Here is a 55226-nt window from a genome sequence, read left to right on the forward strand (position 1 = left end):
CCTCAAGGCTTCGGTGGGCATCGATCCGATCGATCGGCAGCCCAGCTCGGGCGGCCACCCGAGCTGGGCCATTCCTCACGGAACGAGGCCATTCTAGTCCGGTGCGCTAAAACAAGGGTGGGCAAAGCGAAGCGTGCCCACCATGTCTATCGACGACGCTGAGAGAGATGGTGGGCACGGCGCTGCGCGCCTTTGCCCACCTACGAGACCTTCATCATCGCCCGAGTTGCGCCTTGTGCCGCAACCAAGGGCTGTGCAGACGCGCAGTCGGTTGCTATGAAGTCCCCGGGAATTGAGATGGGGACTGCATGTTTGGAATGGTGGGCCGCACACTCATTTGTGCGGCAGCAGGCTTCGGTGTTTTGGCGCTGACTGCCTTGTTCGAAATATCCTGCGCCCGCGCGGAAATGCCCTTGACCTCCAAGTGCAACGCGGTCGGAAATTTCAGCGTCGATGACAGGATCGCAGGCTGCACGGCCATCATCCAGGCGGCGGGGACGGGCATGCAGCAAGGTGTCGTCATGGCGCGCTTCCGCCGCGCCATGTTCTACCGCCAGAAGGGCGAGATCGACCTTGCGCTAGCGGACTACAACGAGATCATTGAGCGCGATCCGGGCAATCTGAACTCCCGCATCGCGAGGGCTTCTGCGCTGATCCAAAAGCGAGAGCCCGAGGCTGCGCTGCTTGATTACGCCAAGGTAATCGAGCTCGATCCGAAGATTACCTACGCCTATATCGGACGTGCTCACGTCTATTCGGCGAGACGCGACTTCGTCCGTGCCATTGCCGATTATGATCAGGCCCTTCTGATTCATCCGGACAATGTCATAGCGCATGTCGAACGGGGTCTCTCTTACGTCCGGAACGGCGATCCGGATCGGGCCATGGCTGACTGCGATCGTGCGGTCGAGATCAGCCCGCAAACCGGCGGCGGCCAATTGTGCCGCGGTCGAGTTTACTCCGCAAAGGGTAACAGAGAGCTCGCGTTGGCCGCACTGGATCAAACCATCCAGATCAAACCCAAAAGCGAGAATTTTTACTACTTCCGAGCCGAAACCTTTTCCCAGCTGGGTGAACTCGACCGCGCGATCGTCGACTATGATCGGATCATCGAGCTAAACCCACAAAGCCGGTCTGCCTATGGTTGCCGAGGCGTCGCCTATTTTCAAAAGGGCGATTACGATCGCGCCATTGCCGATTACAATCAGGTGATCCAGCTGGCACGTCAGGGTCAAGGAAACACCGGCGATCGGCAGACTCAGCTTCAAGGTCAGGACGCAGATCCTATTTCTGCGTCCGTCGCGGGTGAATCGATTGCGCTCGCGTCCGCGGATGGCCCCGTGCTCCGCGCTCGGGGCGGGGCCTACCACGCGAAAGGGGAGCTTGACCGCGCTATCGCAGACTTTGATGAGGCGATACGCCTCAACCCCAGGGACAAGGAGGCATTCGGGCTCCGCGCTAACGCGTACAAGGCCAAGGGAGATTTCGACCGTTCGCTCGCGGATTACGATCAACTCGTGCGGCTCGATCCCAGGGATGCCCGCGCCTATTTTCATCGTGCAAGGGTCTATTGGCAGATTGCTTCATTCGCCAAATCCTTGGCCGACCTCGATCAGGCGATCCAGCTCGATCCCAGGAATGCCTACCCGGTTTTGTGGCGCGAAATTGTTGCCAGGCGCAGTGACCAGCCGAGCCGGCTGAGCGAGGCTGCAAAGGATCTCGACGCGGCGAAATGGCCAGCGCCGGTCGTCAATCTCTTCCTTGGCACGACGACGTCCGAGCAAGTGCGCGCCGCGGCGGAGGACGCCAACCCGGTGAAGAAGAAGGGGCAGGTCTGCGAGGCGAATTTCTATATTGCCGAGCGCGCCTTGCAGAGCGGCTCCAGGGAAGAGGCTTTGAAACTGTTCGAGCAGGCGGCTGCCGATTGCCCGAGGACCTTTATCGAGAAGCCGGCCGCCGACGTCGAGCTTGCCGCGCTGCGAGCGAGCCGCTGATCGAATGGGCGGGGTCTCGCAGAGTGGGCAAAGCGGAAGCGTACCCACCTGTCGATCAACGGAGCTGCGATGGATTGGTGGGCACGGGGCTTTTGCGTCTTTGCCCACCCTGGGAGCGTAGCCCGGATGCGCGAAGCGCAATCCGGGACAGTGTCCCGCATTCCGCTGCGCTACATGCGGGCTACGAGACCTGAGCGTTTACACCGCCTCCAGCTGCTCCGCTACGCGCTTCTTCTTCGCCTTCGCCTGGCCGAGCAGGGGACCCGCCGTGAGTGCGGCCGTATCGGCCACGCCCGGGTCGCGCGAGATCATGGCCGCGACGATGGCGCCGTCGATGATGAGTCCGAGCTGGTGCGCCAGCACCGCGGGCTCGGCGGAGCCGAGCTCGGCGGCGAGCTTCTCGATGTGGCCGAGCACGATCTTCTTGTGCTTCAGCGCGATGTTGCGGAACTGCTTGGCGTCCTTGTCATGCTCGCCGACGGCGTTGATGAAGGGACAGCCGTAGAAGCGCTCTTCGGCGAACCAGCTCTTCAGCGCGGGGAAGATGCGCGTGAGTTTCGCCTGCGCATCGCCGCCGCCTTGCTCCATGGCGCCGATGAACCATTCGCGCCACTGCTTGCCTTCGCTCTCCAGCACGGCGTTGACGAGATTGGTCTTGGAGCCGAACAACTTATAGAGCGTCGTCTTCGCGGTGCCGGCCTCTTCGATGATCGCATCGATGCCGGTGGCGTTGATGCCGTTCTTGCAGAACAGATGCGTCGCGGCGCTCAAGAGGCGACCGCGCGCGGATTCGTCGTCGCCGGCACCGGCATGCGGTGAGCTTGAATTCTTCTTCGGTGACGTCTTTGCCATGAGCTGCTTTGCCATGAGCTGCAACTTAATCGCAGCTGCATCACATCAGCAAGCCGCATCTGTTCCGCGCCGAAAAGATTCGCATCCGCTCACGCATCTGCTCCGCCCTTGAGCAGGGGAGATCTGATCAATCCGCAGGCAGCAAGCCTTAAGCGGCTCCAATGCTTCGCATTTCGTTTTTGGCTCCGTCTGGCACGCTCCATGCAAGCAAACAGACCGTTCGGTATCCTACCGGTTTCCACTTCTGCCAGGGAGAAGATTGATGACTGCCGTCGTTCAAAAGACCGTGCTGACGGGTTGCCTCGCGCCCATCGACAAGAACGGGCTCGAGCAACTGATTGCCAATGGCAAGGCGAACCCGAAGGTCATCAAGACGTTGAAGTGCAAGACCATCGCGGAAGGCAAATTCCGCCACGCCAACTACATCCGCAACCTGCCGCCCTACATCGTCGACGAGCCGCCGGGCCTCTTGGGCGACGACACCGCGCCCAATCCGTCGGAAGCCTCGCTGGCCGCGCTCGGCTCGTGCCTTGCGGTCGGCCTGCATGCCAACGCCGTGCATCGCGGCTGGATCGTCAACAAGCTCGAGCTCGAACTCGAAGGCGATCTCAACATCACCGCGGTCTGGGGTACCGGCGATATGTCGGACAAGCCGGTCGGATTCACCGACGTCCGCGTCAAGGTCGACATGGAATGCGAGGGCATCTCGCCCGACGAGATCAACGCGCTGGTCGCCCATGTGAAGAAATGGTCGCCGGTCGCGAACACCTTCACCCGGCCGGTCAATCTCGAGGTCGGCATCTAGCAGACGGCAATCAGGACAGGGTGCGGGAGACGATCATGGGTTCACTGGCTTTATCGCGGGCCGAATTTCTGGATCAGCCCGCACCGTCCATTGCGGGCGAGGTGGCGCGGATCGCGCGCGAAGAGCTCGCGCAGCTTGCCCTCGGCATCGACGACGGCTCGGTCTATCCGGCCGAGGTGCTGCGCAAGTTCGGTGCGGCAGGGGCGTGGGGCAGTCACGTGCCCCACGAAGGGCCTGCCGATCTGCGCTGTGCGATCCAGGCGATGTCGGCGATCGGCGAGGTCTGCGGGGCGACGGCGTTCATGGCCTGGTGCCAGAACACGCTGGTCTGGTACGCGGCGAATTCCACCAATATCAAGCTCGCAAAACGCTTCGGCGATGCCTTCTCGACCGGCCGCGTGCTCGGCGGCACCGGGCTCTCCAATCCCATGAAGAGCTTCTTCGGCATCGAGAAACTGAAGCTGAAGGGGCGCAGGGTCGAGGGCGGCTACAACGTGCGCGGCGCGCTGCCCTGGGTCTCCAATCTCGGCCCCGACCATTACTTCGGCACCATTTTCGAGCGTGAGGATGAGCCGGGCACTGTCATGTTCCTGGCCGACTGCGCGGACCCAGCGATCACGCTGACGCCATGCAAGCCGTTCCTCGCCATGGACGGCACCGGCACCTACGGCGTGCAGTTTCGCGACGTCTTCGTGCCGGACGAGTTGATCCTCGCCGATCCCGCCGCGCCCTTCGTCAAGAAGATCCGCGCCGGTTTCATCCTGCTCCAGGCCGGCATGGCGCTCGGTCTGATCAAGGATTGCATCAACATCATGGACGAGGTCGACAATCCCCTCGGCCATATCAACCGCTACCTGCCGCAGCAGCCGGTGCATTTCCGCGAGCTCGCCGCCGAGCTCGAGTCCGAGACCATGGCGCTGGCGCGCGATCCCTACAACGAGGAGGAGACCTATTGGCGCAAGGTGATTGCGCTGCGGCTTCGTGCAGGCGAGGCCAGCGTCGCGGCGGCGCATGCGGCGATGCTGCATTGTGGCGCGCGCGGCTATCTTAGGAGCCACCGCGCGCAGCGGCGCCTGCGCGAGGCCTATTTCGTCGCGATCGTCACGCCTGCCACCAAGCAGCTGCGCAAGATGCTCGCCGAGTCCTGAGTTTCACGAGTCCACCCCGGAAGACCACCCAACCTCAACGGAGAGGCTGCCAATGACGGACGTTCTGATCTCTGCCAGCGAACTTGCCGATCTCTTGAAGCTAGAGCCGTGTGTCGTGATCGACACCCGCAATCCCGATGCCTACGGCGCCGGGCACCTGCCGGGTGCCGTGAACGTGCACGAGATCTTCACCTTTCTCGCGACCTCGACGCCCGAGGGCATCACCGAACTCAAAACGAAATTCGCCGATGCGTTCGGTGCGGCTGGGCTGTCCGGTAACGAGACGGCGGTGATCTATGAGCAGTCGATGAACTCGGGCTTCGGCCAGTCATGCCGCGGCTATTACCTGCTCACTATGCTCGGCTATCCCAAGGTGAAGGTGCTGCACGGCGGCTTCGATGCGTGGTCGGCCGCACGCTTTCCGGTGACGAAGGACGTGCCGACGCCGGCAAAAGCCACGTTTGCGATCGTCCCCGAAGCCGGCGATATCCTGATCGATGCCAAGACCATGCTCGCCGCCGTCGGCAAGCCCGGCATCGCCATCCTCGACGTGCGCGACGTCGACGAGTGGATCGGTGACAGCTCCTCGCCGTACGGCAAGGACTTCTGCCCGCGCAAGGGCCGCATCCCCGGCGCGGTGTGGCTGGAATGGTACCGCATGATGAAGCCGACCGCCGAAGGCCCGCGCTTCAAGTCCAGGGACGAGATTCTGGCCGAATGTGCCACCGTCGGCATCTCGCAAGCGACGCCGGTCTACCTCTACTGCTTCAAGGGCGCGCGCGCCTCGAACACGTTCCTAGCGCTGAAGAACGCCGGCGTGAAGGACGTGCGGATGTATTTCGGCTCCTGGAACGAATGGTCGCGCGATCCCTCGCTGCCGATCGAGCAGGGTCTGCCGATCGCAACTGATGTGACGACGAAGGCGGCGTGAGCGCGCGCGATCACATGGCCCGCGGACGAGGCGCGATTCCCAGCGCCTTGATCCGCGAGGCGAGCGTTGTCGGCTTGATGTCGAGCATCTCGGCAGCGCCGCCGGGGCCGAACACTTTTCCAGCGCAGGCCTCGAGCGCAGCCAGGATGTTGGCGCGCTCGTGCTCGCGCATTTCGGATGACGTCATGATCGCAGGCCGCGCGTCGGCTTTCTGGCGGGCGGCACCGCTCGGCGCTTGTGCGCCTGAACTATCCGGCAGATCGATGCGCAGGCGGCCGTTCTGCGACAGGATCGCGGCGCGCTCGATCACGTTCTGCAATTCGCGCACGTTGCCGGGCCAATCGTAACGGGTCAGCCGCCGCGCATCGCCCTCGGAGAGGCGCAAGTTCGATTTCAGAGCCTTGCTCTCGCGCGTCAAGAAATGCTGGGCGAGCAGCGGAATGTCCTCGCGCCGTTCGCGCAGGGGCACCGTCTCGATCGGAAACACGTTGAGGCGGAAATAGAGGTCCTCGCGGAAACGGCCGCGCTGGACCTCCTGCTTGAGGTCGCGGTTGGTCGCGGCGATGACACGAACGTCGACGGCGCGGGTGCGCGCCTCGCCGACACGCTCGAAATGGCCTTCCTGCAACACGCGCAGCAGCTTGCCTTGCAGTTCGAGCGGAATCTCGCCGACCTCGTCGAGGAACAGCGTGCCGCCATCGGCGAGCTCGAAGCGGCCGATACGGTCGCGGGTTGCGCCGGTGAAGGCGCCGCGGACATGACCGAAGAACTCGCTCTCGAACAACTCGCGCGGGATGGCGGCGCAGTTGACGCGGATCAGCGGCCGGTCGCTGCGGGTGGAGTCCTCGTGGATGGCGCGCGCGATCAGCTCCTTGCCGGTGCCGGATTCGCCGGTGATCATCACCGCCGCTGTCGTCGGCGCCACCAGCTTCACCTGGCGCAGCGTCTTCTGGATCGCCTCACTTTGACCGATGATCCCGCGCGGATTGGTCTCGATGCGGATTTCTTCCTGGAGGTAGGCGTTCTCCAGCTCCAGCCGCTCGCGTAGACGGTCGACTTCGGCGAGCGCGGCGTGCAGCTTCTCGTCGGCTTCGCGGCGCTGGCTGACGTCGCGAAACACCACGACGGCGCCGACCACGACGCCGCGGTCGCGGATCGGGGTGGAGGTGTATTCGACCCAGGCGGGCGAGCCGTCCTTACGCCAGAAAACCTCGCCGTCGACCTGGTGCACGGCGCCGTCGCGGAACGCCGCATAGATCGGGCAATCATGGTTGTGATAGTGCCGGCCGTCGTGATGGGTGTGGTGAACGATCGGGTGGATCTCCTTGCCGACCAGCTCTTCGGCGGTCCAACCCAGCATGCGTTCGGCTGCGGGATTGACGAAGGTGGTCTTGCCTTCCGCGTTCACGCCATAGATGCCTTCGCCGGCGGCGCGCAGGATCAGCTGGTTCTCGCGCTCGATGTCCTGGAATACGCGCTCGACCCGCTGCCAGGTCGCAATGCCGCCGCGCATGTGGTCTTCGGCGGCCGCATCGACATTGCGGCGGCGGCGCGCTTGGAGATCGGTCAGCGTCAGCAGCAGCAGCGTACGGCCGTCATGCGGCAGCAGGCAGCCGGCATATTCGAGCTGGAGATTTTGCCCCGTCGCATGCCGGGGGGTGAGAGCCGTGGTCCAATAGGCGCCCTTGTGCAGCACGGCCTGGGTGAAGACGGTGAGGGCGCGGAGCTCGCCGGCGTGGAGCGTGCTGGCCCTGGTCTGCCGCAACAGCGCGCGGTCGTAGCCGAGCAGGGCGCAGGCGGCGGGATTGGCGTCGACGATCTGGTCGCCATAGGGATCGACCAGCAGTGTCGCCTCGACGGAGGATTCGAATGCCGCGATGCGCGGGTCGTTGGCGGCGGCCACATCATCGTGGATGGGCATTGGCGTCGTTGCCATTGCGAAATCTCGTAATTGAACTACGAAATATCGTTTATCACGACTTTTCGTAGTGGCCAAGCGTGACTGAAAGTGGTGCCTTATCAAGGCAATGGCTGGGCTGGAGGCCGTGGCATGCTCCTTGCGTAATTGTTCTTCGCAATGACGCGCAGGAGGGCCGATGTCCACGTTCGACAATCCGTTTGATCCCGATCGCAAGCTTGGAGCCGGCTGCGCCTGTGGCCAGCATCGTTCTGCGGAAGAGCACGAGCAGGCGACGGCGCTGCGTTGCGATCCGTTCGAGAGCGAAGAGAAGCGCTACGAGGGCGTGGTCGCTTCCGCGGTAATGCGCGCGATGTTTCCGCAGGATGTGGCGCGACGCGCGTTCCTGAAGTCGGTCGGTGCATCCACCGCGCTCGCTGCATTGTCGCAATTCTTTCCGATCAAGACGGCGACCGAGGTTTTCGCGCAAGCCGGCACGCCCGAGAAAAAGGATCTCAAGGTCGGCTTCATCCCGATCACCTGCGCGACACCCATCATCATGGCGGCGCCGCTGGGTTTCTATTCCAAGCACGGCCTCAATGTCGAAGTGGTCAAGACCGCCGGCTGGGCGGTGATCCGCGACAAGACCATCAACAAGGAATACGACGCCGCGCACATGCTGGCGCCGATGCCGATCGCGATCTCGCTTGGCCTCGGTGCCAATGCCATTCCGTTCGCCGTGCCCGCGATCGAGAACATCAACGGGCAGGGCATCGTGCTGGCGACCAAGCACAAGGATAAGCGCGATCCGAAGGACTGGAAGGGCCTGAAGTTCGCGATCCCCTTCGACTATTCCATGCACAACTACCTGCTGCGCTATTATCTCGCGGAAGCCGGCCTCGACCCTGACACCGACGTGCAACTGCGCTCGGTGCCGCCGCCGGAGATGGTCGCCAACCTCCGCGCCGACAACATCGACGGCTTCCTCGCGCCCGACAATGTCTGCCAGCGCGCAATCTATGACGGCGTCGGCTTCATGCACCTGCTCTCCAAGGAGATCTGGGACGGCCATCCCTGCTGCAGCTTCGCCGCCAGCCGCGAGTTCATCACCACGGCGCCGAACAGCTTTGCCGCGCTGACGCGCGCCATCGTCGATGCCACCGTCTATGCCTCGAAGGCGGAGAACCGCAAGCAGATCGCCGAAGCCATCGCGCCGGCCAACTACATCAACGCGCCGGTCACGGTGCTGGAGCAGGTCCTGACCGGCACCTATGCCGATGGCCTCGGCGGCGTGAAGACCGACGCCAAGCGCGTCGACTTCGATCCGTTCCCCTGGCAGTCCTTCGCGGTGTGGATGCTGACGCAGATGAAGCGCTGGGGCCAGATCAAGGGCGATGTCGACTACAAGGCGGTCGCCGAGCAGGTGTATCTGGCGACCGATACCAAGAAGCTGATGACGGAGATGGGGCTCACGCCGCCGGCCAGCAGCTACAAGTCGTTCGCGGTGATGGGCAAGACGTTCGATCCGACGAAGCCGGAGGACTATTTGGCGAGCTTCAAGATCAGGAAGGCGTCGTGAGGTGAGGCGATGACCACCTCACTTCGCCTTCGCGCGGGCCTCGTCTCCATTGTGCTGCTCGCCGCTTTTCTCGGCATCTGGCATCTCGCCACGCGCTCTACGGCGCCGGTGGCGACGATGAGCCCGGAATACGCCAAGCTGATGGGGCTCACGGCGACGCAGGGCAAATCGGCGATGCCCGGGCCGCTCGACGTGGGCGCAAAACTCTGGGAGCATCTGAAGCGGCCGTTCTACGACAACGGGCCGAACGACAAGGGGCTCGGCATCCAGCTTGCCTATTCCATTGGGCGCGTCGGCACCGGCTATCTGCTGGCGGTGATCGTCGCAATCCCGCTCGGCTTCCTCATCGGCATGTCGCCGCTGCTCAGCAAGGCGCTCGATCCCTTCATCCAGGTCTTGAAGCCGATCTCGCCGCTGGCCTGGATGCCGCTGGCGCTCTACACCATCAAGGATTCCTCGATCTCGGCGGTCTTCGTCATCTTCATCTGCTCGATCTGGCCGATGCTGCTCAACACGGTGTTCGGCGTTGCCAGCGTGCGCAAGGAGTGGGTCAACGTGGCACGGACGCTCGAGGTCGGCACGATCAGGCGCGCTTTCACCGTGATCCTTCCCGCGGCGGCGCCGACGATCCTGACCGGCATGCGCATTTCTATCGGCATCGCCTGGCTCGTCATCGTCGCGGCCGAGATGCTCGTCGGCGGCACCGGCATCGGCTATTTCGTCTGGAACGAGTGGAATAACCTCTCGATCACCAACGTCATCATCGCGATCCTGCTGATCGGGATCGTCGGCATGCTGCTGGACCAGATCCTCGCGCGCTTCACGCGCATGGTCACGTTTCCGGAGTAAAGGTTGTGACCGACAAATTCATCTCCATCGAAGGCATCGCAAAGCGCTATCCCGGCGCGGGTGCCGCGATGACGACAGTGTTCGAGAACTTGTGGCTGTCGATGGCGCGCGGCGAGTTTTGTTGCGTGATCGGCCATTCCGGCTGCGGCAAGACCACGGTGCTCAACATCCTCGCCGGCCTCGATGCGCCGAGCGAAGGCGCCGTCATCGTCGACGGGCAGGCAATCTCGGGCACCAGCCTCGACCGCGCGGTGATCTTCCAGAGCCATGCCCTTCTGCCCTGGCGCACCGTGCTCGGCAACGTCGCCTATGCCGTGAGCTCGAAATGGCGCAGCTGGGATCGCGCCAAGGTGAAAGCACATGCGCAGACCTTCATCGATCTCGTCGGGCTCACCGGCTCCGAGCACAAGCATCCGTCGGAGCTCTCGGGCGGAATGAAGCAGCGCGTCGGCATCGCGCGGGCGCTGTCGATCACGCCGAAGATGATGCTGATGGACGAGCCGTTCTCGGCGCTGGATGCGCTGACGCGCGGTACGCTGCAGGACGAGGTGCGGCGCATTTGCCTCGAGACCGGGCAGACCGCGTTCATGATCACCCATGACGTCGACGAGGCGATCTACCTCGCCGACAAGATTTTCCTGATGACCAACGGTCCCGGCGCGGTGCTGGCAGAGGTCGTCGAGAACCCGCTGCCCAGGGATCGCGGCCGCACCGACCTGCACCGCCATCCGCTCTACTATGCCTTGCGCAACCACATCATCGATTTCCTGGTGACGCGCAGCAAGACCTTCGCCGCCGAGACGCCGGATCACGATCCACGCAACGTGCCGATGGTGCACATCGGCAAGCCCGGGCTTTCGATCGCATCCGATGCCAGACCGGAGCCGTCACGGGAGACGTCATGGCCGGGCTTGTCGCGGCCATCCACGTCGTCCTGAGTTGCGGCCAAGAACGTGGATGCCCGGGACAAGCCCGGGCATGACGCATAAACCAAGGAGACCCTGACATGAAACGCGAAGACCTCACCGAGAAGCTGCTCGACATCAAGCGCGAGAAGGGCTGGAGTTGGAAGTACATCTGCGAGAAGATCGGCGGCTATTCCGAGGTGCTGATCGTCGGCGCGATCATGGGCCAGATGAAGCTGACAAAGCCGCAGGCGGCGAACGCCGGCGAACTGTTCGGCCTCTCCAAGGCCGAGACCGCCATGCTCAATGAGGTGCCGATGCGCGGCACCGGCACGCCGATGCCGCCGACCGATCCCCTGATCTACCGCTTCTATGAGATGGTGATGGTGAACGGTCCGGCCTGGAAAGCGCTGATCGAGGAAGAATTCGGCGACGGCATCATGTCGGCGATCGATTTCGACATGGCGCTCGAACGTGTCGCCAATCCCAAGGGCGACCGCGTCAAGATCACGATGAGCGGCAAGTTCCTGCCGTACAAATATTACGGCGCCAGCGGCAACGTGCCGGAGTACGGCTTCAAGGAGGACTGATCGACGCGAAAGCGTCGCGCAGCTCCTTGATAGGTGCCATCTCGCGAACATAGGTGAAGGAGCCGTTCTCCTTCATCTCGCGTCCGCTCTTCAGGAACGCGGCCAGCGCATAGCGTGACATGGCTCCGCCGACGCTGATGCGCTTGACGCCGGCTGCCGACAATTGCGCGAGCGTCAGCGTCGGGTCGGCAAAACCCATCACGTGGTTGAACGGCTTGCCGAGCGAGGAGACGAACGTCCGGATCGTGGCGAGATCGTAAAGGCCGGGCGCATACAGGACATCGGCGCCTGCGGCCTCGAAGGCCTGCAGGCGGCGGATCGTGTCGTCGATGTCCCTGCGGCCATGCAGGAAGTTGTCGGCCCGCGCCGTCAGCGTGAACGGAATTGGCAGCGCGCGCGCCACTTCCACGGCGGCCTGGACGCGCTCGACGGCATGGGAAAAGTCGTAGATCGGGCGATCGCGGTCGCCGCTGAAATCCTCGATCGAGCCCCCGACCGCGCCGGCCTCGGCGGCACGCCGTATCGCTTCGGCCGCGCGCTTCGGCTCGTCCGCGCCGCAATTCTCGAGGTCCACGCTGACCGGCAAGTCGGTGGCTTCGACGATCGCGCGCGCGTTGGCGAGGATGACGTCGAGACTGACGCCGCCGCTGCCGAGCGTGTTGGCCACCCCGAGGCTCGTGGTCGCCAAGGCCTCGAAGCCCATCGCCGCGAGCAGCTTGGCCGTACCGGCATCCCATGGATTGGGAATGATGAAGGCCCCCGGTCGCGCATGCAGCGCGCGAAATGCGGTCGCCTTGTCCAATTGGCTCGTCATGGTTCACCTCCGTGCTGTCGGTCTGGACAGCCTTAGGCGCATTCTCGTCATCCGCCAAATTTGTTATTCTTTCCAGCATCATCAGCTTTTTGCATGAGGTTGGGATGGACAGCGACGCCCTCAACACCTTTCTGACCATTCATCGCAGGGGCGGGATCTCGAATGCCGCAAAATTCCTGCATCGCTCGCAGCCGGCGATTTCGCGCCGAATCGCTCTCTTGGAGCAGGAGCTCGGCGTGCCGCTGTTCGAGCGGGTGGCAGGCCGCACCCGGCTCAGCGATGCCGGGCGCGTGCTGATCCCCTATGCCGAACGCGCGGTTGCCGCCGCGCAGGACGCCGAGCAGGCGGTACGCGCATTGACCAAGCAGAATTCGGGGCCGGTTTCGCTGGCCGTGACCGGCACGCTTGCCGACGGCCGCCTCTCGACCATCATGAAGCGGTTTGTCAGGGAGAACCCGGCCGTCACACTGAGCTTGCGGACGGCGACCAGCGCCGAGGTCAGCGGTCTCATCCGGCGCGGCGAAGCCACGATCGGCCTGCGCTACAACACCGACCGCTCCGGCGACCTCGACTGCGAGTTGGTGCTGCGTGAGGCGCTGCAGGTGGTCTGTGCGCCCGATCATCCTCTGGCCGGGCGCCGCGTGAAACACCTCGCCGAGCTTCGCGGCGAACGCTGGATCGCATTCCCGGAGGCTCGCGGGCGTCGCGAGGTCGCCGCGGCGCACGTGTTCGCGCTGTTTCTCACGCAAGGGCTCGGCGACGTGGAATGGACGGCCGTGGACAGCCTGACCGCGCAGAAGCGGCTGGTGGAGTCGGGCTTTGGTCTTGCACTATTGGCGCGAAGCCATTTGGCGGAGGAACTGCGTGCCGCCTCGATCGCGACGATTGCCGTGGGCGACCTTGCCGCCGACCAGGACATCGTCCTTGTCACACGCCGCGGCGGCTTTCTGAGCGCTGCCGCAGAGCGCCTGCTCGAAACCATCCGCCGCACCTATGGCGGGCTGGATGTCTCGGCCAGGCCCAGAAAGAAATCGCCGGCGCGCAAGGACATTGCGCGCCGGCGTGTCGGCTGAATCGATTATTTCCCCGCCTTCACCTCGGCGGCCGCCACCGCGAGCAGCTCGTTCATCTTGGCGCGAATCGTCTGCTCGGTGACGGCGACGTTCTTGGCGGCGAAATCGGCCGTGATCTTGCGCAGGACGTCGGCATCGCCGGCCTCCTCGAAATCGGCCGCGACCACCTCCTTGGCATAGGCGGTGGCGGCGTCACCGGTGATGCCGAGCTCTTCGGCTGCCCACAGGCCGAGCAGCCGGTTGCGGCGGGCCTCCGCCTTGAATTTCTGCTCCTCGTCCAGGGCGAACTTCTTCTCGAAACCTTCCTGGCGTTTGTCGAACTCGCTCATGCCTTTTCCAATTCCCTACTGACTGGACCCGGCGGCCCTCGTTGCGGCGACCCGGCTGCATGCCTAGATAGAGAGCAAGAATCGGCAAAACAACGAGCCGTTAAGCCGCAGGCAAGACGGTATAAGTTGGTGCCGGACGGCCGGATCGATTGTGCTGGGACAGCCAATCGGATAGGTTGCCTAAAGGTTTGGTTCCCGTTCTGTTTCCAAAGGTTATGAATGGGTTCCCGGCCGTTCACGGCAGCTCCGCTGTGGGTCGTAATCCTCGTCAACCGGAGCACACCAAATTCATGGATTTCAACAAAACACGGTACATCCCCATGAGCCGTCGGCGTCGCATTTATGAAGGCAAGGCAAAGGTTCTCTACGAAGGCCCGGAGCCCGGTACCCTGATCCAGCACTTCAAGGACGACGCCACCGCGTTCAATGCCAAAAAGCATCAGGTGATCGAGGGCAAGGGTGTCCTCAACAACCGGATCTCGGAGTACCTGTTTCAGCACCTCAATGACATCGGGGTGCCGACCCATTTCATCCGCCGTCTCAATATGCGCGAGCAGTTGATTCGCGAGGTCGAGATCGTGCCGCTGGAGGTGGTGGTGCGGAACGTTGCCGCCGGCTCGCTGTCGCAGCGCCTCGGCATCGAGGAGGGCACGCAGCTGCCGCGCTCGATCATCGAATTCTACTACAAGAACGACCAGCTCAACGACCCCATGGTGTCGGAAGAGCACATCACTGCCTTCGGCTGGGCGACACCGCAGGAAATCGACGACATCATGGCGCTCGCCATCCGCGTCAACGATTTCCTCACCGGCCTCTTCCTCGGCATCGGCATCCGCCTCGTCGACTTCAAGATGGAGTGCGGGCGCCTGTTCGAGAACGAGATGATGCGGATCATCGTTGCCGACGAGATCTCGCCGGATAGCTGCCGTCTGTGGGACATCAAGTCGAACGAGAAGCTCGACAAGGACCGTTTCCGCAGGGATCTCGGCGGCCTGCTCGAGGCCTATACCGAAGTTGCAAAACGTCTCGGCATCCTCATGGAGAACGAGCGTCCGGCGGGCTCCGGCCCGGTGCTGGTGAAGAGCTGAGAGAGGATTTGACGTGAAGGCACGTGTTACCGTTACCCTGAAGACGGGCATCCTCGATCCACAGGGCAAGGCCATCGAAGGCGCGCTGAAGTCGCTCGGCGTCGACGGCGTCGCCAGCGTTCGCCAGGGCAAGGTGTTCGACATCGAGCTCGCCGGCGCCGACAAGGCCAAGGCGGAGGCGGCGCTGAAGGAAGCGGCCGACAAGCTGCTGGCGAATACCGTGATCGAGAATTATCGGGTCGAACTGATCGGCTAAAGCGCGATGAGATTTGGATGAATCGTCATCGCGCTTTAGCTTGTTGTTTACGCATGATCTTTCCGGAAAACCGCTTCGCACTTTTCCGGATCATGCTTTAGGCCCGACTTGGTCGTAGCCCGGATTGCGCTGCGCTCCATCCGGGGTACGAAGTTATTGCCGAGCGTTTTCGCAGCTCACAGCCATCCGGCGCGCCGAAAACGCCAGTAGAGCGCGCCGCACGCCGTCAGCATCACGCCGAGCAGAATGTAATAGCCGTACTCCCATTGCAGCTCCGGCATGTGCTTGAAGTTCATGCCGTAAATGCCGGCGAGTGCGGTCGGGATGGCGGTGATCGCGAGCCAGGAGGCGAGCTTCTTGGACACCGCGGTCTCGTGGGCCTGGCCGACCAGCAGGCTCGCCTCGAAGGCGAAGGCCAGCACCTCGCGCATGGAATCGATGCGCTCCTGGATGTTGCGGACATGGTCGGTGACGTCGCGGAACAGGGGCTGCATCGTCGCGCGCACCATTGACAGCTCATCGTGCTCGAGACGGCGGCAGACCTCCACCAGCGGCCCGATTGCGTTGCGAAGCCGCAACAGGTCACGCCGCAGCATGTAGAGCCGCTCGATCTGCGTCTTGGTGATCGCATGCGTGAGCACGTCGTCCTCGATCTCCTCGATCTCCTCGTGAATGCTTTCCAGCACGGGCGAGTAATTGTCGACGATGAAATCGAGGATGGCGTAGAGGATGTAGTCCTCGCCGCGCGCGAGCGCGCGCGGGCAGCTCTCGCAGCGTTCGCGCACCGGCGCGTAAGAGGTCGAGGCGCCGTGGCGCACCGAGACCAGATAGCCGTCGCCGACGAAGATGTGGGTCTCGCCGAAGGCGATCCGGCCCTCGATCAATTGCGCCGTGCGCGCGACGATGAACAGCGCCTCACCATATTGCTCGATCTTGGGCCGCTGATGGGCGTGGTTGGCGTCCTCGATGGCGAGCTCGTGCAGGTCGAACTGCTTCTGCACCGCGCCGAGCAGCGCCATGTCAGGCTCGTGCAGCCCGATCCAGACCACGTGGCCGGGCTTGGCCCGCCAGCTCGAGGCCTCGCTGATGGCGATGTTGGCGATGCGGCGGCCATCGACATAGGCGCCGGCGGCGACGACGCCCTCGGTGGACACCGGTTCGGAACGGGATGTGGACAGCGACGCGACGTTCATGACTTCAATCCCGGGCAATTCGAGCGGCCAAATCCGACCGGCTATGGCCTGTGTACAAAGGCGTTCCGCAACGCTAGCACTGGTAAAATTCCCGTCAAATGGTTATGTCTCTTCACGAATTGGCCCTTTGGCCAGCCCGATTCCCACCACCATCGGAACCCTGCCATGAAAGCCGCCATCCTCGTCTTTCCCGGAATCAACCGCGAGCGCGACATGGCGCGCGCATTGAGGCTGATCTCCGGCAGTGAGCCGGCGATGGTCTGGCACGCCGAGACGTCATTGCCGCCGGGCACGGATCTCGTGGTCGTGCCCGGCGGCTTCTCCTATGGCGACTATCTGCGCTGCGGCGCTATCGCCGCGCGGGCGCCGGTGATGGATGCGGTGCGCGACTATGCGGCCAAGGGCGGGCTCGTGCTCGGTGTCTGCAACGGTTTCCAGATCCTCTGCGAATCCGGCCTTCTGCCGGGCGTGCTGATGCGCAATGCGCGGCTGAAGTTTATCTGCAGGGATGTGCATCTGCGCGTCGAGCGTTCCGATACCCCGTTCACCCGCGGTTACAACGCCGGCCAGGTGATCCGCGTGCCGGTCGCCCATGGCGAGGGCAATTACGAGGCGGACGAGGAGACCATCAAGCGGCTCGAAGGCGAGGGGCGGGTGCTCTATCGCTATTGCTCCGCCGATGGCGTGGTCGATGAGGCCGCCAACATCAACGGCGCGGCGCATTCCATCGCCGGCATCATCAACGACAAGGGCAACGTGCTCGGCATGATGCCGCATCCCGAGAACCACGTCGAAGACATCATGGGGTGCACTGATGGCCGCGGCCTGTTCGCCGGCCTCGCCCAGCATCTGGAAAAAGCGGCGTGATCTCGCTTGTGGTGAAGCGTGCTCTCGCCGCGATCGCGACGCTGGCGTTCGCGACATTTTCGATCGCGACTTGCGCATCCGCCCAGGACTATCCCAAGCGCCCGGTCACCATGATCGTGCCGTTCGCGGCCGGCGGCACCTCGGACGTGATCGCGCGCGCGGTCGCCGAGCAGATGGGCATTGCGCTCGGCCAGACCATCGTGATCGAGAACGTTGCAGGTGCCGGCGGCTCGACCGCACTGGCGCGTGCCTCCCGCGCCGAGCCCGACGGCTATACCATCGCGATCGGGAACGCCGGCACCAATGCGGCAACCTATACGATCTATCCAAAATTGCCGTTCACGCCGGAATCCTTCGTTCCGATCGCCATGGTGGCGAAGACCTTCGGCATCATCGCGCTGCGCAAGGACTTTCCGGCAAGGGACCTCAAGGAGTTCATCGCCTACGCCAAGGCCAATCCCGGCAAGATCAATCTCGGCCATGCCGGCGTCGGCTCCTCCAACTATCTGATCTGCAAGAGCTTCGTCAGCGCCGCCGGGATCGACGCGACGCTGGTCGGGTATCGCGGCGCCGCGCCCGCACTCACCGATGCCGTCGGCAGCCAGATCGACGGCGTCTGCGATGCGGCCGCCTCGGTCTCGCAGGCGATCAACGAGAAGTTGGTGAAGGGGCTGGTGGTCGGCTCGACCGTTCGCCTCGCCACGTTGCCGGAGCTGCCGACCTCGGCGGAAGCGGGCCTGCCCGAGTTCGAGGCACAGGGCTGGAACGGCCTGTTCGCGCCCAAGGGCACGCCGCCGGCCGTGATCGCCAAGCTGAATGCCGCGGCGCGCACGGCTGTGGAAACCGACGCGGTGAAGAAGCGATTTGCCGATCTGTCGACTGTCGCACCTGACGACAACGAGCATACGCCGGAGTTGCTGCAGCAGCTCGTCACGCGCGACGTCGAGAAGTACCGGAAGATGCTGGCGGACGACGCCAAGCAATAGCTGTGTTTGGACATCCTCTTCAACGAGCTGCTGATCCAGATGCGCCGCGCGCCATATCTGCGCAGGCCCAGCCGAATGGCTATCGATCGGGGGAAGCCGATTTCGGGGTGAGCGGAGCGGGTTCCTCGCCTCTCCCCGGCGGGGAGAGGTGAACCGAGCTATCTGCTCGCATCGATGCAACCAAATCTCATTCCACTACCGCAGCTTAAGCTTCTCCGCCGGCACCGTCATGGCCGCAACGCCAGCCATGACCAACAATAATCCCAGCGCCAGGTTCGACGGCACGCTCTCGCCGAGCAGCAGCACGGAGAGGCCGACGCCGATCGGGATGCGCAAATAGCCTTGCGCGTTGGTGGTCAGCGTGCCGAGCCGGCCGAGGCAGACGTAGAACAGCATCAGGCCTAGCGCGCTCGACACGATGCCCATGACGATGGTGGCGATGATGGCCGTCGGCGTCGGATGCAAAGTCCAGGGCTGGTCGATGATCAGCGAGGGAGGCAGCAGCACGAGGCCGCCGAACAGCAGGGAGCCGGCCGCAACCACCATCGGGTCGTACTCGGACAGCCTGAGGCCGAAGATGGTCGCGCAGGCAAAGGAGACGGTGGCGAGGAGGATTGCGATCTCTGCCACGATCTCGCTACCGAAGCCGCGCAGCGCATCGAGGCCGACAATGGCGAGGGTGCCGGCGAGGCCGAGGATCGCGCCAACGAGCTTCAGCAGCGTCGCCGGCTCGTGCCGCGTGATCAGGGAGGTGATCAGGAAGGCGAAGATCGGCGTCGTCGAGGCCAGCACCACCGTATTCGAGGCCGGCACATATTGCTGCGACCAGGTGATGATCAGGAACGGGAAGGTCGAGTTGATCAATTGCTGGGTCGCGAACAGCTTCCAGGCCTTCGCGTCGGTCGGGATCCTGACCCCGCGCATCCACAGGATGGCGAACAGGAAGGCGGCCGCGATCAGCGAGCGTGCCGAGATGAAGGTGATGGGTGGGATCGTATCCAACGCCAGCTTGGCCAGCGGATAGGTCGAGCTCCAGCAGCAGGCCAGCGCGAGCAGCAGTGCATAGTCGCGCCAGTTGCGCGCGCCGGTGGCGGCGATCGACGGCAATGGCGCTGATCCGGACGCCGTCATGCGACCCGTCTCGGATGTGCTCTGCGGCACCTTATGTCTGCTCCCCGGCGCGAAAGCGCTTAGGCAACTGTGGGCGAGGGGGCGCCAAAAAGGAAGGCGCCGAGCTATGCGTTTGGCTGAGGTTGCGCCTTCCGCTTCACCCGCTTGATCGTGCCGGAAAAGGTGAACAGCTGCCTGTCGCCGGACATCATCCTGCCACGCAGGAAAATCAGCGAACCGCCGGCCCGGCTGATCTCGCCGGTGCATTCGACCAGCTCACCCTCCCGGGCCGCGTCGAGGAATTCGCAGGCAAAATTGGTCGTCACGGCCCGTCCATCCAGGACGTGGGTGGCGATCGCAAACAGGGAATAGTCCGCAAAGGCCATGTAGCAGCCGCCATGGACGTTGCCGGAGCCATTGAGGTGCTTCTTCTCGACCCGGAAGGCGCAGCGGACGCTGCCGTCCGGCTCGATCCGGTGCCAGAAGGGTCCGACATGGGACTCAAAACTGTCGCGAATCCAGGTCCGCCAGCCCTTGAATTCCCCCTCTGTCGCGACATGGAGGTCGGGGCGGCGGGGCGGGGGCGCTTTGGTCAATTCGTGCAAGGAAATAGGCCTTCAATTGCGGGTCTTTAGCCCTTAAATCCGATCCGTTCGCGCCGTGCAATTCCCGTTCCCGCGGGGCCCCCGGCGCAAAACGTGGGACAGCGGGAAAATGCGTCATAAAGGGCTTTTCGTGAGCCCCCGATGTTCCTAAGAACGGCCAACCGCCGCCGAAAGCCTCGAATCCATGAAGAATGAACCCAAGATCACCCCCGAACTGGTTGCCGCCCACGGGCTCAAGCCCGACGAGTATGAGCGCATCCTGAAGCTGATCGGGCGGGAGCCGACCTTCACCGAGCTCGGCATCTTCTCGGCGATGTGGAACGAGCACTGCTCGTACAAGTCCTCGCGCATCCATTTGCGCGGCCTGCCGACCAAAGCGCCTTGGGTGATCCAGGGCCCCGGCGAGAACGCCGGCGTGATCGACATCGGCGATGGTCAGGCCGTGGTCTTCAAGATGGAGAGCCATAACCACCCGAGCTACATCGAGCCCTATCAGGGTGCGACCACCGGTGTCGGCGGCATCCTGCGCGACGTCTTCACCATGGGCGCGCGCCCCATTGCCTGCCTCAATGCGCTCAGCTTCGGCGCACCCGAGCACCCGAAGACGCGGCATCTCGTCTCCGGCGTCGTGGCGGGCGTCGGCGGCTACGGCAATTCCTTCGGCGTGCCGACCGTGGGTGGCCAGGTGCGCTTTCACACCCGCTACGACGGCAACATCCTGGTCAATGCCATGGCTGTCGGCCTCGCCGACGCTGACAAGATTTTCTATGCGGCCGCCTCAGGCGTGAACATGCCGATCGTCTATCTCGGCTCCAAGACCGGCCGCGACGGCATCCATGGCGCCTCGATGGCCTCGGCCGAGTTCGACGACAAGTCCGAGGAGAAGCGCCCGACCGTGCAGGTCGGCGATCCCTTCGCCGAGAAGCTGCTGCTCGAGGCCTGTCTCGAGATCATGGAGAAGGGCTGCGTCATCGCGATCCAGGACATGGGCGCAGCGGGCCTGACCTGCTCGGCGGTGGAGATGGGCGCCAAGGGCGATCTCGGCGTCGACCTCGATCTCGATGCGGTGCCGACCCGCGAGACCGGCATGAGCGCCTACGAGATGATGCTCTCGGAGAGCCAGGAGCGCATGCTCATGGTGCTCAAGCCCGAGAAGGAAAAGGAAGCCGAGGCGATCTTCACCAAGTGGGGCCTCGATTTCGCGGTGGTCGGCTACACCACGCCGAGCAAGCGCTTCGTGGTCAAGCATGGCGGCGACGTCATGGCCGACCTGCCCATCAAGGAGCTCGGCGACGAGGCTCCGGTCTATGACCGGCCGCATGTCCCCTCCGCCGCGCTGCCGATCGTGCATGCCCGCGACGTGCCGGCACCGATGACGCTTGGTGCCGCGCTCGAGAAGCTGATCGGCACGCCCGACATGTGCTCCAAGCGCTGGGTCTGGGAGCAGTACGACCACGTCATCCTCGGCAACACCATGCAGCGCCCCGGCGGCGATGCCGCCGTCGTGCGCGTACAGGACGGGCCGAAGGGCCTCGCGCTGACCGTCGACGTCACGCCGCGCTATTGCGAGGCCGATCCGTTCGAGGGCGGCAAGCAGGCCGTCGCCGAAGCCTGGCGCAACATCACCGCGGTCGGCGGCAAGCCGCTCGCGATCACCGACAATCTCAACTTCGGCAATCCTGAGAGGCCCGAGATCATGGGCCAGTTCGTCGGCTGTCTGAAGGGCATCTCGGAAGCCTGCCGCACGCTCGATTTCCCGGTCGTGTCCGGAAACGTCTCGCTCTACAACGAGACCAATGGCCGCGCGATCCTGCCGACGCCCTCGATCGGCGGCGTTGGTCTGCTCGACGATTTCACCAAGTCTGCTTCGCTCGCCTTCAAGGCCGAAGGCGAGGCGATCCTGCTGGTCGGTGAGACCCATGGCTGGCTCGGCCAGTCGGTTTACCTGCGCGACATCTGCGGCCGCGAGGAGGGCGCGCCGCCGCCGGTCGATCTCGCCGCCGAAAAACGCAACGGCGATTGCGTGCGCGGCATGATCCATGCGGGCACCGCGACCGCCGTGCACGACCTCTCCGACGGCGGTCTGCTGATCGCGCTCGCCGAGATGGCGATGGCGAGCGGCATCGGCGCCAAACTGCTGGCGGCGCCGAGTGCGCTGGTGCCGCAAGCCTATTGGTTCGGCGAGGACCAGGCGCGCTATCTCGTCACCGTTCCGGAAACGGAAGCCGGCCGCGTGCTCGCCAAGATGCGCGGCTGCGAGGTGCCGTGCGTGCGGATCGGCACCACCGGCGGCGATGCGATTGCGATCGCAGGCGAGGCGCCTGTTGCGATCGACGTGCTGCGGGCCTCGTTCGAGCGTTGGCTGCCGGAGTATATGGGCGGAAAGGCGGCGTGAGGCGCTGCCACGACCTCCGTCATTGCGAGCCAACGGGTCCGCGCGAAGCGCGGCCCGATGACAGGCTCCGCGAAGCAATCCAGGCTGTCTCCTCCGCGGCAGTCTGGATTCGTCGCAAGGGCTCCTCGCAACGACGAGTGGAGAGGCCTGGCCTCACAACACCTGCGACGCGCCCGGGATCTGCCGCAACGCTCGCGTCAGCGCCCAGCTCGCCGCGACAGTCAGTACAAACCCGATCGTGGCCTTGACGATCGCCGGCAGGTCATAGTCGAACAGCCAGTATTGCAGCCACAGTGCGATCGGATAGTGCACCAGGAACATGCCGAACGCGTCGCCCTGCATTGGATCGAGCAGCCTGGCTGAGCCTGATTGCTTGAACCTCTGGAAAAAGGCCAGGATCAGAAACATGATGGCCACGCTGAAGACAGTGAAGCAGATGGCATAGAGCGCTTCATACCAGTCCGGTAACGGCGACGGGTTGCCCAGTATTTCGCGCTTGATGAAGATCAGTCCCCACAACAGGCAATACGGAACGATCGCCAGTACCATCCAGTCCCAACTGACCTTTGCCATGCGGCCGTCGACAGCGAGCAGCCCGCGATCCATTTGCGCAACGCCGATGCCGGCACCGAAAAAGAAGTAGGTCGCGTAGAGCATCACGCGCCCGTGCTGGACCGAGAATGGCCCGAACTCGAACCAACTGCTTGGTCCGAAGTGAACCCGCCCGGGAATGTAGAACGCCGCGGTGACGGCTAGCATGACCGCGAAGAACACGGCGGGACGACGGCGACCATGTAGCGAAAGGCGATTGATCGGATCGAGCAGATTGGGTGACAGCCGGTGCAGCAGGCAGGCAACCAGGTCGAAGGCGAACAAGACCCAAAGGAACCAAATCGGCCCGCTCGGCCACGGGCCCTTCGTGACCATATTCCACCAGAATTCCGAAAAGCCGATCTCGGGATGCTGCCGCAGGGAGATCGCGTAGTAGGCGAGCGGAATGACCGTAAGGGCACAGACCGCGAAGGGTAAGCCAAGCCGCAGCAGGCGATCTGCCAAATAGCTCCGCGCTCCCTTCCGGGCGATGCCAGACCAGGCGAACAGTCCCGACAGGAAGAAGAACATCGCCATGAAGAAACTGTCGGTGGCGAGCACGATCATGTCGAAGCCGAAGAAATACTTCGGATCGGTATGACCGAAATAAGTATAGGGGATCACCGCGTGATGCAGCAGCACCACCAGAGTCAGGAAGGTGCGGGCGCGATCAATCGCCAAATTGCGCGCCTTGCTCTTCGGCGCGGCATGCACCTCTGCGCCGATCGTCGCTGAATGTGACATCGTCATCGTGGCCGCCCCGATCCTGATCCCGGCTGGACTGTGCCGCCGGGAACTCGATTCAGCAAGGACAGTTTATTTGGAAGGGTCAGCCCCGACGACCTCTAGGAACCAGTTCCGCGCAGCGAAGTTAGCATCCGCCGAAAACGGCGAGGGCCGCAAGAAAGCGGCAGTTCGGAGCTGGTGATGACCATCCTGAAATGGGCGCTGATCTTCCTACTTGTCTCGATCGTGGCCGGCGTGCTCGGCTTCACCGGCATCTCGGCCGCCTCCGCCGACATCGCCCGCTTCCTGTTCTACGTCTTCGTCGTGATCTTCCTGGTGTTGCTGATCCTGGGGCTCACGATCTTCAGGGCGTAGCGCCGTGGTCATTCCGGGGTGATGCGAAGCATCGAACCCGGAATCTCGAGTTTCCGGGTTCGGTCCTGCGGACCGCCCCGGAATGACCATCACCAGAACTACCCCACTTCCTCGATCTTCACCTTGTCCGGATAGAAGGCGAGATGGCCGGAAATCTCGGTCATCGCGGGAAAGGGCGTCTCGTAGGTCCAGATCGCGTTGTCCAGCGTCTTGCCGTCGGCCTTGACGCTGTAATAGTTCGCGTCGCCCTTGTACGGGCAGTGGGTGATGCGGTCGGTACGCTCCAGCAGGGCCATGTTGGCGTCCTCTCGCGGCACATATTGCACCGCCGGATATTTGGCCTCCTTTAGAGTCAGCGCCTTGCTGGTCTCGGCGATCACGATGTCACCCGCCGTGACGCGGACGCGCCGGGGATTTGGGGTGATGGTGATGGGGTGGTCGGGCCCTGGAAGCTTCATGATTTCACGCCTTTTCGATCAATCTGCCGCGCACGGCACTTTGTCGTGCCTTTCTCCTGGTGCGATCACGGATATAGTGTCGGAAGACGTGACCTAGAAGGCCGTTCACGCTAAGTTTGAGCCTGCCGGCGAGGGGACCACTGGCCGTGATTCGAACGCTTAGACCAGAAGGAGCAAGACCCGAATGCCCATGGACGCCCACGATATCGAGGCGATGATCAAGGCAGCGATCCCCGATGCCGAGGTGACCATCCGTGACCTCGCCGGCGACGGCGATCACTATGCCGCGACCGTGATCTCGGAATCCTTCCGCGGCAAGTCGCGCGTCCAGCAGCACCAGATCGTCTACCAGTCCCTGCGCGGCCAGATGGGCGGCGTCCTGCACGCGCTGGCGCTGCAAACCGGTGTACCCGGCAGCTGACCTGATCGCGCCACGGGGACGATGATGGCTGCGGACAACCCGCGCGGCGCGATGTTTCGCGTCATCGTGCCGAACCAGCACAGCCGCGTCACCTTTGTCGAGCTGTTCTTCGACCTCGTCTTCGTCTTTGCCGTCACGCAAATCTCGCACACGTTGCTGCACCATTTCACGCCGCTCGGCGCGGTGCATGTCGTGGTGCTCTTTCTCGCGGTGTGGTGGGTGTGGGTCTACACCGCCTGGGTCACCAACTGGCTCAATCCCGAACTGACGCCGGTCCGCCTCCTGCTCTTTGCGATGATGTTGGGTGGTCTCGTGCTGTCGACGACGATCCCGACCGCCTTCGAGGGGCGCGGCCTGTGGTTCGCCATTGCCTATGCGACCATGCAGGTCGGACGTACCGCGTTCTGGCTGTTCGCAACGCCGCGGCATCGAACGGCCGTGCGGCACAACGCGATCCGCATCCTGACCTGGCTGTCGATCTCCGCGGTGCTGTGGATCGCAGGCGGTCTGTCCGAGGGCGACACGCGGCTATGGCTGTGGATCGCGGCGGTGACCTGGGAATACATCTCGCCGGCGGCACGCTTCTGGGTCCCGAAGCTTGGATTCTCCTCGGTCGAGGCGTGGGCCGTCGAAGGCGGCCACATGGCCGAGCGCTGCGCGCTGTTCGTCATCATCGCGCTCGGTGAAGCCATCGTCGTCAACGGCGCGACCTTCGCTGAACTGGAGTGGACCGCGGGCAATATTCTCGCTTTCGTCGCGGCGCTGGTCGGCGCCATCGCGATGTGGTGGATCTATTTCCACAAGGGCGCGGAGGCGGGCTCCGAGCGGATCTCCAAGTCAGCCGAATCCGGCCGCCTGGCGCGGCTCGCCTACACCTATCTGCACATGCCGATCGTCGCCGGCATCATCCTGACCGCGGTCTCGGACGAGCTCGTGCTGAAGCATCCGACCGGCCATCCCGACATCCGCACGGTCGTGAGCACGATCGGCGGCCCGCTGGTGTTCCTGGTCGGCACCATCCTGTTCAAGCACACGATCCGCGGCTTCCTGCAGCTCTCGCACGGCATCGGCATCATCCTGCTGCTGGCGCTGTGGTGGTTCGCCGCCGATCTGTCGCCGCTCTGGCTGTCGGTCGCAACGACCGTGATCATGATCGTCGTGGCGGTGTGGGAGTCGGTGTCACTGGGGTCGGTGGCGGAAGGGGCCGAGGAGCATTGACTCTTGAGCGGCCTCTGAGCAAGCGCCTCGTCCTTCGAAACGACCGCGGAGCGGTCTCCTCAGGGCGAGGCTAACGGGACGTGGTGCTCCTTGATATTGCTGCCGCGCACTCCGTCCTCATCCTGAGGAGCCCGCCAAGGGCGGGCGTCTCGAAGGATGTCTCGGAGCGCTCACTCAGCGACTTCCAGCGCGTGCACCGAGAACATTTTGGCTGCATCCGTCCAGCTTTCGCGCACGCGCCAACCCGCGCCCTGCGCCAGCGCGGCGAAGCGCTCGAGGCTGTATTTGTAGCTGTTCTCGGTGTGGATGCTCTCGCCGGGGCGGAACGAGAAGCTGGTGCCGAGCAGGCGCACGGTCTGGCTCTTCCGGCTGATCAGGTGCATCTCGATGCGGTGCCGCTCGCGATTGTAGATCGCGCGATGAGTGAAGGCGGAGAGATCGAAATTGCCGCCGAGCTCACGGTTGATGCGCACCAGCACATTGAGGTTGAAGCGCGCGGTGACGCCGGCGGAATCGTTGTAGGCGTCGTGCAGCACGCGCTCGTTCTTCTCGAGATCGGCGCCGATGATCATCTGCGCGCCCGGGCCGAGGATCTCGCGGGCGCTCTTCAGGAAGGCCTGCGCTTCCTGCGGCTCGAAATTGCCGATGGTGGAGCCCGGGAAGAAGCCGACCTTCAGCATGGACGCGACCTGCTTGGGCAACTCGAATGGCGCGGTGAAGTCGGCGGCCACCGGATAGATGCCGAGTGAGGGAAAATCCCGCTTCAGCCCGTTCGCCTGCGCCGCCAGGAAGTCGCCCGAGATGTCGACGGGCACGTAGGCTGCGAATTTGCACTGACCCAGCAGCAGGCGGACCTTTGTTGTTGCACCCGCGCCGAACTCGACCAGTGCCGCGTGCTCCGGAATGATTTTTGCGATCTCGCTGCCGCGCTCCTTCAGGATCGATAGCTCGGTGCGCGTCGGGTAATATTCCGGCAGGTGCGTGATCGCCTCGAACAATTCCGATCCCGTCGCGTCGTAGAAATATTTCGGCGACAGTTTTTTCGGCTGGCGCGAGAGGTCCTCGATGGCCTCGCGGGCAAAGGCAGTGGTCTGCTCGTCGGGGAGATGGGCCTCGGCCAGAGCGCTGGCGTGCACATTCATGATGCTCTCCTGAACGCGCTGTCCGGCGCGCATTTGTCGACGGATGAGAACTAGTCGTAATAGGCGAGCCGCACTCCGCTGAACTGCCAGCGGTGGTGCGGATAGAAGAAATTACGATAGGTGATACGGCTGTGGCCTTGCGGAGTTGCAAGCGAGGAGCCGCGCAGCACCAGCTGGTTGACCATGAACTTGCCGTTGTACTCGCCGAGCGCGCCTTCGACGGCGCGGTAGCCGGGGTAGGGTGAGTAAGAACTGCGGGTCCATTGCCAGACGATGCCGAAGGCGTCGTTGAGCTGGCCAGCGCGGGCCGCGACCTCCCATTCCATCTCGGTCGGCAGGTGTTTGCCGGACCAGCGCGCGAACGCGTCGGCCTCATAGTAGCTGACATGGCAGACCGGCGCGTCGGGATCGACCGGCTTGAGGCCCGCGAGCGTCATCACCTGCCATGCACCATCGACTTCGCGCCAGTAGCCCGGGGCCTGCCAGTCTTCCTTGCTGGCCGCGGCAAAGCCGTCCATCAGCCAGAGGGTTGCGGTCCGGTAGCCGCCATCCTGCATGAAGTCGAGCCACTCCGCATTGGTGACCAGATTGCGGGCGATCTTGACCGGACCGACGAGGGCGCGGTGCGCCGGCTTCTCATTGTCGAAATGGAAGCCGTCATCGACATGGCCGACGGTGTGTATGCCTTCCTTGAGCGTCAGCCAGTCATCGCCGCTGCGCGTTGCGGCCGGGAAGCGCCAGTCCGGGTCATAGGACGGGTAGATCGGGTTCTGCGCAAAGGCATGCAGGATGTCGGTGAACATCAATTCTTGATGCTGCTGCTCGTGGTTGAGTCCGACCTCGACCAGAGGCGCCAAGGCCCGGAGCTTGTCCGCGCTCGCTTCGCGGAAGAATTTGACGACGGCGGCATCGACATATTTGCGGTAGGCGCCGACCTCGTCCGCGCTGGGACGGGTGATGTCGCCGCGATGATTGCGGGCATGTCGCGGGCCGGCGCTGACGTAATAGGAATTGAACAGGAACGCGAAATCGGGGTGGAAGGGCCGGTAGCCCACGGTGTGCTCGCCGAGCAGGAATTGCTCCCAGAACCAGGTGGTATGGGCCCGGTGCCATTTGGTGGGGCTGGCATCGGGCATGGACTGGATCTGCTGGTCCTCCGGCGACAGCGGCGCTGCCCGCCTTTCGGTCTCATTGCGGACGGCGAGAAAGGCGTCCCCAAGCCGCTGGGCGAGGTTGCCCGGGTCCGAGGACCGTGACGAAAGCGGGGGTGCGGCCGTAGCGGAGGCTGGTTTCGTCACGTTTTTCTCCAGACAGGACAAGAGAACGTCGTTGGCGTTGCCCGGTTCCAAAACCAAGGTTCGTCCTAAATAGGGGCTCCGTTACGGTATGAAAGTCCTCTCCGGCGATGATATTGATGTCATCAGCCTATGGACCTGTTGGGCGCTGCACCGCCGCCAGGGGCCCGTCGCCGCCATTTTACTTTGGATGCACAACGGTTTGGGCTACATATATAGGCAGGTATCGGGTTAAAACGGCTGAGCCGGCCCGAAGCAATTGGTGAGGGCTCTGCCCCAGAAGGACACGGATATGAGCATCGCGGAATTCATCGACAATGAAGTGAAGTCGAACGACGTGGTTCTTTTCATGAAGGGTACGCCGCAATTTCCGCAGTGCGGTTTCTCCGGCCAGGTCGTCCAGATCCTCGACCATATCGGTGTCGGCTATAAGGGCCTCAACGTCCTGGAATCCGCCGAGTTGCGCAACGGTATCAAGGAATACTCGAACTGGCCGACCATCCCGCAGCTCTACGTGAAGGGCGAATTCATCGGCGGTTGCGACATCGTCCGCGAGATGTTCCAGGCCGGCGAGTTGCAGCAGCTCTTCTCCGAAAAGGGCGTCGTCGTCGCGGCCTGACACGTGACCCTGCCGACGCGCCGGATTGGCAGCGCCGAGCTTGAGGTTATCGTCGCTGACATCACGACACTCGGCGTTGACGCCATCGTCAACGCCGCAAACAGGTCACTCCTCGGCGGGGGCGGCGTCGATGGTGCGATCCATCGGGCGGCCGGGCCCCAGCTTCTCGCTGAATGCCGCATGCCCCACGGCTGCAAGACCGGCGACGCCAAGATCACCAGGGGGTACCGACTCAAGGCCGCCCATGTGATCCACACCGTCGGGCCGGTCTGGAACGGAGGCACCCAGGGCGAGGACGACCTGCTTGCCTCTTGCTATCGACGGTCGATGGAGCTGTGCGGCAAGCACAAGCTGACCTCGGTGGCCTTCCCCGCGATCTCGACCGGCATTTATCGCTTCCCTGCCGCCCGGGCGGCCGATATCGCCGTGCGCACGACGATCGAAGGGCTCGCTTTAGCGCCAACCGTCGCTTGCGTGGTGTTCTGCTGCTTCTCCGAACCGAGCGCCAAGCTCCATGCTGATGCGCTTGCGCGACACAGCGGACCTTGTGCCGATTGAGCTGGCCGGTACACTCCGCCGGACCATGTTCCGGGGAGGGCGTATGATTTCACGATCTGGACTGCGCGCGCTAGCCTGCGGCGCGCTGGTGTCGCTTGGCGCGATCTCGATGGCGCGGGCGGAGGGCACCTACGAGATTCCGGCCGGCGCGCATTTCAATCAGGAGAAGCTCGGCAGGATCAGCGAGTTCTTCAAGAACGAGGTCGCGACCGGCAAGATCGCCGGTGCAAACGTGCTGATCCAGCAGCATGGCAAGCCGGTCTACCACGAAGTCTTCGGCGTACAGGACGTGGTCAGCAAGGCCCCGATCACGGACAAGACCATCTTCCGCCTGTTCTCGATGACCAAGGCAATCACCGCGGTGGTCGCGATGCAATTGCTCGAGGACGGCAAGATCAAGCTGGACGATCCTGTCTCGAAATACATTCCGTCCTTCGCCAATGTGAAGGTCGGCGTCGAGAAGAAGGCCGAGGACGGCACCAAGTCGCTCGAGCTGGTGCCGCCGAAGCGGGCGATGACCGTGCACGATCTGATGACGCACACCTCGGGCATCACCTATGGCTTCTACGGCGACAGCCTGGTCCGCAAGGCCTATCGCGAGGCCAACATCTATGCCGGCGATTTCGATCTTGCCGAGTTCGCCGAACGCATCGCCAAGCTGCCGCTGCACAACCAGCCGGGCGCGCTCTGGCAATACGGTCACTCCACCGATGTGCTGGCACGTGTGATGGAGGTCGCCGCCGGCAAGCCGCTGATCGACATCATGCGCGAGAAGCTGCTCGATCCTCTCGGCATGGTCGATACCGGCTTTTTCGTCACGGACCCCGAGAAGCAGAAGCTTCTGGCGCAGCCGTTGCCGAACGACGGCGATTTCCGCGTCGGCCGGATCAACGACCCGACGGTGAGCAAGAAAATCCAGTTCGCCAGCGGCGGCATGGTGACGACCATGGCGGATTATCGGCGCTTTGCGCAGATGCTGCTCAATGGCGGCACTCTCGAGGGCAAGACCATTCTCAAGCCCGAGACGTTCAAGCTGATGGTGACCGATCAAGTCGGCCCCGGCTCCGGCGTCGATCGTGATTATTTCTACTTCCCCGGCGACGGTTTTGGTTTCGGCCTCGGGCTCGCGGTGCGCACCGATCCCGGCAACGCCAAGCCGCCGCCGCCCGGCGATCTCGGCGAGCTGAAATGGGATGGCGCCTCCGGCTGCTATTTCGTGATCGACCCCAAACAGGACATGTTCTTCGTGCTGCTGGAGCAGACCCCGACCGAGCGCCAGCGCGTGCAGCGAACATTGAAGCAGTTGGTTTATGAAGCCATGGAGAAATGACATGCGCGCGCGCCGCGGGTTCATCGCGGCGCTCGTTGTTCTCGTCTGGGTCGTCGGTGCGCAGGCCGGCTCCGAGCGACGCGCAGTCCGCACACTCTCCACGGAAGGATTGGCGAAGGTTTCCGACTACATCCGGAGCGAGGTCGCGACCGGCAAGATCCCCGGTGCCATCCTGCTGCTCCAGCAACACGGCAAGCCGGTCTATTACGAGAATTTCGGCGTTCGCGACGTGGCCACCGAGATATCGATGGGCGCGGATACGATCTTCCGTCTCTATTCGATGTCGAAGCCGATCACATCAGTCGTGGCGATGATGCTGGTCGAAGAGGGCAGGCTTTCGCTCGACGATCCCGTGTCCAAATACATTCCGGCCTTTGCCGGCATGAAGGTGGGCATCGAGACGAAAGCAGGGGACGGCAAGGTTTCGCTGACGCTCGCGCCGCAGGAACGCCCAGTCACGATCAAGGACCTTTTGCGCCACACCGCGGGGCTGCCTTACGGCTTTTACGGCGGTGGCCCGGTGCGCGAGCTCTTTGCCGCGGCCGACCTCTTCAACAGCGATCTTTCCAACGCCGACTTCGTCGCGAAGATCGCCACGCTGCCGCTCGCCGAGCAGCCAGGCACGGTGTGGGATTACGGCTTTGCCACCGATGTGCTCGGCCGCGTCGTCGAGGTGATCTCGGGCAAGAAGCTGCTCCAGTTCGAGAAGGAGCGGCTGCTCGATCCGCTCGGCATGAGCGAGACTGCGTTCTACGTTGCCGATCCCGCCAAGTTTGCACGTATCGCCGAACCGATGCCGGAGGACCGCAGGATCAGCCCGACGACCGAAATCCGCGACATCAGGAAACCGGTGAAATGGGAATCAGGCGGAGCCGGCATGGTCGGCACGGTGGGCGACTACGCCCGCTTCGCGCAGATGCTGCTGAATGGCGGCACCATTGACGGCAGGCGCTATCTCAAAGCCGAGACGGTTGCGCTGATGGCGTCGGACCATATCGGCCCGGAGACTGGAATCGCACGCGACCAGAACTATTATCCGGGCGGCAGTTCCGGCTTCGGCCTTGGCTTCGCGGTGCGCACCTCTGTGCCGTCGGGAACGTCATGGCCACTGGGCGAATACCGCTGGGACGGCGTCGGCGGCACGTTCTTCTTCATCGATCCCGAAGACGATCTGTTCGGGATCTTCATGGTGCAGACGCCCTCGCAGCGTGGCCGAATTCAACTCGACCTGAAGACGCTGATTTATCAGGCGATGGGACGGTGAAGCGGTCGCCTCCGGAAGCCCGGATGGAGCGGCAGCGCAATCCGGGGTTCTCACCGATGAAAGACTATCCCGGATTACGCTGCGCTCCTCCGGGCGATGGGAACTCACCTCGGCTACGGAACCTACGCTCCCCGCACGATTTCTCGCACGTATCCGATCGTCTCTTCGATCTGGCTCGCATCGACATCCAGATGGGTGCACGCGCGAATGCGGCCGTCCATCATCGCCAGCGTGACGCCGCGCTGGCGCAGGGCTGAGACCATTTTGTCGCCGGGAATGCCGGCGCCGTCCGGTTTGAAGAAGACGAGATTGGTCTCGGGCTCCTGCACCTCGATTCCTGCGATCTGCGATAGTCCGCGGGCGAGCGCGCGTGCATTGGCGTGGTCGTCGGCCAGGCGTTCGACGTGATGATCAAGCGCGTAGATGCAGGCTGCCGCGCAGACACCGGCCTGCCGCATCGAGCCGCCGAGGCGCTGCTTCCATTGCCACACCGCGTCGATGAAGGCGCGCGAGCCCGCGAGTACGCCGCCGATCGGCGCACCCAGGCCCTTCGAGAAATCGATCCAGGCCGAATCCCATCCCGCGGTCATATCGCGCGGGGAGATGCCGCTCGCCACGGTCGCATTGAGCAGGCGCGCGCCGTCCATGTGAGTGACGAGGCCGTGCTGCTTCGCGATCGCGACGATCTCGTCGAGCACCGCCTTCTTCCAGATCGTGCCGCCGCCGATATTGGCGGTCTGCTCGACGCTGACGACGGTCTGTGGCGGCTGGTAACGCGTGCGCGGGTGCAGCGCCTTGCGAAGAGTCTCCGGCGTGAACTGGCCATCGGGGCCCTTGAGCTGGGTGACCTGGAAGCCGCCGATCGCAGCATGCGCGCCGCCTTCGCGCGCGATGATGTGCGCGGTTTCGTGCGCGAGGATCTCGTCGCCGGGGCGGCAATGCACCAGCGTCGCGGTGACGTTGCACATCGTGCCCGAGGGCATGTAGACGGCAGCTTCCTTGCCGAGCAGATCTGCGACGCGCTCGCACAGCGCGTTCACGGTCGGATCGTCGCCGACCTGCTCGTCGCCGACCTCGGCGCGCGCCATCGCCTCGCGCATCGCCGCCGTCGGCTTGGTCTGCGTGTCCGAGAGCAGATTGATGCGCACCGGCGGCGCCTTGGGATCGAGAGGGGGAGGGGTGTAGAGCATGTGACGCCTCCTGAAGCATGACGGCCACTGAAGTGTGGCTCTTAAGTAAAAAGGCCCCGGCGAACCGGGGCCTTTCGATATTCAGTTCTTAGCGCGAATAGAATTCGACGACCAGATGCGGCTCCATCTGCACCGGGAACGGCACGTCGGAGAGGCCGGGGATACGGGTGTACTTCGCGGTCATCTTGCCGTGGTCGACTTCGAGATAGTCGGGGACTTCGCGCTCGGGAAGCTGGCTGGCTTCGAGCACATGCGCGAGCTGCTTGGAGGATTCCTTGACCTCGACCACGTCGCCGACCTTGAGCTGATAGCTCGAGATGTTGACCTTGCGGCCGTTCACCTTGACGTGGCCGTGGTTGATGAACTGGCGGGCGGCGAAGATCGTCGAGACGAACTTCGCGCGGTACACGACCGCGTCGAGACGGCGCTCGAGCAGGCCGATCAGGTTCTCGCCGGTGTCGCCCTTGAGGCGGCTCGCCTCGACATAGATGCCATGGAACTGGCGCTCGCTGATGTTGGCGTAATAGCCCTTCAGCTTCTGCTTGGCGCGGAGCTGCACACCGAAGTCGGAGAGCTTGCCCTTGCGACGCTGACCGTGCTGGCCGGGGCCGTACTCGCGGCGGTTCACGGGGCTCTTCGGGCGGCCCCAGATGTTCTGGCCCATACGGCGATCGATCTTGTACTTCGCCTCACTGCGCTTAGTCATCGCGTCCTCTTCGGTTGCATGGTTTGAGGAAACGCGCCCTCCTGTGTGACGGGATGATCCCGGCACCGACAGGTCCGATCCCCAAAGCTTAAGGGATTTGACCACGGGTCGCGAAACGCTTCGCGGGCCGAAATCGGCCCGCGAGCAGGCGGCTTTTAGGGGAGTTTGGGGCTGGCTGTCAATGCGATTGGCCCCGGAATCAGCCCCTCACCGCCCAGACGGGCTTGGGGACGGCTGCCTGCAATTCGGCAGCGATTTCAGTGTTCAGGACCTGTTCCAGCCGGGTCAGGACCCTCGCGATCGGGGCGGCGTCGGTGACCCGGTGGTCCCAGCGGATCACGACATGGATCGTTTGATCCGGCTCGACGAGCCCATAGCTGACGATAAAGGGGCCCGGTGTGATGGGGTGGAGCTCGCCGCCGCCATAGGCGGCCACCGAGCTCACCGCGAAGCTACCGAACCAGTTGCCGCGCTGGCGGCCGAAATTCAGGCCGATGGCCCAGGACAGGCGCCGCAGCGGCAGCGGCAGGCGGGTGGCCCGCATGATCTTGCGGAACATCGGGACATCAGCGACCGGGGCTGTCTTGCCGCGTCGGATTTCCGCATCGACCGCTGCCAGCGAAAGCGCCTCAGGAGCGGCGATTCGCTGAGGCAGCACGCATTCCTCGCCATTCTCGATCCGGGCGATCGCGACCGTCGCCACGCTCTTCGGCAGCTCATAGAGGGCTGGCCAAGGCCATTTGGTGTAAACGGTGCGCAGGATCGGTTCGTCCCGTGCAACCAGGGCGAAAGCCTTGACGAATATCGCGGCCCACCCGGCGGGCGACGTTGCGCTTGCGCGGGCTTCCAGCACAGGACGGATATGGAGCGAACGGGATAGCGAAACGAAGGGCACGCCCATCGATGCATGCATGAGGTCGCAGATCAGACGGCGCCACGGTGAAATAGTCTTGGGCGTCCCGCGCATTGGTCTCCGGTTCCCAGGGATGAAAGATCAAAATATGTGCGGCGAGCGGGGGGCCCGCCCGCTCGCTCTAGCACGAACCAACCCGCTTGGGGCCGGTCGGTTCGCCGCATCAGGACATCGCCAGTCTGGTCTTGATGACGGCGTAAAAATAAACGATGTCAATGATTTAGCTCTTGATTGGGCGATCCCGGCGGCGCAGCAGGTCCCGGCAATACGTCAATCGGCTTGTTCAGCGCCTAATCCCATCGAAAGCCGCCATGATGCCGCGCTGGAACAGTGACCAGTCGAAGCCGAGCGCGATCGCGCGGTAGCCACGGTCGATCAGGGCATTGGCCTGGTCGGCGGTACGCGCCACGCCGCCGATCGGCACGCCGCTTCGGAGGATGCCGGCCTCGGCGCGCGCGACCAGCTCCAGCAATTCCGGATCGTCCATCTGGCCGCGCTTGTTGATGGAGGTGGCGAGATCGCCGGGGCCGATCACGGCGACGTCGATGCCTGGTGTCGCCATGATCTCGTCGATGCGGTTGACGGCCTCGACATGCTCGATCGTGACCATGCAGATCATCTCGTCGTCGACGCTGGCCATGTAATCCGGCATCGACTGGCCCCAGCGGAACGGTGCGTGGAAGGGCCCCCAGAGCCGGTCGCCGCGTGGCGGGTAGCGTACGCTGCGTACCGCCTTCTCGGCTTCGGCGCGGTTGGTGATCATCGGGAAGTTGATGCCGAACGCGCCGATGTCCATCGGAGCTTTCGCGAGCCACGGCTCGTTCGCGGCGATCCGTACCAACGGCGTGCATGGCGTGCCCGTCGTCGCCGCGATCATCGCATGCGCTTCGGTGAGCCCGATCGGGCCATGTTCGAGATCGACGATGATCCAGTCGAGCGAGCGCGCCATGATCTGCACCATCTGCACGCTCGGGATGGTCGCGATCGCGCCGAAGGCGGGACGGCCCTCGCTCCATATTTGGCGGAGGCGATTGAGCGGCTTTGCGGGGACCGACATGTGATGACCTGCGCAGAGATGACGACGGAGCCTAGCAGCGCGCCGCCGGGGCGCAAGGTTAACCGGGGCACAAGGTCAGGCGACCGCGCGTCCGCCGAAGAACGGCGTCAGCGTGGCGCTGAGGCCATGCACGCGGTTCGAGGTAAAAATCATCTCGGCGCCTGACTGCGCGATGCCGCAGCTGGGAGCACCGAGCAGGTCGGATACGCGGCGGGCGATAGCGGGCGCCGGATCGATCCAGTCGACCGGCCAGGGTGCCAGCCTCTTCAGCCGGTCGAGCAGCAGCGGATAGTGCGTGCAGGCGAGCACCACGGTGTCGGTGCGCGCGCCGGCGTCCTCGGCATCGCCGACGAAGCAGGGGGCGAGCTCGGCGAGGATGGCACCGTCGCTGATCGGGGTGCCGCCAAGCGCGGCCTCGGCGAGCGAGGCGAGCTCGGGCGAGCCGACCAGCGTCACCTCGCATCCTTGCGCGAAATCGCGGATCAGCGCCTTGGTGTATTCGCGTTTCACCGTGCCCTTGGTGCCGAGCACCGAGACGCGGCGGGTCCTGGACTGCGCGCAGGCCGGCTTGATCGCCGGCACCGTGCCGACGAAGGGCAGGGAATAAGCCGCGCGCAGGTGGGACAGGACCAGGGTGGACGCCGTGTTGCAGGCGATGACGACGAGGTCTGGATCATGAGTGCCGATCAGCTCCCCCATCAGCGGTACGACGCGGGCGATGATCTCGTCTTCGCTGTGGTGGCCATAGGGAAAAAAGGCGTCGTCGGCGACGTAGACGTAATGCGCGTCGGAGCGCGCCGCCACGACCTCACGCAGCACCGTCAGCCCGCCAAGGCCGGAATCGAACACCAGGATGGTCGGAGAATTGGTCACGTCATTACCCTAGCCCGCCATGGTTACCATTCGGTTTTTAGGGCGATTTTGCGGCGCGAGGCTGGCATCACGGGTCAAAGCGGCCAGGGGGCATCCGCTCGCAGGTTGACACCTCACCCAAGCCGCGGAACAAGACGGCGTCTCGCCGGCAGGCAATCCCGCGGGGAAGCAACATGCTCACAGTCCACCATCTCGGTAGATCGCAATCCGAACGCATTGTCTGGCTCTGCGAGGAGCTCGAAATTCCTTATGAGATGAAGCGCTACACGCGCGATGAGACGACCATGCTGGCGCCGTCGGAGTACAAGGCGCTGCATCCGGCCGGCACGGCGCCGGTCATCACCGACGGCGAGCTGGTGCTTGCGGAATCCGGCGCCGTCGTCGACTACATCGTTGCAAAATACGGCAACCGCCGGCTCGTGCTCGGTCCCGATGATCCCGCCTTCGCGCAGTTTCTGTATTGGCTTCATTTCGCGAACGGCACCTTGCAGCCCGGCATGGGGCGGATGATGATCCTAAGCCGGCTCGATCTCGCCAAGGACAACCCGACCCTGCTCGCGATGAAGGGACGCCTCGACCGTGCCTACGATCTTCTCGACGCACGGCTTCGCGAGTCCGAATATCTGGCGGACAGCGCCTTCACCACGGCCGACATCATGACGGTGTTCTCGCTGACCACGATGCGCTATTTCCAGCCCTATGATCTCGCGCGCTGTCCGAATGTGGTCAAATATCTCAGCCGCATCGGCGCCCGCCCGGCATACCGCCGCGCGATGGAGAAGGGCGATCCCGGCATGGCGCTGCTCTTGAGCTGAGCAGCAGCGATCACGCGATCCTGTTCGCGGTGGCCGCGCGCTCCGCTGCCAGCTGCTTCTGCAGGCGATCGATGTTTTGCAGCAGGCGCTGGCTGGTCAGCACCAGGAAGTAATAGCCGAACTGCGGATCCTGGAAGTAGATCTCGAGCAGCCTGTCATAGGTGATCGTCAGCACCTGGCCATCCTCGATGCATTCGATCGTACCGGTGCGCCGGTTGTCCGGCGTCAGGAAGCCGAGCTCGCCCATCAGCGCGCCCGGCAGGATCTCGACGTTGATCTCCTTGACCAGGAATTTGCCGGTCACCGTGAGCAGCATCTCCTTGGCCGGGTCGCCCAGTTTGAACAGCGTATCGCCGCAGCGGTATTTGCGTTCGGTCATGAACGGCTTGAGCCACTCGATCGACATGTCGCCCTCGGCGGCATGGCGCGCCTTCTTGACCAGCTTGAGCATCTGCCTCAGGCGAAGAGCGTTGATCGGGAGCAGCAAGAGATAGAGCAGGAACGTCGAGACGTTGGCCGAGAGCGCGCCGAACATGGCGAAGAACGCACAGCCGACCATGTTGGCGACGCGCAGCGGCACCATGGTCCGCATCAGGAGCGTGGCGACGAAGAAGACCGCACCGACCGCGGCGAACAGATTGGCCAGCGTAATGTTGTGGACGAAGATCTCCAGCAGGCGATTGAAGATCGCATCATAGGTGACGTTGTTAGGATCGAGCCCCATCTGGACCAGGATCTTCGCGATCCTGAGGTTATCCGTGGCCGCATCGAGAATGCGGTCGAGGATCGACGAAACGTCTGCGCTGCCGGACGGCATGGTACTAACCCCACATAAGGCCTTCAGTCCTGGTCGGCACTCGTATAACCGAAATCGAATGACGACCGCTTGAATGACGCTTCCGGCCGTCATGCCGCAAGAGGCAAATTCTAGCCTGATCGGGCGTTTCGGCAATTGCCCGTTGGTTGCGCGTCGGGCCACCGGCGCTGCCGCGATTCGGGGGCCGCCGTGCGGGCTTCGGTGTCGCGGATCCGGCCTGGACGAGCGATGCGGCGGGGGGCGGGGCGAGCTTCGCTTACGGCTTGGCCGCGGGTTGCACGACCTGCTGCTCGACGAGGCCGGGGCGTCCCGGCAGCGAGCCGGCGCGCAGCAGCATGGCGACGCTGTTGGCCTCTTCCAGGGCGAAGACGATGCGTGATCCACCCAGCTTCTCCATCTTGTCGGTGATGAAGGCCGCGACCTTGACGCGCACCTTGTCGAGCTGGGTGTCGGCATCGAGAGTGGCAGAGGGCAGAGCGATTGCGGACACCATCGCGAACACGGCGATCAGCCGAATGATGCGGATCCGCAGGGCTTCGTCATCATGACCTCAAGTCTTGCGGCAGGGCGCTGGCGAACGAATTCACGCCACAGCCGGTAGGCAATGGACGAACGCCAAATCATCCATCATTCTGGTCCGGCTCGGCCGGTCATCGGCCGGCCTCGCCGAACCAAGATGTCAAAAGATACGGGGCGGGGACATGCATCTGAGGGAGGACGGAATTTCATGGCGGGTATCCACGCGCTCGATCGGTTGATCGGCAACGACTATCCGGATCTTTTGACGGACGAGGAGGTCCGGGCGTTCGAGCAGGTTCCCTATGCCGACCGCGTCGCGGCCGAGAGCATCTATGACGCCATCAGGCTTGGTGCTGAGCGCAACCTCGACGGCGCGGCGATCCAGTTCCTGCAAAATGCCGATCCCGCCGACACGCCGGTCGCGGTCACGTATCGCGATTTCATCGCGCGCGTCACGCAGGCGGCCAATATGTTTCACGCGCTCGGCGCCGAGAAGGGCGACGTCATCAGCTTCATGCTGCCGCTGGTGCCGGACGCCTTCGTCACTCTGTTCGGCGCGGAGGCTGCCGGCATCGCCAACCCCGTCAATCCGCTGCTCGAGCCGCACCAGATCGCCGAGATCCTGGAGGCCGCGAACACCAAGATCCTGGTGGCGCTCGGACCGATGCCGGGCACCGACATCTGGCAGAAGGTCGAGCAGATCCGCCCGCAGCTGAGGCATCTGAAGGCAGTCGTGCAAGTATTCGGCGGCGGCGATCCGGCCAATGGCATCTTTTCCTTCAGCGACCTCATCAAGCAGCAGCCGTCGGACCGGCTCGTCAGCGGACGGCAGATCCACGGCAGCGACATCGCCGCCTATTTCCACACCGGCGGCACCACCGGCACGCCGAAGCTGGTGCGGCACACCCATGCCAACCAGGTCTATCAGGCCTGGGCCCTCAATCTGCTGCTGAAGGCGAGGCCGGGTGCAAACCTGCTGTTCGGCATGCCGCTGTTTCACGTCGGTGGATCGCTGACGCAAGTGCTGCTGACGCTGTCGAGCGGCGGCTCGCTGGTCGTGCTGTCGCCGAGCGGCTGGCGCAACCCGAATGCGGTGAAGAACATCTGGCAGCTCGTCGAGCGCTTCAAGCCCGAGGCGCTGTCGAGCGTGCCGACGGTGCTCGCCGCGACCCTCGCGGTGCCGCCGGGGAATGCGGATATCTCGAGCCTGAAATATGCGGCAGGGGGCGGCTCGGCGATTCCGGTCGCGGTCGGCTCGGCGATTCAGGAGAAACTTAAGCTACCGGTGATTGAGGTCTACGGCATGACCGAGACCTCGAGCGTGCACACGCTCGCCTATCCCGGCCGGCCGATCCGGCTCGGCTCGGTCGGTCTTCCCATGCCTTACGCGCGGGTGCGCATCGTGCAGCTCGACGCCGAGGGACGCCTGATCCGCGACTGCAAGCCGGACGAGATCGGCGTCGTCATCATGGCCGGGCCCGGCGTGTTCGGCGGCTATCTCAACGACGAGCACAACAAGGGCGCCTTCGTCGACGGGGTCTGGGTCAATTCCGGCGATCTCGGCCGCCTGGATGCGGACGGCTATCTCTGGATCACCGGCCGCGCCAAGGATCTCGTGATCCGCGGCGGCCACAACATCGATCCGGCGCCGATCGAGGAGATCATGTTCAGACATCCCGCCGTCGGCTTCGCCGCCGTGGTCGGCCAGCCCGACGCCTATGCCGGCGAATTGCCGGTGGGATACGTGCAATTGAAGCCCGGCGCCAAGGTCGAGCCGGGCGAGCTCGAAGCATGGGTGCGCGAGCGCACGCCGGAGCGCGCCGCCGTCCCGGTGCAGGTCATTCCGATCGATCCGATGCCGGTGACGGGCGTCGGCAAGGTGTTCAAGCCGCAGCTGCGTTGGGACGCGGCCGAGCGCGTGTTCACCAAGGTGCTGGCGCCGCTGGTCGAGCGCGGCATCGACTGCAATGTGAAGGTCGGTCCGCACGGCAGCCACGGCTCGATCGCGACCGTGACGCTCGCTGGTCTGCAAGCGGATCAACGCGAGGCGGTTGCGAGCGAGGTGCATACGCTGCTCGCCCCGTTCGTGATGCGGCACGAGGTGGTGCAGGCGTAGGTGCTTGCGTGAATTGTAGATCCTACGGGTGACAGGTGGTCAGGGGTAAGTTGAGTTTGCGACCGCCAACTCACCCGGAGGATCTACGAGCGCGGCGTGCGGTCCTATCCCGCCGGCATTCGCGTCTCGACCAGACGGGCCCAGAACGAGGCGCCGTGGCCCAAAATGTTGTCGTTGAAGACGTAGGCCGGGTGGTGGCATTCGTTGCCGTCGCCCATGCCGACCAGCACCATCGCGCCGGGACGTGCTTCCAGCATGAACGAGAAGTCCTCGGCGCCCATCATCGGGATGAACTTGTCATTGACACGGTCGGCGCCGACGATGTCGCGGGCGACGTTGGCGGCAAGGCCGGCCTCGCGGGCATGGTTCATCGTCACCGGATACATCCGCGTGTACTTCGTCTCGGCCGAGCCGCCATAGGCGCGGGCGATGCTGTCGGCGACTTCGCCGATGCGGCGCTCGACGAGGTCGCGCACTTCAGGGTCGAGCGTGCGCACGGTGCCGGCGAGTTCGGCGACCTCCGGGATGATGTTGAAGGCCGTGCCGGAATGGAATTGCGTGATCGAGATCACCGCGGACTTCAGCGGGTCGACGTTGCGCGCGACGATCGACTGTAGCGCACCCACGATCTGCGAGCCGATCAGCACGCTGTCGACCGACTTGTGCGGCCCCGCGCCGGCGTGTCCGCCCTTGCCGCGAACGGTGATCTGGATGTTGTCGGATGAGGCGAGCATTGGGCCAGGCGTGGTGGCGAAATGGCCCTCGGGGAGGTTCGGCATGTTGTGCATGCCGTAGACCTCCTGGATGTTCCAGCGCGTCATCAACCCGTCTTCGACCATGGCCTTGCCGCCGCCGCCGCCTTCCTCAGCGGGCTGGAAGATCATCACCGCCGTGCCATCGAAATTGCGCGTCTCGGTCAGGTACTTTGCGGCGCCGAGCAGCATCGCGGTGTGGCCGTCATGACCGCAGGCGTGCATCTTGCCAGGCACCTTGGAGGCATAAGGCACGCCCGAGGTCTCCATGATCGGCAGCGCGTCCATGTCAGCGCGCAAACCGATCGTCTTGCCGGAGGCGGACTTGCGGCCGCGGATCACGCCGACCACGCCGGTGCGGCCGATGCCCGTCACCACTTCGTCGCAGCCGAACTCGCGCAGCTTGTCGGCGACGATGCCGGCGGTGCGGTGGACTTCGTAAAGCAGCTCGGGGTTCTCGTGGAAGTCATGGCGCCAAGTGGCCATTTCGTCGGAGAGGGCGGCGACGCGATTGACGATGGGCATGGGGAATCCGTGTTTTGTGGGCCTTGGCGTTATTCCGGGACACGCGAAGCGTGAACCCGGAATCTCGAGATTTCCGGGTTCGATGCTCCGCATCGCCCCGGAATGACAGGAATTCAGCTCTCCCCGAACACCCGCTTGAAGATCGTGTCGACGTGCTTGAGGTGATAGCCGAGGTCGAACTGCTCCTCGATCTCGGCGTCGGTGAGATATTTCTTCACCTCAGCGTCCTTCTTCAGGAGCTGGAGGAAGTCGCCTTCGCCGCGCCAGACCGGCATGGCGTTGCGCTGCACGAGCTTGTAGGCGTCCTCGCGGCTGGCGCCCTTCTGGGTCAGGGCCAGCAGCACGCGCTGCGAATGCACGAGGCCGCCGAGGCGGTCGAGGTTCTTCTGCATGTTGGCGGGGTACACCAAGAGCTTGTCGATCAAGCCGGCGAGGCGCACCAGCGCGAAGTCGAGCGTCACGGTCGCGTCCGGGCCCATCATGCGCTCGGCCGAGGAGTGCGAAATGTCGCGCTCGTGCCAGAGAACGACGTTCTCCAGCGCCGGCGTCACATAGGCGCGCACCATGCGGGAGAGGCCGGTGAGGTTCTCCGACAGCACCGGGTTGCGCTTGTGCGGCATCGCGGAGGAGCCCTTCTGTCCTTCGGAGAAGAACTCCTCGGCCTCCAGCACCTCGGTGCGCTGCATGTGGCGGATTTCCACGGCAACGCGCTCGATCGAGGAGGCGATCACGCCGAGCGTCGAGAAATACATCGCGTGACGGTCGCGCGGGATCACCTGGGTCGAGATCGGCTCGGGCACGAGCCCCATGGCCTTGGCGACGTGCTCTTCGACGCGCGGGTCGATCTGCGCGAAGGTGCCGACGGCACCGGAGATGGCGCAGGTCGCGACTTCCTTGCGCGCCGCGATCAGGCGCTCCTTGGCGCGGGTGAATTCGGCATAGGCGTAAGCGAGCTTGAGTCCGAAGGTGACGGGCTCGGCATGGATGCCATGGCTGCGGCCGATGGTCGGCGTCATCTTATGCTCGAAGGCGCGCTTCTTCAGCGCGGCCAGCACCTTGTCGAGGTCAGCAAGCAGCAGATCGGCGGCGCGGGTGAGCTGAACGTTGAGACAGGTGTCGAGCACGTCGGAGGAGGTCATGCCCTGGTGCACGAAGCGCGCCTCGGGGCCGACGATCTCGGCGAGGTGGGTGAGGAAGGCGATGACGTCGTGCTTGGTCTCGCGCTCGATCTCGTCGATGCGGGCGACGTCGAAGACGGCGTCCTTGGCCTTGGCCCAGACCGTTTTGGCGGCCTCCTTTGGGATGGTCCCGAGCTCGGCCAGGGCGTCCGCCGCATGCGCCTCGATCTCGAACCAGATCTTGAACCGGGTCTGCGGCTCCCAGATCGAGGCCATTTCCGGGCGGGTATAGCGGGGAATCATCTGACGGCTCCAGCTAGGTAGGCGGGCGACCCAAGGGGGCTTTGCCGGCCAAAATGCTTTTTACGCCGTGATTTAACAGAGCGGGCGGGGCGAAACAAACGGCTGAGGCAAGGTAGCGGGGGATGACTGGACCGGGCAGGCAGCTGAGTGCCCAAGTAGTGCCCAAGCCGGCTGGCGGCGGTTGCCCGCGGCTTGGCCGGGCGGGCCGGAGAAATCAGCGGTCAATCACGGATCATTGACTGACAGATATTGAAATCTGTCAGCGAGACGTGTATATCCGTTTCCGGACGCTCCGATTGGGCGTCCCGCGACAGCCCCGGGAAGCCCGACATCCGAACCAAGCTCGGATCGGAGGGCAGATTGAAGAACGGGGACCGTGGACGAATGGAGACTTAAGACAATGACGACCGAAATCCTCAATTTCACCGGCGTGATTGGGCATTGGCTCAATTTGCTGGTGGCGCGACAGATCGCGGCGCAAGCTGCAAAACTGCCTCATTAAGGCATAGGCTTTCCGAACGACCGGCCAGGGCGCTTCGGAAGCAGCCCCAGTGCCGGGTAACTGAGCCCCAACCGGGAACATGGTGCTGGCATGAATGAAGCCGTTGTCTTGACGCCGGAGCGGATCCTCGAAGTCACCGAGGACGTGCTCAGGCGTTACGGACTTGCCAAGGCCACAGTGGTCGACGTTGCCCGTGCGCTCGATGTGAGCCACGGCAGCGTCTATCGCCATTTCCCCAGCAAGGCCTCGCTGCGCGAGGCCGTTGCCAAGCGCTGGCTCGACCGCATCGACGCGCCGCTACGCGCGATCGCCGAGGAGCACGGCCCGGCGCCTGACAGGCTCGACCGCTGGTTGCGCACGCTGTTCGCCGCCAAACGTTCGCGCGTGCTCGATGACCCCGAGATGTTCCAGACCTATCTGACGCTGGCGCGCGAGGCCTGTGCGGCCGTCAAATGCCACAAGGACACCATGATCGACCAGATCGCGGCGATCCTGACCGACGGCGTGAAGCGGGGGGAATTCGCCGTGGGCGACGTGAAGGCGACCGCGCGCGCCATCTTCGATGCCACCGTTCGCTTCCACCATCCGGCCCATGCCGACGAATGGAAGGATGCCGATCTCTCCGCGCGCGTCGATGCGACGCTGGCGCTTTTGCTGCGCGGGCTGAAGGCGGCCTAGATCCGCAGGACCCATTCAGTCCCAGGTGCGGCCAATCAACCTTTCGTCTTGTGGAGAGCGGCGCCATCGCGAAGCGAGGGCGAGGAAACCGAATGTCTTCGCGCGTGGAAGGCAGGATCGGACGATGGCACGACCGGCGGACTATCCGGATATGCATTGACTGCGATTTCGACGGCGTCCTTTGACCGCTTTCGAAGGCGGTAGAATGTGAGCTCCTGATCGAGCATGGGGCAGCGGAAGTGGACGACGGCTGTGTCCGGCAGACGGCAAAGTTCGTCGATGAGCTCGCCCACTGTGATGATCGGGGGGTGGTCGACGACCCTGTGATGATCCTTACGCATGGCGATTTACTCCTCCACTCCACTACTAACCGGGGCTGGATAGCCTCCGTTCCATCCCACTCAGCAGATTTACGAGCGCCACCTCGCTCGCGGAATCCGTCAGCTCCGCTGCTAGATCCTCGTTAACCCACAGGTTGCGGCGAGCCGCACGAGCTGCGCATCCGTGCGCGCGCCGGTCTTCGACTTGATCAGATAGTGATAGTTCTGCACGGTCTTGACGCTGAGATTGAGATGGGTCGCGATCTGCTCGGTGGTGGCGCCGCCGGCGAACTGGCGCAGGATCTCGATCTCGCGCTCACCCAGCTGGTCCAGCACCGAGCCGGTTGGCGACAGGCTGTCCGCGGCGAGGACATGCGCGATGTCGTCGCTCATGGCGCGCTCGCCGCGCGCCACGCTGCGGATGGCGTGCACCACGGCTGAGGGTTCGCTGCTCTTGGTGACGAAGCCGCTCGCGCCCGCGCCGAAGGCTGCCTTCACCAGCACAGCCTCGTTGTGCATGGTGAAGACCAGAATCCGCGCTCGTGGGCTGCGCGCGCGGATGTTGCGGATCGCCTCGAGCCCGCTCGCGCCGGGCATCGAGATATCGAGTACGACCACATCAGGATCATGCGCCTTGAACGCGCCGTAGGCCTCCGCGGCGTTGTCGGCTTCCGCCACGACGTGCAGATCGCCCTGGCTCTCCAACACGCGCCGATAGCCTTGCCGCACGATCGGGTGGTCGTCGACCAGCAGCACGGAAATGCCTGTTGCTGCAACCTCGCTCATTCCGGCCTCACGCAGCGAGCGGGATGGTGGCGGCAACGCTGAGGCCGCCGCGCGCAGGCATGATCGACAGCGATCCGCCGGCGGCCGTGACGCGCTCGCGGATGCCGGTCAGGCCGAAACCGGCCGATTGCGCGACGCGCTCCGCATCGCCGCCGCCGTCGTCCTCGACGCGGATCAGCAGCGCACCGTCCTCGCCGGCACGCCGTTCGATGCGCAGACTGATCTCGTGCGCTGCACTGTGGCGCAGCGCGTTGGTCAGGCATTCCTGCGCGACACGATAGGCCGTGGTGGCGGCCGGGCCGCTGATGTCGGTGAGGTCGCCCCTGAGATCGAGCCGGATCGTCGGCCGTGCCGCGCTGTGCGAGCGCCAGCTGTCGACGAGATTGACGAGGCTGGCCTCGAGCCCGAGCTCCTCGGGCAGCGGATTGCGCAGCCGCTTCAGTGCATCGCGAAGCGAAGCCATCAGATGATGCGTGGCCTGCGAGATCATGCGCGCATCCTGCGCGATCCCGGTGTCGCCGTTGTCCCTCGTGCTGGCTGTTTCGATTGTGTTGGCGAAGGCGAGGATGGCGGAGAGATTCTGCCCGAACTCGTCGTGCAGCTCGCGGGCGAGCGCGCGGCGTTCGTCCTCGCGGATCTCGATCAAGCGCCGCGTCAGCGCGGCGCGCTGTTCGGTGGCTTCCTCCAGCCGGCCGCCGAGCTCGCCGACGGCGTTGCCGATCATCGCCAGCTCCATCGAGCGGAAGCGCGGCAGCTTGGTGCGATACTGTCCGCGCGCCATGCGCTGCAATGCAGTGACGATCGCACGCGCCGGCGCCAGCGCATGTGCGATCGCGAGCGAGGCCAGCAGCGCGATTGCCGCCGCCATCAACAGCGCGACGTCGATCACGTTGAGGATGTACTCCCACGCCAGCGAGATGGCCGCGGCGCCGTCCGGCGTCGCCACCACCGTCCCGGCGGCCGCCGCGCGCGGGCTGACGGGCCGTACCACCTCGGCGTGGCTGCCGAGGAAGGTGGGTACAATGGCGGCGAACCAGCGCGGCGGCGTCTTGCCCAGCCCCTCGCTCTGGCCGCAGAGCGGCTTCTCGAACGCGGCGGCCGGCTGGAACTCGACGCAGACGCCGGGCGAGATCAGCTTCATCGTCTCCAGCGTGCGCCAATCTGGAACCGGCAAAAGGTGCTCGCGCGCTCTGCTGCTGCGCAACAAAAGCTCACGCCAATACAGCGCCTGGAGCGCCTGCGCGACCCGCTGCGCCGAGGCCGCAGTCGCCCGATCGACGCTGCGATAGGCGTCGAACGTGGCCCACACGGTTGCAGCTCCGAGGCAGAGCACGACGATGAGCAGCAGACGGGCGACAAGCTGAAGCACGAGGCGCATGCGATCATCCCCGACGTTTGGTAAGGTCAGCCTAACAACGCCGCCGCGCCTTGCCAATTGCAGGGAACGCCCGGGCTGCAGCTCGGGCAAATTTCCCGAGCCGGATTGGGCATGGGTCTTTGGACCGGGCGCGGCGTCTTTGATCTAATCGGGCAGGAATCTTTACAGGCCAATCGTTGCGAGCGAGGAGCGGTGCAGCATGAGTTCGATGACGATTGGACCAATCCCGAGCCAGGCTGCCGATCCATCCGAGCGCAGCGCGCTGCTGTTCTGGATGATCTTCACCGGACTGTCGATCTTCGCCGTCGTGCTGTTGTGGCGCTTCGGCCTGATCCATCTGATGTTGACTTCGGACCGCACCTACATCTCGAGCGTCATCGCGGTGCTCTATGTCGTCACCTGCGGCCACTGCTTCCTGCGGACGCGGGCGATCGCGCGCGAAGGGGCGGCCGCGCGGCGTTGCCGCGCGGTGCTGTCGGCGACCGGTGGCAGCAAGGCGCTCGATGCGAGCGCGGCGGGGCTACCACGCGGTCTGGTGCGCGATCACATCGAGAGCCTCTTGACGAAGGCTGCTGCCCAGGACTATCGCCCGGTCGATCAGACGCTGCTGCTGCGGACGCTCGCCGATCGCTTGCGCGGCTCCAACGGATTCGGGGCCTTCGTCTCGGACACGCTGATGAAGCTCGGCCTGCTCGGCACCATCATCGGCTTCATCATCATGCTGGCGCCGATCGCAGGGCTGGATGCCGCCGACAAGGTCGCGATGCGCTCCTCGATGGGCTTGATGAGCGACGGCATGGCGGTTGCGATGTACACGACGCTCGCCGGCCTCGTCGGCTCGATCCTGGTCCGCATCCAGTACTACATGCTGGACGCCGCGACCCAGCGGGTGTTCTCGGACGCGGTGGTGCTGACCGAGACGTACGTGACGCCGGTGCTGGAGCGCAAGGGTTCTGGTGCGCGGTCATGATCGATGATTTCGGCCTCTATCCGCGTGAGGAGGCGTTCGATCCTCTGGGCGTGATGCTGTTCAAGGCGCTGCAGGTGATCGCGTTCCTGTTTTTCCTGGCGTTGCTCGCGGTGTCCCCGGATGCCAAGGACGGCAAGATCGACTCCAAGGCGGAGTTCATGATCACGCTGGACTGGCCGGACAATCACCCCGACGATCTCGACCTGTTCGTGCAGGATCCCGCGGGCAACATCGCCTGGTATCGCCACCGCGAGGCCGGCTTCCTCACGCTCGACCGCGACGACCGCGGCGGCGCCAACGACTTCATCATGGTCGCCGGCAAGAAGATCGCCTCGCCGATCCGCGAGGAGATCGTCACGGTGCGCGGCATCCTCGCCGGCGAATACACCGTCAACGTCTCGCATTTCGTCGCCACCACGGGCGAGCCCGTGACGGCCAATGTGAAGGTGCAGAAGCTCAATCCGACCGCGCAGGTGATCTTCGACAACAAGTTCACGCTGGACCACACCGGCGACGAGAAGACCGCGGTCAGATTCCGCATCGATGCGGAAGGCAAGGTCGTAAATGTCGATCAGCGGCCGAAATCGCTGCTGGAGACGTTCCGCAGCAGCTGGCGCAACGGCGCCGACGTCGACCCCAAGACCGGTGTGAGCAGGAACGCTGTGAGGGTGCGCCGTGAGTAATCCGCAAACGGTCATCCTGACGCTGTCGGTCGCTTATGCCGTCATCGGCGCGCTGCTGCTGGTCGTGTTGGTCTATGCGCGGCTCCACTGGTCGTTGAAGGCGGTCGCCGTGGTCGTGACCAGCGCGTTCTACGTCGTCAGCTTCACTGAAATGCGCGGGCTGCTCGGCTGGGCCAGCTCCGACCGGCTGCCTGTCACCTTCAAGCTGCTGAAGGCGCGCATCGTCGAGCCGCATTCGCTTCAGGGCGATCCCGGCTCGATCTATCTTTGGGTCGAGGCGTTGGACGAGGACAATCGCCCGAGCGGCATCCCGCGCGCCTTTCGGGTGCCCTACGATGACCGGCTGGCCGACAAGACCCACGCCGCGGAGAACGAGATCGCGGCGGGTCATCCGCAAGGCGGGCGCGCGGCGGATTTCGGCGGCGGCGACGGCAGCCTGATCGACATGGTCCGGGAATATGTGACGCCGAAGACCATTCTGGAGACCAGCGGCGGCGATTCCTCGACCGGCGAGTTCAATGCCCCGCCCGCCGGTGCGCAAGGCGCCGTCTTCACGCCGCTGCCGCCACCCCGGATGCCGCCGAAGGACGAGCAGTAGGCCTTTCACCATCAATGCAGGGCAGCGCTGGTAAACGGCCCAGTGCTGGCGCATCTTCTTGACCTCCCTCAATTTGGCCTTATCGGCTTCCAATAAGAATTTGAGGGTGGAGGGTGCGTGCTTCTCGCTGTCTTCTCGGATATCCACGGTAACCGGCAGGCGTTCGAGGCCTGCCTGAAGCTTGCCCGCGCCAAGGGGGCGGAGCGGTTCGTCTTGCTCGGCGATTTCGTCGGCTATGGTGCCGATCCGGAATGGGTGGTGGATACGGCGATGGAGCTGGTTGCGCAGGGCGCCATCGCGGTGCGCGGCAATCACGACCAGGCGGTCAATTCCTCGGCCGAGACCATGAACGCGGAGGCGCAGATTGCGATCGAATGGACCCGCGGCCGCCTCGACGCCGCCCAGCGGCGATTCCTGGCCGAATTGCCGATGCAGGTAGCGGACGGCGATCGCCTGTTCGTGCACTCGGAGGCCTCCAGCCCGCAGCGCTGGCATTACGTGCGCTCGACGGCGGATGCGGCCAAGAGCCTGATCTCGACGCCCGCCCATGTCACCTTCTGCGGCCACATCCACCGTCCGGCGCTCTATTCGATGTCGGTGACGGCGAAGATGTCGAGCCTCGTGCCCAAGACCGATGTCTCGGTGCCGCTGCTGCGTGGACGGCAATGGCTGGCGGTGCTCGGCTCGGTCGGCCAGCCCCGCGACGGCGATCCGTCGGCGGCCTTCGTGCTGTTCGACACGGTGTCGTGCCAGATCACCTATTGCCGCGCGCCCTATGATATCGAGACGGCCGCGAGCCGGATCCGCCAGAACGGCCTGCCGCACTGGCTGGCCGACCGGCTATCGCAGGGACGCTAGAGGCCGATGCCGAAACCCCTGGTCAGGTCAGGCGCGGTGATCGACGGTTACACGATCGGCGAATGCGTGCATGCCGGCGGCATGGCGACGCTGTGGACCGTCACCCATCCCGGCATCGACGTGCCCTTGCTGATGAAGATCCCGCGGGTGTCTGAGGGCGAGGACCCCGCCGCGATCGTCTCCTTCGAGATGGAGATGATGATTCTGCCGCGGCTCGCCGGGCCACATGTGCCTGCGTGTTTCGGCACCGGCGATTTCGCGCACCAGGCCTATGTCGTGATCGAGCGCATCTCCGGGACCACGCTCTACAAGCGGCTGCCCGACCTGCCGCTGCCGTATGACGAGGCGCGGCAGCTCGTTGCGAAGATCGCGACCGCGCTCGCCGACCTGCACCGGCAGAACGTGATCCATCACGACATCAAGCCGAGCAGCATCATGTTCCGCGAGAGCGGCGAGGCGGTGCTGATCGACTACGGCCTCTCGCATCATAACCATCTGCCTGATCTGTTGCAGGAGGAGTTCCGCCTGCCTTACGGCACCGCGCCCTATATGGCGCCTGAGCGGCTGCTCGGGGTGCGCGACGACCCGCGCAGCGACCTGTTCTCGCTCGGCGTGCTGCTCTATTTCTTCACCACGGGCGAGCGTCCGTTCGGTGAGGGCGAGACCTTGCGCGCGATGCGGCGCCGGCTGTGGCGCGATCCGCATCCGCCGCGCGCGCTTCGCGCCGACTATCCGCCCTGGCTCCAGGAAGTCGTGCTGCGCTGTCTGGAGATCGAGCCGGTGTGGCGCTATCCGACGGCATCCCAACTCGCTTTCGATCTCGCCCATCCGGACCAGGTCAAGCTCACCGCGCGCGCGGAGCGGCTGAACCGTGACCCCTTAGGCGTTGTGTGGCGGCGCCGCTTCAATCAGGGCGTCATGCAGCCGCGTGCGAAATCGGACGTCGCGGCGCAGATCGCGTCGAGCCCAATCCTCGCCGTGGCGCTCGATACGGTGGAAGGCACACCGGAGCTGAACGAGGCTCTGCGCGTGACGACCGAGCGCATTCTCGCCACGCTGCCCTCGGCGCGGCTTGCCTGCCTCAACGTGCTCAAGCTGAACCGCATCGCGATCGATCGGACGCTCGACGAGCAGGGCTCCAACAAGCATATCGACCGCCTGGTCGCGCTCCGGCATTGGGCGACGCCGCTCAAGCTGGACGAGAGCCGGCTGTCGGTTCATGTGCTGGAAGCCATCGATCCCGCCGCCGCGATCCTGGAGTTCGCCGAGGCGAACCAGGTCGACCACGTCATCATCGGCGCGCGGCAGAGCTCGTTCAGGCGCACGCTGCTCGGCAGCGTCTCCGCCAAGGTGGCCTCGGAGGCGACCTGCACCGTCACCGTGGTGCGGCCGCCGCGGATGGCTGGGGACGCTGGCGGGTCAGAAATGGCGGGTTAGGCCGTCTGACGTCCTGCGCGTGGATCAGGCCGCTTGCTTGCGGCGGATTGGCCAGGAGAATTGCGGGCCGGGATCGCCGTGATCCGCGCTGCCAAAATACTGGATGATCTCGCGGCAGGGCTCGCAACTGAACAGGGTGTGCGACGCGGACCCCTTGGTCATTTCCTTCAGGCAGTTCGGGCAATGCGGTTTCATGGGACGGTCCGGGAAAAAGGATTCTGAGTGTCGGCCTGCGTGGCGAGGTCGGCCGAAGAAATAAAATCGAGGCTGGGATGCGGGCGGCGTGGAATGCGGCACCTGCGCTTCGGCTAACGCTTCACAGGTGCAAGCTGCATGGCATCATCCCCGGCGGCGATGAAGGTGGATGATGCGGGCAAAGGATGCGGCCTTTACCGGTCGCGCCACGTAGAGGCTGCGAGCTGCAATCGCTGCATTGAACCCGAACCACAACGCTACGGCAGTCCAAATCAGGGTCGTCGTCATGATGTGCTCCCGTCAAAAGCAGGCAGGATCACTTGCGATGATTTGCGCGAATCAGTGAAGTCCGGATGAGTACGGATCAGGATTGCAATTTTAACCTTTGCGCGCTGCAGCACCCGCAAATGCCACGGGTCATCTGCATCCGCTGTGTCGCTCGATCCAGATCAAATCGCTTCGCCGCGGGCCCCCAGCGCCGCGTTGCGGATCGCGGCGATGTTGGTCTTGTAGGATTCCAGCGTGCCGCCCCTGAACACCGAAGTGCCGGCGACGAAGGCGTTGGCGCCGGCCGCGGCGAGCGCGCCCGCAACATCGGGGCCGACGCCGCCGTCGACCTCGATGTCGATCGGACGGCCCGCCGTCATCGCGCGGATGTCGCGGATCTTGCCGATCGCAGAGGGGATGAAGGCCTGGCCACCGAAGCCGGGATTGACCGACATGACCAGCACGAGGTCGACGAGGTCAAGGACGTATTCGAGCGCGCTGATCGGCGTTGCCGGATTGAGCGAGACGCCGGCCTTCTTGCCGAGCGCGCGGATGGCCTGGAGCGAACGGTGCAGGTGGGGACCTGCCTCGGCATGTACGGTGATGTGGTCGCAGCCGGCTTTCGCGAAGGCCTCGAGATAGGGATCGCAGGGCGAGATCATCAGATGCGCGTCGAAGATCTTCTTGGTGTGCGGGCGCATCGCCTTGATGACGTCGGGACCATAGGAGATGTTGGGAACGAAATGCCCGTCCATCACGTCGAGATGGATCCAGTCGGCGCCGGCGGCGTCGACCGCGCGGACCTCCTCGCCGAGCTTCGAAAAGTCCGAGGCCAGGATCGAGGGCGCGATGGCCAGGGGGCGGGGGGCGAAGGCTTGGGTCATGGCGCGTTTTCCCGTGGCGGACGGACGACGAATGGCCTCGCCTAACATGGGCCTCCGTGGCGGGCAATGCAGGAGGGGCGGGCTTCCTGTGGGCGGAAATTTCTGCCGCCGGCGGCATGAATTGCCGACGTTCCCACGGCCTGCAAAGCGTGGTGAATGCGGATTTCATTGAACTTTTCGCGCTGGCACGTCGCTTGCTGATCTGACCTGACAGAACATTGGCCGCGGCATGCCGCATCGGTTGGAGTTGTGCAATGTTGTTCGCCCTTGGTGCCGTATCGAGCGCGCTCGATGCGATCCAGTCGCTGACCAACGCGAAATCGTCGTCGACGCAGAAGACGGGATCTTCGCAGAGCGCGCCGCTCAACCCGTTCGCGATCGACAGCGGCAGCAGCACGACGGGCGGGGCGAGTTCGTCGGTCAATGCGGGCAAATATCCGCAGATCTCGCCGGAGACGATGAACGCGTTGTTTGCTGCGCAGAGCCAGTCGGCGGACAGCTCGGTCTCGTCGAATTCGGCACCCTCGGCGTCGAACGGCCGGGATGCCGCGCTGAAGCACCTGTTCTCGCAAATCGATACCGACGGCGACGGCAGCATCACCAAGTCGGAATTCGAGGATGCGCTCGGCGCCGGCGGCACCAATCTGGCGCAGGCCGATGACGTGTTCTCGAAGCTGGATTCGAATGCGGACGGCAGCGTCAGTCTGGATGAGATGTCGAAGGCGCTGAAGAGCGGTCATCGCGGTCACCACGCCCATGGCGCGGGCGACGCCTCCGGCAGCGGCTCGGATTCCTCGTCGTCGAGCGGCGGATCGACCTCGACCACGACGACCAACGCCGACGGCTCGACCACCACCACCGTCACCTATGCCGACGGCTTCAAGATGTCGACCACGGTGCCGGGCGCCTCCAGCAGCTCGAAGGCGAACGGCGGCGGCAATTCGCCTTATGACTGGTTCGGGCAGATGATGCAGCGCCAGGCGCAGGCCGCCTCCGCGACCGCGTCCTCTTCGACGTCGATGAGCGTGTGAACGAAGAGCGCTCTCCCTCGGCAAATGACGCTGTCATGCCCCGGCTTGACCAGGCTTGACCGGGGCATCCAGTACGCCGCGGCCTTCCGGTTCAATCACAACCGTCTCTGGAATCGCCCGGTCGCCGGGCGATGACACCCGATGTGGGGCGCTAGCCGAACCTGTCCCTCCACGCCGGCTGCGCACCGGGGAACGGCAACGCCGTCGCGCTGTAGACACCGCGGGCGATGGCGCGTGCGACCACATTGGCTGCGATCGTGCCGAGCTCGGTGAGGCCGGCCAGCGGTTCGATCGGCTTTTCGCACGTGGCGGCGGCAAACAGCACGTCACCGTCGGTCGGCGCATGCACCGGATAGATCGCGCGGGCAAAGCCGGTGTGCGCGATCATTGCCAGCCGCTTGGCCTGGGGTTTGGTCAGCACCGCGTCGGTGACGACGGCGCCGATGGTGGTGTTTTCGCGCGCGGTCGCCGCGGGACCGCCCTTGATACGCATGCGCAGCATGTCGTCGGTGAACTTGTCCGGCAGGCCGCGTCCGCCGAATTCGCCGCCCACCTCGAACGGTGCCGCCCAGAACCACGGCCCGTCGCCGACGGTGACAGTGCCGACCGCGTTGACGGCGACGATCGCCGCGACCTTCACGCCGTCAGGCGTCACGGCCGAGGCCGAGCCGA

The 55226-nt window shown here is 64.3% G+C and carries 57 protein-coding genes (1 of these 57 running past the window's edge); 31 read left to right on the plus strand and 26 right to left on the minus strand.

Going from position 1 to position 55226, the window contains the following annotated elements:
* Positions 1-308 precede the first annotated feature (308 nt).
* The gene (locus tag EAV90_RS29535) at positions 309-1994 is read left to right on the plus strand and encodes a tetratricopeptide repeat protein (RefSeq protein ID WP_245509652.1); all 1686 of its coding nucleotides are present in this window, start codon (positions 309-311) and stop codon (positions 1992-1994) included.
* Positions 1995-2192: 198 nt separating this feature from the next.
* Here the strand turns inward: EAV90_RS29535 and EAV90_RS29540 are convergent, their stop codons facing one another.
* Entirely contained in the window at positions 2193-2846 is a 654-nt protein-coding gene (locus EAV90_RS29540; RefSeq protein ID WP_129145480.1) for a TetR/AcrR family transcriptional regulator, read from the minus strand.
* 262 nt (positions 2847-3108) lie between these two features.
* On the opposite strand from EAV90_RS29540, the gene EAV90_RS29545 reads away from it, so the two are divergent.
* From EAV90_RS29545 to EAV90_RS29555, 3 genes are read left to right on the plus strand one after another with little or no spacing between them, the layout of a single operon-like run.
* A complete protein-coding gene (locus EAV90_RS29545) occupies positions 3109-3651 on the plus strand; it encodes an OsmC family protein (RefSeq protein WP_129145481.1) in 543 nt (180 codons plus the stop codon).
* A gap of 35 nt (positions 3652-3686) precedes the next feature.
* Positions 3687-4799, plus strand: a complete 1113-nt coding sequence (locus EAV90_RS29550; RefSeq protein ID WP_164937155.1) for an acyl-CoA dehydrogenase family protein — start codon at positions 3687-3689, stop codon at positions 4797-4799.
* 52 nt (positions 4800-4851) lie between these two features.
* The gene (locus tag EAV90_RS29555) at positions 4852-5730 is read left to right on the plus strand and encodes a sulfurtransferase (RefSeq protein ID WP_129145483.1); all 879 of its coding nucleotides are present in this window, start codon (positions 4852-4854) and stop codon (positions 5728-5730) included.
* 10 nt (positions 5731-5740) lie between these two features.
* Here the strand turns inward: EAV90_RS29555 and EAV90_RS29560 are convergent, their stop codons facing one another.
* A complete protein-coding gene (locus tag EAV90_RS29560; RefSeq protein ID WP_129145484.1) occupies positions 5741-7666 on the minus strand; it encodes a sigma 54-interacting transcriptional regulator in 1926 nt (641 codons plus the stop codon).
* 160 nt (positions 7667-7826) lie between these two features.
* Between EAV90_RS29560 and EAV90_RS29565 the strand changes: the two genes are divergently transcribed.
* The 4 genes from EAV90_RS29565 (at position 7827) to cynS (ending at position 11550) form a co-directional block, all read left to right on the plus strand.
* Positions 7827-9206, plus strand: coding sequence for a CmpA/NrtA family ABC transporter substrate-binding protein (locus EAV90_RS29565; RefSeq protein WP_122402477.1), 1380 nt, complete (start codon positions 7827-7829; stop codon positions 9204-9206).
* Between the two features lie 9 nt (positions 9207-9215).
* Positions 9216-10055 (plus strand): nitrate ABC transporter permease, encoded by an 840-nt coding sequence (gene ntrB / locus EAV90_RS29570; protein ID WP_122402478.1) that lies wholly within the window; start codon positions 9216-9218, stop codon positions 10053-10055.
* A 5-nt stretch (positions 10056-10060) separates the two neighbouring features.
* Positions 10061-10993 (plus strand): ABC transporter ATP-binding protein, encoded by a 933-nt coding sequence (locus EAV90_RS29575; RefSeq protein ID WP_129145485.1) that lies wholly within the window; start codon positions 10061-10063, stop codon positions 10991-10993.
* Positions 10994-11061: 68 nt separating this feature from the next.
* Positions 11062-11550 (plus strand): cyanase, encoded by a 489-nt coding sequence (gene cynS / locus EAV90_RS29580; protein ID WP_122402480.1) that lies wholly within the window; start codon positions 11062-11064, stop codon positions 11548-11550.
* On the opposite strand, the gene EAV90_RS29585 is transcribed toward cynS, so the two are convergent.
* A complete protein-coding gene (locus tag EAV90_RS29585) occupies positions 11537-12364 on the minus strand; it encodes an isocitrate lyase/PEP mutase family protein (RefSeq protein WP_129145486.1) in 828 nt (275 codons plus the stop codon). The genes cynS and EAV90_RS29585 overlap by 14 nt on opposite strands.
* A gap of 11 nt (positions 12365-12375) precedes the next feature.
* Here EAV90_RS29585 and EAV90_RS29590 point away from each other — a divergent pair, with 11 nt between their 5' ends.
* Positions 12376-13437 carry a LysR family transcriptional regulator gene (locus EAV90_RS29590; RefSeq protein WP_245509653.1) on the plus strand — a complete coding sequence of 354 codons (1062 nt, stop codon included), beginning with the start codon at positions 12376-12378 and terminating at the stop codon, positions 13435-13437.
* Between the two features lie 5 nt (positions 13438-13442).
* Here the strand turns inward: EAV90_RS29590 and EAV90_RS29595 are convergent, their stop codons facing one another.
* Complete coding sequence (locus EAV90_RS29595; RefSeq protein WP_129145487.1) at positions 13443-13766, minus strand: DUF1476 domain-containing protein; 324 nt, start codon at positions 13764-13766, stop codon at positions 13443-13445.
* 320 nt (positions 13767-14086) lie between these two features.
* On the opposite strand from EAV90_RS29595, the gene purC reads away from it, so the two are divergent.
* The gene (gene purC, locus EAV90_RS29600; protein ID WP_008974302.1) at positions 14087-14854 is read left to right on the plus strand and encodes a phosphoribosylaminoimidazolesuccinocarboxamide synthase; all 768 of its coding nucleotides are present in this window, start codon (positions 14087-14089) and stop codon (positions 14852-14854) included.
* A 13-nt stretch (positions 14855-14867) separates the two neighbouring features.
* Positions 14868-15110 (plus strand): phosphoribosylformylglycinamidine synthase subunit PurS, encoded by a 243-nt coding sequence (purS, locus tag EAV90_RS29605; RefSeq protein ID WP_063682443.1) that lies wholly within the window; start codon positions 14868-14870, stop codon positions 15108-15110.
* 176 nt (positions 15111-15286) lie between these two features.
* On the opposite strand, the gene EAV90_RS29610 is transcribed toward purS, so the two are convergent.
* Positions 15287-16303: a magnesium and cobalt transport protein CorA gene (locus tag EAV90_RS29610; RefSeq protein ID WP_122402484.1), complete on the minus strand. Its 1017-nt coding sequence runs from the start codon at positions 16301-16303 to the stop codon at positions 15287-15289.
* Between the two features lie 165 nt (positions 16304-16468).
* Here EAV90_RS29610 and purQ point away from each other — a divergent pair, with 165 nt between their 5' ends.
* Together purQ and EAV90_RS29620 are read left to right on the plus strand one after the other, a co-directional pair.
* Positions 16469-17170 carry a phosphoribosylformylglycinamidine synthase subunit PurQ gene (gene purQ, locus EAV90_RS29615; RefSeq protein WP_122402485.1) on the plus strand — a complete coding sequence of 234 codons (702 nt, stop codon included), beginning with the start codon at positions 16469-16471 and terminating at the stop codon, positions 17168-17170.
* Entirely contained in the window at positions 17167-18156 is a 990-nt protein-coding gene (locus tag EAV90_RS29620) for a tripartite tricarboxylate transporter substrate binding protein BugD (protein WP_129145488.1), read from the plus strand. Before purQ ends, EAV90_RS29620 begins: the two co-directional genes overlap by 4 nt.
* 195 nt (positions 18157-18351) lie before the next feature.
* Here EAV90_RS29620 and EAV90_RS29625 read toward each other — a convergent pair whose 3' ends face one another.
* Together EAV90_RS29625 and EAV90_RS29630 are read right to left on the minus strand one after the other, a co-directional pair.
* Positions 18352-19317: a DMT family transporter gene (locus tag EAV90_RS29625; RefSeq protein WP_129145489.1), complete on the minus strand. Its 966-nt coding sequence runs from the start codon at positions 19315-19317 to the stop codon at positions 18352-18354.
* A gap of 74 nt (positions 19318-19391) precedes the next feature.
* On the minus strand, positions 19392-19871 hold the full coding sequence (locus EAV90_RS29630; RefSeq protein WP_164937156.1) for a PaaI family thioesterase: 480 nt from the start codon (positions 19869-19871) through the stop codon (positions 19392-19394).
* Positions 19872-20055: 184 nt separating this feature from the next.
* On the opposite strand from EAV90_RS29630, the gene purL reads away from it, so the two are divergent.
* On the plus strand, positions 20056-22266 hold the full coding sequence (gene purL, locus EAV90_RS29635) for a phosphoribosylformylglycinamidine synthase subunit PurL (RefSeq protein ID WP_129145490.1): 2211 nt from the start codon (positions 20056-20058) through the stop codon (positions 22264-22266).
* Between the two features lie 153 nt (positions 22267-22419).
* On the opposite strand, the gene EAV90_RS29640 is transcribed toward purL, so the two are convergent.
* Positions 22420-23607 (minus strand): acyltransferase family protein, encoded by a 1188-nt coding sequence (locus EAV90_RS29640; protein WP_122402489.1) that lies wholly within the window; start codon positions 23605-23607, stop codon positions 22420-22422.
* A gap of 177 nt (positions 23608-23784) precedes the next feature.
* Between EAV90_RS29640 and EAV90_RS29645 the strand changes: the two genes are divergently transcribed.
* Positions 23785-23958 carry a DUF1328 domain-containing protein gene (locus EAV90_RS29645; protein ID WP_007612121.1) on the plus strand — a complete coding sequence of 58 codons (174 nt, stop codon included), beginning with the start codon at positions 23785-23787 and terminating at the stop codon, positions 23956-23958.
* Positions 23959-24056: 98 nt separating this feature from the next.
* Here the strand turns inward: EAV90_RS29645 and EAV90_RS29650 are convergent, their stop codons facing one another.
* Complete coding sequence (locus EAV90_RS29650) at positions 24057-24416, minus strand: DUF427 domain-containing protein (RefSeq protein WP_129145491.1); 360 nt, start codon at positions 24414-24416, stop codon at positions 24057-24059.
* A 184-nt stretch (positions 24417-24600) separates the two neighbouring features.
* Between EAV90_RS29650 and EAV90_RS29655 the strand changes: the two genes are divergently transcribed.
* Both EAV90_RS29655 and EAV90_RS29660 read left to right on the plus strand, forming a co-directional pair.
* Positions 24601-24837 carry a BolA family protein gene (locus EAV90_RS29655; protein WP_027525381.1) on the plus strand — a complete coding sequence of 79 codons (237 nt, stop codon included), beginning with the start codon at positions 24601-24603 and terminating at the stop codon, positions 24835-24837.
* A 24-nt stretch (positions 24838-24861) separates the two neighbouring features.
* Entirely contained in the window at positions 24862-26055 is a 1194-nt protein-coding gene (locus tag EAV90_RS29660; protein ID WP_164937157.1) for a low temperature requirement protein A, read from the plus strand.
* A gap of 170 nt (positions 26056-26225) precedes the next feature.
* On the opposite strand, the gene egtD is transcribed toward EAV90_RS29660, so the two are convergent.
* Together egtD and egtB are read right to left on the minus strand one after the other, a co-directional pair.
* On the minus strand, positions 26226-27197 hold the full coding sequence (gene egtD, locus EAV90_RS29665; protein WP_162500214.1) for an L-histidine N(alpha)-methyltransferase: 972 nt from the start codon (positions 27195-27197) through the stop codon (positions 26226-26228).
* Between the two features lie 50 nt (positions 27198-27247).
* Positions 27248-28546: an ergothioneine biosynthesis protein EgtB gene (gene egtB / locus EAV90_RS29670; RefSeq protein WP_164937162.1), complete on the minus strand. Its 1299-nt coding sequence runs from the start codon at positions 28544-28546 to the stop codon at positions 27248-27250.
* 238 nt (positions 28547-28784) lie between these two features.
* On the opposite strand from egtB, the gene grxD reads away from it, so the two are divergent.
* From grxD to EAV90_RS29690, 4 genes are read left to right on the plus strand one after another with little or no spacing between them, the layout of a single operon-like run.
* Positions 28785-29111 (plus strand): Grx4 family monothiol glutaredoxin, encoded by a 327-nt coding sequence (gene grxD, locus EAV90_RS29675; protein ID WP_018647423.1) that lies wholly within the window; start codon positions 28785-28787, stop codon positions 29109-29111.
* 3 nt (positions 29112-29114) lie between these two features.
* Positions 29115-29669, plus strand: coding sequence for an O-acetyl-ADP-ribose deacetylase (locus EAV90_RS29680; protein WP_129145494.1), 555 nt, complete (start codon positions 29115-29117; stop codon positions 29667-29669).
* Between the two features lie 43 nt (positions 29670-29712).
* Positions 29713-30999 (plus strand): serine hydrolase domain-containing protein, encoded by a 1287-nt coding sequence (locus EAV90_RS29685; RefSeq protein WP_164937158.1) that lies wholly within the window; start codon positions 29713-29715, stop codon positions 30997-30999.
* Between the two features lies 1 nt (position 31000).
* Positions 31001-32263: a serine hydrolase domain-containing protein gene (locus EAV90_RS29690; protein ID WP_164937159.1), complete on the plus strand. Its 1263-nt coding sequence runs from the start codon at positions 31001-31003 to the stop codon at positions 32261-32263.
* Positions 32264-32385: 122 nt separating this feature from the next.
* Here EAV90_RS29690 and EAV90_RS29695 read toward each other — a convergent pair whose 3' ends face one another.
* The 5 genes from EAV90_RS29695 to murI all read right to left on the minus strand — a co-directional run bounded on the left by EAV90_RS29695 (position 32386) and on the right by murI (position 37002).
* Complete coding sequence (locus EAV90_RS29695) at positions 32386-33453, minus strand: threonine aldolase family protein (RefSeq protein ID WP_122402497.1); 1068 nt, start codon at positions 33451-33453, stop codon at positions 32386-32388.
* Positions 33454-33541: 88 nt separating this feature from the next.
* Positions 33542-34159 (minus strand): 30S ribosomal protein S4, encoded by a 618-nt coding sequence (gene rpsD / locus EAV90_RS29700; protein WP_122402498.1) that lies wholly within the window; start codon positions 34157-34159, stop codon positions 33542-33544.
* A 199-nt stretch (positions 34160-34358) separates the two neighbouring features.
* Entirely contained in the window at positions 34359-35126 is a 768-nt protein-coding gene (locus tag EAV90_RS29705) for an acyltransferase (RefSeq protein WP_129145496.1), read from the minus strand.
* 229 nt (positions 35127-35355) lie between these two features.
* The gene (locus tag EAV90_RS29710) at positions 35356-36129 is read right to left on the minus strand and encodes an HpcH/HpaI aldolase family protein (RefSeq protein ID WP_129145497.1); all 774 of its coding nucleotides are present in this window, start codon (positions 36127-36129) and stop codon (positions 35356-35358) included.
* Between the two features lie 75 nt (positions 36130-36204).
* Positions 36205-37002 carry a glutamate racemase gene (murI, locus tag EAV90_RS29715; protein ID WP_129145498.1) on the minus strand — a complete coding sequence of 266 codons (798 nt, stop codon included), beginning with the start codon at positions 37000-37002 and terminating at the stop codon, positions 36205-36207.
* A 173-nt stretch (positions 37003-37175) separates the two neighbouring features.
* Between murI and EAV90_RS29720 the strand changes: the two genes are divergently transcribed.
* Positions 37176-37817 carry a glutathione S-transferase family protein gene (locus EAV90_RS29720; protein ID WP_129145499.1) on the plus strand — a complete coding sequence of 214 codons (642 nt, stop codon included), beginning with the start codon at positions 37176-37178 and terminating at the stop codon, positions 37815-37817.
* 10 nt (positions 37818-37827) lie between these two features.
* Here the strand turns inward: EAV90_RS29720 and EAV90_RS29725 are convergent, their stop codons facing one another.
* Together EAV90_RS29725 and EAV90_RS41530 are read right to left on the minus strand one after the other, a co-directional pair.
* The gene (locus EAV90_RS29725) at positions 37828-38634 is read right to left on the minus strand and encodes a Crp/Fnr family transcriptional regulator (RefSeq protein WP_162500217.1); all 807 of its coding nucleotides are present in this window, start codon (positions 38632-38634) and stop codon (positions 37828-37830) included.
* Between the two features lie 256 nt (positions 38635-38890).
* The gene (locus EAV90_RS41530; protein WP_129145500.1) at positions 38891-39127 is read right to left on the minus strand and encodes a hypothetical protein; all 237 of its coding nucleotides are present in this window, start codon (positions 39125-39127) and stop codon (positions 38891-38893) included.
* Positions 39128-39361: 234 nt separating this feature from the next.
* Here EAV90_RS41530 and EAV90_RS29735 point away from each other — a divergent pair, with 234 nt between their 5' ends.
* Positions 39362-41269, plus strand: a complete 1908-nt coding sequence (locus EAV90_RS29735; RefSeq protein WP_129145501.1) for an acyl-CoA synthetase — start codon at positions 39362-39364, stop codon at positions 41267-41269.
* 104 nt (positions 41270-41373) lie between these two features.
* Here EAV90_RS29735 and EAV90_RS29740 read toward each other — a convergent pair whose 3' ends face one another.
* Together EAV90_RS29740 and purB are read right to left on the minus strand one after the other, a co-directional pair.
* Entirely contained in the window at positions 41374-42546 is a 1173-nt protein-coding gene (locus EAV90_RS29740) for a M20 aminoacylase family protein (RefSeq protein ID WP_129145502.1), read from the minus strand.
* Between the two features lie 113 nt (positions 42547-42659).
* A complete protein-coding gene (gene purB, locus EAV90_RS29745; RefSeq protein WP_122402506.1) occupies positions 42660-43967 on the minus strand; it encodes an adenylosuccinate lyase in 1308 nt (435 codons plus the stop codon).
* Between the two features lie 592 nt (positions 43968-44559).
* Here purB and EAV90_RS29750 point away from each other — a divergent pair.
* Positions 44560-45147, plus strand: a complete 588-nt coding sequence (locus EAV90_RS29750) for a TetR/AcrR family transcriptional regulator (protein WP_162500218.1) — start codon at positions 44560-44562, stop codon at positions 45145-45147.
* Between the two features lie 452 nt (positions 45148-45599).
* Here the strand turns inward: EAV90_RS29750 and EAV90_RS29760 are convergent, their stop codons facing one another.
* Together EAV90_RS29760 and EAV90_RS29765 are read right to left on the minus strand one after the other, a co-directional pair.
* On the minus strand, positions 45600-46253 hold the full coding sequence (locus EAV90_RS29760; RefSeq protein WP_122402511.1) for a response regulator: 654 nt from the start codon (positions 46251-46253) through the stop codon (positions 45600-45602).
* A 7-nt stretch (positions 46254-46260) separates the two neighbouring features.
* Positions 46261-47631 (minus strand): sensor histidine kinase, encoded by a 1371-nt coding sequence (locus EAV90_RS29765; protein WP_129145503.1) that lies wholly within the window; start codon positions 47629-47631, stop codon positions 46261-46263.
* A gap of 199 nt (positions 47632-47830) precedes the next feature.
* Between EAV90_RS29765 and EAV90_RS29770 the strand changes: the two genes are divergently transcribed.
* From EAV90_RS29770 to EAV90_RS29790, 5 genes are all read left to right on the plus strand, one after another.
* Positions 47831-48601: a MotA/TolQ/ExbB proton channel family protein gene (locus tag EAV90_RS29770; protein WP_129145504.1), complete on the plus strand. Its 771-nt coding sequence runs from the start codon at positions 47831-47833 to the stop codon at positions 48599-48601.
* The gene (locus tag EAV90_RS29775; RefSeq protein WP_129145505.1) at positions 48598-49284 is read left to right on the plus strand and encodes a DUF2135 domain-containing protein; all 687 of its coding nucleotides are present in this window, start codon (positions 48598-48600) and stop codon (positions 49282-49284) included. The genes EAV90_RS29770 and EAV90_RS29775 overlap by 4 nt, the downstream gene beginning before the upstream one ends.
* A complete protein-coding gene (locus tag EAV90_RS29780; RefSeq protein WP_122402515.1) occupies positions 49277-49882 on the plus strand; it encodes a hypothetical protein in 606 nt (201 codons plus the stop codon). Before EAV90_RS29775 ends, EAV90_RS29780 begins: the two co-directional genes overlap by 8 nt.
* A 117-nt stretch (positions 49883-49999) precedes the next feature.
* On the plus strand, positions 50000-50740 hold the full coding sequence (locus EAV90_RS29785) for a metallophosphoesterase family protein (protein WP_122402516.1): 741 nt from the start codon (positions 50000-50002) through the stop codon (positions 50738-50740).
* Positions 50741-50746: 6 nt separating this feature from the next.
* Positions 50747-52177: a serine/threonine protein kinase gene (locus EAV90_RS29790; RefSeq protein ID WP_122402517.1), complete on the plus strand. Its 1431-nt coding sequence runs from the start codon at positions 50747-50749 to the stop codon at positions 52175-52177.
* A gap of 24 nt (positions 52178-52201) precedes the next feature.
* Here EAV90_RS29790 and EAV90_RS39745 read toward each other — a convergent pair whose 3' ends face one another.
* The 3 genes from EAV90_RS39745 to rpe form a co-directional block, all read right to left on the minus strand.
* Positions 52202-52372 carry a hypothetical protein gene (locus EAV90_RS39745; protein WP_164937160.1) on the minus strand — a complete coding sequence of 57 codons (171 nt, stop codon included), beginning with the start codon at positions 52370-52372 and terminating at the stop codon, positions 52202-52204.
* A gap of 144 nt (positions 52373-52516) precedes the next feature.
* The gene (locus EAV90_RS39750) at positions 52517-52660 is read right to left on the minus strand and encodes a hypothetical protein (RefSeq protein WP_164937161.1); all 144 of its coding nucleotides are present in this window, start codon (positions 52658-52660) and stop codon (positions 52517-52519) included.
* 161 nt (positions 52661-52821) lie between these two features.
* A complete protein-coding gene (gene rpe / locus EAV90_RS29795) occupies positions 52822-53523 on the minus strand; it encodes a ribulose-phosphate 3-epimerase (RefSeq protein WP_100231273.1) in 702 nt (233 codons plus the stop codon).
* 56 nt (positions 53524-53579) lie between these two features.
* On the opposite strand from rpe, the gene EAV90_RS39755 reads away from it, so the two are divergent.
* Both EAV90_RS39755 and EAV90_RS29800 read left to right on the plus strand, forming a co-directional pair.
* Positions 53580-53729 carry a hypothetical protein gene (locus EAV90_RS39755; RefSeq protein ID WP_160118817.1) on the plus strand — a complete coding sequence of 50 codons (150 nt, stop codon included), beginning with the start codon at positions 53580-53582 and terminating at the stop codon, positions 53727-53729.
* A 48-nt stretch (positions 53730-53777) separates the two neighbouring features.
* Complete coding sequence (locus EAV90_RS29800) at positions 53778-54554, plus strand: EF-hand domain-containing protein (RefSeq protein ID WP_122402518.1); 777 nt, start codon at positions 53778-53780, stop codon at positions 54552-54554.
* 151 nt (positions 54555-54705) lie between these two features.
* Here EAV90_RS29800 and EAV90_RS29805 read toward each other — a convergent pair whose 3' ends face one another.
* On the minus strand, positions 54706-55226 hold the 3' portion of the coding sequence (locus tag EAV90_RS29805) for a P1 family peptidase (protein ID WP_122406582.1). It continues 478 nt past the right edge of the window; only the last 521 of its 999 coding nucleotides appear in the window; the start codon falls outside the window, past its right edge; the stop codon is at positions 54706-54708.

The organism is Bradyrhizobium vignae, assembly GCF_004114425.1.
In the GTDB taxonomy this organism is placed as follows: Bacteria; Pseudomonadota; Alphaproteobacteria; order Rhizobiales; family Xanthobacteraceae; genus Bradyrhizobium; species Bradyrhizobium vignae.

Excerpts from the sequence above, each read along its gene's own strand:
- EAV90_RS39750 (WP_164937161.1), bottom strand. The coding sequence starts at position 52,660 with ATGACGACGACCCTGATTTGGACTGCCGTAGCGTTGTGGTTCGGGTTC.
- EAV90_RS29740 (WP_129145502.1), bottom strand. The coding sequence starts at position 42,546 with ATGCCCATCGTCAATCGCGTCGCCGCCCTCTCCGACGAAATGGCCACT.
- cynS (WP_122402480.1), top strand. The coding sequence starts at position 11,062 with ATGAAACGCGAAGACCTCACCGAGAAGCTGCTCGACATCAAGCGCGAG.
- purQ (WP_122402485.1), top strand. The coding sequence starts at position 16,469 with ATGAAAGCCGCCATCCTCGTCTTTCCCGGAATCAACCGCGAGCGCGAC.
- EAV90_RS29535 (WP_245509652.1), top strand. The coding sequence starts at position 309 with ATGTTTGGAATGGTGGGCCGCACACTCATTTGTGCGGCAGCAGGCTTC.
- EAV90_RS29775 (WP_129145505.1), top strand. The coding sequence starts at position 48,598 with ATGATCGATGATTTCGGCCTCTATCCGCGTGAGGAGGCGTTCGATCCT.
- ntrB (WP_122402478.1), top strand. The coding sequence starts at position 9,216 with ATGACCACCTCACTTCGCCTTCGCGCGGGCCTCGTCTCCATTGTGCTG.
- rpsD (WP_122402498.1), bottom strand. The coding sequence starts at position 34,159 with ATGACTAAGCGCAGTGAGGCGAAGTACAAGATCGATCGCCGTATGGGC.
- grxD (WP_018647423.1), top strand. The coding sequence starts at position 28,785 with ATGAGCATCGCGGAATTCATCGACAATGAAGTGAAGTCGAACGACGTG.
- EAV90_RS29660 (WP_164937157.1), top strand. The coding sequence starts at position 24,862 with ATGGCTGCGGACAACCCGCGCGGCGCGATGTTTCGCGTCATCGTGCCG.
- EAV90_RS29685 (WP_164937158.1), top strand. The coding sequence starts at position 29,713 with ATGATTTCACGATCTGGACTGCGCGCGCTAGCCTGCGGCGCGCTGGTG.
- purL (WP_129145490.1), top strand. The coding sequence starts at position 20,056 with ATGAAGAATGAACCCAAGATCACCCCCGAACTGGTTGCCGCCCACGGG.
- EAV90_RS29725 (WP_162500217.1), bottom strand. The coding sequence starts at position 38,634 with ATGCCGTCCGGCAGCGCAGACGTTTCGTCGATCCTCGACCGCATTCTC.
- EAV90_RS29720 (WP_129145499.1), top strand. The coding sequence starts at position 37,176 with ATGCTCACAGTCCACCATCTCGGTAGATCGCAATCCGAACGCATTGTC.
- purC (WP_008974302.1), top strand. The coding sequence starts at position 14,087 with ATGAGCCGTCGGCGTCGCATTTATGAAGGCAAGGCAAAGGTTCTCTAC.
- EAV90_RS29760 (WP_122402511.1), bottom strand. The coding sequence starts at position 46,253 with ATGAGCGAGGTTGCAGCAACAGGCATTTCCGTGCTGCTGGTCGACGAC.
- EAV90_RS29645 (WP_007612121.1), top strand. The coding sequence starts at position 23,785 with ATGACCATCCTGAAATGGGCGCTGATCTTCCTACTTGTCTCGATCGTG.
- egtD (WP_162500214.1), bottom strand. The coding sequence starts at position 27,197 with ATGAATGTGCACGCCAGCGCTCTGGCCGAGGCCCATCTCCCCGACGAG.
- EAV90_RS29790 (WP_122402517.1), top strand. The coding sequence starts at position 50,747 with ATGCCGAAACCCCTGGTCAGGTCAGGCGCGGTGATCGACGGTTACACG.
- EAV90_RS29735 (WP_129145501.1), top strand. The coding sequence starts at position 39,362 with ATGGCGGGTATCCACGCGCTCGATCGGTTGATCGGCAACGACTATCCG.
- EAV90_RS29695 (WP_122402497.1), bottom strand. The coding sequence starts at position 33,453 with ATGCTCTACACCCCTCCCCCTCTCGATCCCAAGGCGCCGCCGGTGCGC.
- EAV90_RS39745 (WP_164937160.1), bottom strand. The coding sequence starts at position 52,372 with ATGAAACCGCATTGCCCGAACTGCCTGAAGGAAATGACCAAGGGGTCC.
- EAV90_RS29690 (WP_164937159.1), top strand. The coding sequence starts at position 31,001 with ATGCGCGCGCGCCGCGGGTTCATCGCGGCGCTCGTTGTTCTCGTCTGG.
- purB (WP_122402506.1), bottom strand. The coding sequence starts at position 43,967 with ATGATTCCCCGCTATACCCGCCCGGAAATGGCCTCGATCTGGGAGCCG.
- EAV90_RS29800 (WP_122402518.1), top strand. The coding sequence starts at position 53,778 with ATGTTGTTCGCCCTTGGTGCCGTATCGAGCGCGCTCGATGCGATCCAG.
- EAV90_RS29595 (WP_129145487.1), bottom strand. The coding sequence starts at position 13,766 with ATGAGCGAGTTCGACAAACGCCAGGAAGGTTTCGAGAAGAAGTTCGCC.
- EAV90_RS41530 (WP_129145500.1), bottom strand. The coding sequence starts at position 39,127 with ATGGTGTCCGCAATCGCTCTGCCCTCTGCCACTCTCGATGCCGACACC.
- EAV90_RS29770 (WP_129145504.1), top strand. The coding sequence starts at position 47,831 with ATGAGTTCGATGACGATTGGACCAATCCCGAGCCAGGCTGCCGATCCA.
- EAV90_RS29540 (WP_129145480.1), bottom strand. The coding sequence starts at position 2,846 with ATGGCAAAGACGTCACCGAAGAAGAATTCAAGCTCACCGCATGCCGGT.
- EAV90_RS29545 (WP_129145481.1), top strand. The coding sequence starts at position 3,109 with ATGACTGCCGTCGTTCAAAAGACCGTGCTGACGGGTTGCCTCGCGCCC.
- EAV90_RS29750 (WP_162500218.1), top strand. The coding sequence starts at position 44,560 with ATGAATGAAGCCGTTGTCTTGACGCCGGAGCGGATCCTCGAAGTCACC.
- EAV90_RS29765 (WP_129145503.1), bottom strand. The coding sequence starts at position 47,631 with ATGCGCCTCGTGCTTCAGCTTGTCGCCCGTCTGCTGCTCATCGTCGTG.
- EAV90_RS29565 (WP_122402477.1), top strand. The coding sequence starts at position 7,827 with ATGTCCACGTTCGACAATCCGTTTGATCCCGATCGCAAGCTTGGAGCC.
- rpe (WP_100231273.1), bottom strand. The coding sequence starts at position 53,523 with ATGACCCAAGCCTTCGCCCCCCGCCCCCTGGCCATCGCGCCCTCGATC.
- EAV90_RS29555 (WP_129145483.1), top strand. The coding sequence starts at position 4,852 with ATGACGGACGTTCTGATCTCTGCCAGCGAACTTGCCGATCTCTTGAAG.
- EAV90_RS29710 (WP_129145497.1), bottom strand. The coding sequence starts at position 36,129 with ATGTCGGTCCCCGCAAAGCCGCTCAATCGCCTCCGCCAAATATGGAGC.
- EAV90_RS29560 (WP_129145484.1), bottom strand. The coding sequence starts at position 7,666 with ATGGCAACGACGCCAATGCCCATCCACGATGATGTGGCCGCCGCCAAC.
- EAV90_RS29640 (WP_122402489.1), bottom strand. The coding sequence starts at position 23,607 with ATGACGATGTCACATTCAGCGACGATCGGCGCAGAGGTGCATGCCGCG.
- EAV90_RS29585 (WP_129145486.1), bottom strand. The coding sequence starts at position 12,364 with ATGACGAGCCAATTGGACAAGGCGACCGCATTTCGCGCGCTGCATGCG.
- EAV90_RS29650 (WP_129145491.1), bottom strand. The coding sequence starts at position 24,416 with ATGAAGCTTCCAGGGCCCGACCACCCCATCACCATCACCCCAAATCCC.
- EAV90_RS29610 (WP_122402484.1), bottom strand. The coding sequence starts at position 16,303 with ATGAACGTCGCGTCGCTGTCCACATCCCGTTCCGAACCGGTGTCCACC.
- EAV90_RS29705 (WP_129145496.1), bottom strand. The coding sequence starts at position 35,126 with ATGCGCGGGACGCCCAAGACTATTTCACCGTGGCGCCGTCTGATCTGC.
- EAV90_RS29550 (WP_164937155.1), top strand. The coding sequence starts at position 3,687 with ATGGGTTCACTGGCTTTATCGCGGGCCGAATTTCTGGATCAGCCCGCA.
- EAV90_RS29655 (WP_027525381.1), top strand. The coding sequence starts at position 24,601 with ATGCCCATGGACGCCCACGATATCGAGGCGATGATCAAGGCAGCGATC.